This is a genomic window from Frankia sp. Hr75.2 (assembly GCF_949319125.1).
Lineage (GTDB): Bacteria > Actinomycetota > Actinomycetes > Frankiales > Frankiaceae > Parafrankia > Parafrankia soli.
On record NZ_CASGGV010000110.1, the window covers coordinates 57,672 to 109,660 of the forward strand.

At 73.9% G+C, this 51,989-nt stretch carries 28 protein-coding genes (1 of these 28 only partly in view); 11 read left to right on the forward strand and 17 right to left on the reverse strand.

What is annotated here, in order from left to right:
* Window positions 1-248: the end of an acyl-CoA dehydrogenase family protein gene (locus tag AC559T_RS09635; RefSeq protein WP_498868510.1), read on the forward strand. The gene continues 967 nt to the left of window position 1, outside the view; 248 of the gene's 1,215 nt are visible here — the last part of the coding sequence; its start codon lies beyond the left edge, outside the window; it ends in the stop codon at window positions 246-248.
* Window positions 249-436: 188 nt separating this feature from the next.
* On the opposite strand, the gene AC559T_RS09640 is transcribed toward AC559T_RS09635, so the two are convergent.
* Complete coding sequence (locus tag AC559T_RS09640; protein ID WP_498868511.1) at window positions 437-1,828, reverse strand: hypothetical protein; 1,392 nt, start codon at window positions 1,826-1,828, stop codon at window positions 437-439.
* A gap of 319 nt (window positions 1,829-2,147) precedes the next feature.
* Here AC559T_RS09640 and AC559T_RS09645 point away from each other — a divergent pair, with 319 nt between their 5' ends.
* From AC559T_RS09645 to AC559T_RS09655, 3 genes are all read left to right on the forward strand, one after another.
* On the forward strand, window positions 2,148-2,525 hold the full coding sequence (locus tag AC559T_RS09645; protein ID WP_071066597.1) for a hypothetical protein: 378 nt from the start codon (window positions 2,148-2,150) through the stop codon (window positions 2,523-2,525).
* Window positions 2,526-2,768: 243 nt separating this feature from the next.
* Window positions 2,769-3,731, forward strand: coding sequence for a chymotrypsin family serine protease (locus tag AC559T_RS09650; RefSeq protein WP_498868512.1), 963 nt, complete (start codon window positions 2,769-2,771; stop codon window positions 3,729-3,731).
* A 646-nt stretch (window positions 3,732-4,377) separates the two neighbouring features.
* Window positions 4,378-6,546 (forward strand): protein kinase domain-containing protein, encoded by a 2,169-nt coding sequence (locus AC559T_RS09655; RefSeq protein WP_498868513.1) that lies wholly within the window; start codon window positions 4,378-4,380, stop codon window positions 6,544-6,546.
* Between the two features lie 667 nt (window positions 6,547-7,213).
* On the opposite strand, the gene AC559T_RS09660 is transcribed toward AC559T_RS09655, so the two are convergent.
* From AC559T_RS09660 to AC559T_RS09685, 6 genes are all read right to left on the reverse strand, one after another.
* Window positions 7,214-8,188, reverse strand: a complete 975-nt coding sequence (locus tag AC559T_RS09660) for a hypothetical protein (RefSeq protein ID WP_498868514.1) — start codon at window positions 8,186-8,188, stop codon at window positions 7,214-7,216.
* Window positions 8,189-8,399: 211 nt separating this feature from the next.
* Window positions 8,400-10,919 carry an FHA domain-containing protein gene (locus tag AC559T_RS09665; RefSeq protein ID WP_498868515.1) on the reverse strand — a complete coding sequence of 840 codons (2,520 nt, stop codon included), beginning with the start codon at window positions 10,917-10,919 and terminating at the stop codon, window positions 8,400-8,402.
* A gap of 643 nt (window positions 10,920-11,562) precedes the next feature.
* A complete protein-coding gene (locus AC559T_RS09670; protein WP_498868516.1) occupies window positions 11,563-12,939 on the reverse strand; it encodes an LmeA family phospholipid-binding protein in 1,377 nt (458 codons plus the stop codon).
* Window positions 12,940-13,469: 530 nt separating this feature from the next.
* Complete coding sequence (locus AC559T_RS09675; protein WP_071066602.1) at window positions 13,470-14,204, reverse strand: SDR family NAD(P)-dependent oxidoreductase; 735 nt, start codon at window positions 14,202-14,204, stop codon at window positions 13,470-13,472.
* A 108-nt stretch (window positions 14,205-14,312) separates the two neighbouring features.
* A complete protein-coding gene (locus tag AC559T_RS09680; RefSeq protein WP_498868517.1) occupies window positions 14,313-14,678 on the reverse strand; it encodes a hypothetical protein in 366 nt (121 codons plus the stop codon).
* A gap of 108 nt (window positions 14,679-14,786) precedes the next feature.
* The gene (locus AC559T_RS09685; RefSeq protein ID WP_498868518.1) at window positions 14,787-16,598 is read right to left on the reverse strand and encodes an FAD-binding oxidoreductase; all 1,812 of its coding nucleotides are present in this window, start codon (window positions 16,596-16,598) and stop codon (window positions 14,787-14,789) included.
* Between the two features lie 175 nt (window positions 16,599-16,773).
* Between AC559T_RS09685 and AC559T_RS09690 the strand changes: the two genes are divergently transcribed.
* On the forward strand, window positions 16,774-17,613 hold the full coding sequence (locus AC559T_RS09690; RefSeq protein WP_498868519.1) for a TetR/AcrR family transcriptional regulator: 840 nt from the start codon (window positions 16,774-16,776) through the stop codon (window positions 17,611-17,613).
* Window positions 17,610-19,226 (forward strand): glycerol-3-phosphate dehydrogenase/oxidase, encoded by a 1,617-nt coding sequence (locus AC559T_RS09695; RefSeq protein ID WP_498868520.1) that lies wholly within the window; start codon window positions 17,610-17,612, stop codon window positions 19,224-19,226. The genes AC559T_RS09690 and AC559T_RS09695 overlap by 4 nt, the downstream gene beginning before the upstream one ends.
* Window positions 19,227-19,301: 75 nt before the next feature.
* On the opposite strand, the gene AC559T_RS09700 is transcribed toward AC559T_RS09695, so the two are convergent.
* Window positions 19,302-20,552, reverse strand: coding sequence for an acyl-CoA dehydrogenase family protein (locus AC559T_RS09700; RefSeq protein ID WP_498868521.1), 1,251 nt, complete (start codon window positions 20,550-20,552; stop codon window positions 19,302-19,304).
* Window positions 20,553-20,572: 20 nt separating this feature from the next.
* On the reverse strand, window positions 20,573-21,745 hold the full coding sequence (locus AC559T_RS09705) for an acyl-CoA dehydrogenase family protein (RefSeq protein WP_112105986.1): 1,173 nt from the start codon (window positions 21,743-21,745) through the stop codon (window positions 20,573-20,575).
* A 397-nt stretch (window positions 21,746-22,142) separates the two neighbouring features.
* Here AC559T_RS09705 and AC559T_RS09710 point away from each other — a divergent pair, with 397 nt between their 5' ends.
* On the forward strand, window positions 22,143-23,924 hold the full coding sequence (locus AC559T_RS09710) for a glycerol-3-phosphate dehydrogenase/oxidase (RefSeq protein ID WP_498868522.1): 1,782 nt from the start codon (window positions 22,143-22,145) through the stop codon (window positions 23,922-23,924).
* Between the two features lie 52 nt (window positions 23,925-23,976).
* Window positions 23,977-24,120 carry a GPGG-motif small membrane protein gene (locus AC559T_RS09715; RefSeq protein WP_018501614.1) on the forward strand — a complete coding sequence of 48 codons (144 nt, stop codon included), beginning with the start codon at window positions 23,977-23,979 and terminating at the stop codon, window positions 24,118-24,120.
* Window positions 24,121-24,228: 108 nt separating this feature from the next.
* On the opposite strand, the gene AC559T_RS09720 is transcribed toward AC559T_RS09715, so the two are convergent.
* Window positions 24,229-25,740, reverse strand: a complete 1,512-nt coding sequence (locus AC559T_RS09720; RefSeq protein ID WP_498868523.1) for a dihydrolipoyl dehydrogenase family protein — start codon at window positions 25,738-25,740, stop codon at window positions 24,229-24,231.
* A 197-nt stretch (window positions 25,741-25,937) separates the two neighbouring features.
* On the opposite strand from AC559T_RS09720, the gene gnd reads away from it, so the two are divergent.
* On the forward strand, window positions 25,938-26,960 hold the full coding sequence (gene gnd / locus AC559T_RS09725; RefSeq protein ID WP_071066797.1) for a phosphogluconate dehydrogenase (NAD(+)-dependent, decarboxylating): 1,023 nt from the start codon (window positions 25,938-25,940) through the stop codon (window positions 26,958-26,960).
* A gap of 848 nt (window positions 26,961-27,808) precedes the next feature.
* Here gnd and AC559T_RS09730 read toward each other — a convergent pair.
* Window positions 27,809-28,744, reverse strand: a complete 936-nt coding sequence (locus AC559T_RS09730; protein WP_112105417.1) for a hypothetical protein — start codon at window positions 28,742-28,744, stop codon at window positions 27,809-27,811.
* 349 nt (window positions 28,745-29,093) lie between these two features.
* Between AC559T_RS09730 and AC559T_RS09735 the strand changes: the two genes are divergently transcribed.
* Together AC559T_RS09735 and thiC are read left to right on the forward strand one after the other, a co-directional pair.
* Entirely contained in the window at window positions 29,094-30,176 is a 1,083-nt protein-coding gene (locus tag AC559T_RS09735; RefSeq protein WP_498868524.1) for a hypothetical protein, read from the forward strand.
* 40 nt (window positions 30,177-30,216) lie between these two features.
* A complete protein-coding gene (gene thiC / locus AC559T_RS09740; protein WP_498868528.1) occupies window positions 30,217-32,034 on the forward strand; it encodes a phosphomethylpyrimidine synthase ThiC in 1,818 nt (605 codons plus the stop codon).
* 56 nt (window positions 32,035-32,090) lie between these two features.
* Here the strand turns inward: thiC and AC559T_RS09745 are convergent, their stop codons facing one another.
* From AC559T_RS09745 to AC559T_RS09770, 6 genes are all read right to left on the reverse strand, one after another.
* Window positions 32,091-33,932 (reverse strand): class I SAM-dependent methyltransferase, encoded by a 1,842-nt coding sequence (locus AC559T_RS09745; protein WP_498868529.1) that lies wholly within the window; start codon window positions 33,930-33,932, stop codon window positions 32,091-32,093.
* A 90-nt stretch (window positions 33,933-34,022) separates the two neighbouring features.
* A complete protein-coding gene (locus AC559T_RS09750) occupies window positions 34,023-35,213 on the reverse strand; it encodes a glycosyltransferase (RefSeq protein ID WP_071066801.1) in 1,191 nt (396 codons plus the stop codon).
* Window positions 35,214-35,290: 77 nt separating this feature from the next.
* Entirely contained in the window at window positions 35,291-36,226 is a 936-nt protein-coding gene (locus AC559T_RS09755) for an alpha/beta fold hydrolase (protein WP_498868525.1), read from the reverse strand.
* Between the two features lie 101 nt (window positions 36,227-36,327).
* Window positions 36,328-36,666, reverse strand: coding sequence for an acyl carrier protein (locus AC559T_RS09760; protein WP_071066803.1), 339 nt, complete (start codon window positions 36,664-36,666; stop codon window positions 36,328-36,330).
* On the reverse strand, window positions 36,663-41,888 hold the full coding sequence (locus AC559T_RS09765) for a beta-ketoacyl synthase N-terminal-like domain-containing protein (protein ID WP_498868526.1): 5,226 nt from the start codon (window positions 41,886-41,888) through the stop codon (window positions 36,663-36,665). Before AC559T_RS09765 ends, AC559T_RS09760 begins: the two co-directional genes overlap by 4 nt.
* Window positions 41,881-50,310 (reverse strand): SDR family NAD(P)-dependent oxidoreductase, encoded by an 8,430-nt coding sequence (locus tag AC559T_RS09770; RefSeq protein ID WP_498868527.1) that lies wholly within the window; start codon window positions 50,308-50,310, stop codon window positions 41,881-41,883. The genes AC559T_RS09765 and AC559T_RS09770 overlap by 8 nt, the downstream gene beginning before the upstream one ends.
* Window positions 50,311-51,989 lie beyond the last annotated feature (1,679 nt).

Sequence of the window (51,989 nt, forward strand, 5' to 3'; positions counted from 1 at the left end):
CGTGGATGGGCCGCAACGAGCGGCGCTTCGAGGCCGGGGAGGGCTCGATGTCGAAGCTCAAGGCCGGCGAGGTCGCGGTGTGGGCGACCGAGAAGGCGGTGCAGATCCTCGGCGGCGCCGGCTACAGCCGCGAGCACCCGGTGGAGCGCATGTACCGCGACGCCAAGATCTACACCATCTTCGAGGGGACCTCGGAGATCCAGCGGCTCGTGGTCGCGCGGGCCATCTCCGGAATGCGCCTCTCCTGATCCGCGGATGGCGGCGGTCGGAGCCGCACGGCGCACGGATTTACCGGATTGAGTCGCGGAATCCCGGCAACATACGGGGTCTGCCGACGTGAAGCAGTCTTCAATCTGGCGTAGGCCGGACCGCCGACGCGGTAACGGGGGCGATGTCGGGGGCATCGACTGCGTCTGGTGGTCCGGCCGGGGGCGCGTCAGCCGCCGGTGAGGTTCGCCGCGCTGACATAGGCCACGCTCGCGTGGCTGTCGACCGGGCGGCCCGACCCGTCGACGCACCGGACGGTGGCGGTCACGTCGTTCGGCTTGAAGCCCGACGTCCAGTTGTCCACCGAGCACCTCGAGGTCGGCTCGCCGTAGGCGGTCACGCTGAGGTGATCGGGCGTCCCGGCGACGCCGGGAAGGACCACCTCGTAGACGCCGACTCCTGTGCGCCGCACCGTGTTGACCGACCCGGCGCTGTTCGCCGAGTAGCGCGCCCAGGCGTCGACCGGGTCCCCGAGCGGCGCCGGCTCGAGGGGTCCGCCGTCGCGGACAATGCCGGTGAACAACTGCGCGAAGTCGCTCGCGCCGGTCGGCACCAGCGCGTTCCGGTCGGTGTACAGCAGGACGAACGGGGTGTCCGCCAACGTCGTGCCGTCGGCGCAGCCGACCAGGACGGACTGCCGGTCGGCCTTGACCTCCCGGCCGAGGACGTTGCACCCGGCGGCGGAGGTACCAGCCGCGTTGACCTGGAGGTTGTTCCCGGGGCGGACGAACTCCGACCCGACCAGGTCGACGGCATAGCGGCCGGTGCCGAGACGGTGGACCTGGACCATGCCGGGCCCGGACACGCTGTAGGCGTCGCGGGGCCGGGAGTCAGCGCGGCCGCCCTGGTCGAGGTGCACGTACGCATATGGAGGATCCCCGACCGATGGACGGTGGCCCTCGGGTGCGTAGGTGAACAGAAGACTGAACCGGGAGTCGACGAAGTCACCGGACGGACGGCGGCAGGCCAGGTTGACGCGCTCGTCCAGCCGCCCGGGCGGCCCGGACGCCGATCGCGCGCCGGTCACCGCGCCGGGCTCGCCCGGTGGTGGCGCCACCGCGTCCCAGTCGACGATGTGGCAGTGGGCCGGCGCGGCCGCGTCGGTGACGGCACCGGACGGCGCGTCGGCGTCGGCATCCGCGGCGCCGGTCGTGGCTGGGTTCGGGCCGGTGCCGGTTCGGCCGGCCGCGGCGGGCCCGCCGATCGCGGTCGCCAGGGCGACTCCGCGCCGCCGCGACACGCCCAGGCCGGGGAAAACCACGCTGTACCGGCCCACGGCCGTACGGGAGATCACCGGTCGGGCCTCGGCCAGGGCGTCGACGACCTGCCAGCTCCCGGCCGCGGCGGAGTCGGGGGGCTCCAGCGGAGCCGCGGGCGACACGACGTCGGAGCGCAGGAAACCCCAGCGGGGGCCGATGGGATCGCCGCTCCCGGCACCGCCGTTCCCGCCGTCACCGGGCCCGCCGGCCGCGTACGCGGCGGGGTCATCACGGACGGCGGCGAACGTGACGAGCGTCACCGCGGTGATCAGCGCCAGGACGGCGAGCACCGCGCTGGTCACCGTGGCCCGACTAAAACGCGGCACGCGTCCAGCCCTTTCGTCGTCGGCGCTCGCGACCGCGGCCGTGCCCACCCCATCCGGGCGCGAGGTACGTCGTAGCCGAGAATGGCACAACTGTGGGTGCATCCGCACAGAGGCCCCGGGCATGCATGTAACAGGCCCAGATCATCAGGTACCCGACAGATCAGCGCGGCTGCGGCGGGTGAAACGGTCCGTGGCCGGCGGGTCCCTCCGCGCCCGCCGCCGCGCCGAAGCGGGCCGCCGGGCGGCGACAATCACCGTGCCGACATCACCCCGGCGACCTGCAGGAGGACATTCCATGGGACGGTTCAGGCCGATTTTCCGCCGCGGTGGCCTCGGCTTTCTGCTCGCGGTTCTGGCGGCGACCGGGGCCGCGTGCCAGCCCGGTCCGGTGCGCGGCCCGGGCGGTGGGGCCGATTCCCCTCCCGCGGCCGACACAGATGCCACACCACGCCCGGACCCGGAAGACCTACGCCGTGTCTCGGCGGAAATAGAACGCCGGGTCACGTCCTATGCCCAGACCCATGACACCTCGTACTCCTTCGGGGTCTACATCGATTCCGGGATAGGACGGGTCATCCTGGAGACCGACGCCCCCGCGAACGTGACGGACCAACTCGTCGGCGCCGACGCCGATCTCGTCCAGATCCGGCGGGAAAAGGTCGAGGACTACTAGCCGCGGACATCACCGCACAACGCACTGTTTGTGCGGCTTGCCTTGTCAAGAAGGAGACAGGCGTCGAAACATCGACGCTCCGAACCACCTCGGTACTGTGCCGACGATCTCCAGTGATTCGGAGAGATGCACCAGGTGGGCAGACAACCTGAACGCATCCGACAATCGTTCTGCAGATTTTCGGAGAGTACATAGGTGAGAAATTCCAGATCGAGGCTCCGCTGGGGCGGAGCCGGCCTGGCGATGGCCGGATTCACCGTGATCGCGAGCACGATTCCGGTGTACGCCGCGAACTCGTCAGGCGACAGCAAGGCGACCATCGCGGTCGACAACGCAGTGGCCGCTCCGGCCGCGGATGCCACCTTCGCGACGGACCAGGTCGCGGCCGATCTGGCCGCGACCTCAAGCACGATCGGGTCGAAGGTCGTCTCCTTCGTCCAGGCCAAGGGCACCTCCTACACCTTCGGCGTCTACGCCGATCCCGACCTGGGCAAGGTCATCGTCGAGACCGACGCGCCCACGCGGGACGTGGCCGCGCTGCTCGGCAAGGACGCGAGCCAGGTCGTGGTCCGCAAGGGGAAGGTCACCGACCTGTTCAGCCGGCGCGACGACATCCCCGCATTCTGGGGTGGCGCCGGGATCAGGTCCGGTGGGGCCATCTGTTCCTCGGGCTACACCGTCGCCAACTCGGCGAACACCCGCTACCAGGTGACCGCCGGGCACTGCGCGCCCAACGGCGCGACCGAGGTCACGGAGCTGGGCAACCGCACCTTCGGCGTCGTCAGCGGCAACGGTCTGCCCAGCAAGGACATGGAGCTGCTCGGCGGCCAGTCGTACGGATCGTTCATCTACGGCGGCGGCGTCAACAGCAGCACCGGTTACCACGTCGCCGGCGCCGGCAATCCCGTCGTCGGTTTCACCAACTACTGCCACAGCGGCCGCACGACGGGTGAGAACTGCGGGCACACCGCGCAGAGCGTCACGGCCACCGTCTGCACCAGCAGCGGCTGCAAGTCGCCCGTGGCCGCCTTCACCGGCGGTGTCCTCCCACAGGGCGGCGACTCCGGCTCGCCGTTCTTCGTCGGCTCCACCAGCGGCACCGACAAGCACATCCGCGGGCACGTCATCGCGGGTAACGGAACCACCTCGTACGCCGAGCTGTGGAACAACGTCGCGGCACGCTACGGCGTACATATCGTGACATAGTTCTCGCACGCCTGTTCACGAACCGGTCGGCCCCGAGCGCACTCCTCTCGCCCGGGTCCGGCCGGTCTCTCGTTTCAAGGCCCACCACCTACCGGAACGCCGTTTTCCCGTCCACCGGCCGCGCGCCGGACGACAGGCGTCACGCGGCCCGGCAGCGCACACACAGGCATCCGAGGCACGCTTTACGGGAGGTGGTGGGCCGGGCATTCCGGCCAGGAGACCGTCGACAGTCGGGGGCCCGCCGGGTCCGGGGCTGTCGACGTGGCTCCGCCGGCCGTCGAGGCGGCCCGGACCTGGCTGTTCCCGCCCACCGCCCGGTACCTGTTCCCGCCCACCGCCGGTGGCCGTCCCGGTGGGCTGCCGCGCGGGTACGCCACCCGGAACAATCGCACAGCATTGTCGGAGCACCGACACCGACCCCGCGCCGGCGGGCATGTCCGCCCAAAGACAGCCGGGCGGGGTGCGCTTTCACCACCGCCCCCGCATACAGTGATGCCGACTGCACAGGATTCTCTTCCGATTCGCGGGAATGGCGCTCGGACCCAATTCTGTGGTAGTGATCTACCGATAGTGAACAGACTCCGGTACACGGCGGCGATCCTCACATGAGGCACTCGACCCGCCACGGCAGGTGAGGGTGGGCTCGATGTCATCGGATGCCGGTGTGACGGCGAGGACCGTTCCGCTCGGCGCGGACGATCCCCGTGAACTCGGTTCGTACCAGTTGCTGAGCAAGCTCGGCCAGGGCGGCATGGGCACGGTCTACCTCGGCCGGTCGCAGCAGGGCCGCTATGTCGCGATCAAGGTGATCCGCGCCGACGTGGCCGACGACTCCGAGTTCCGCGCCCGGTTCCGGCTCGAGGCCGAGACGGCTCGCCGGGTCGCCCGGGTCTGCACCGCGGAGGTCCTCGACGCCGACCCGGACGCGCCCCAGCCCTACCTGGTCACCGAGTTCATCGAGGGCGAGACCCTCTCGCGTTTCGTCGCCCGCAACGGCCCGCTCGCCGACGCCAACCTCGAGCAGCTCGCCGTCGGGGTGGCGGCGGCGCTGACCGCGATCCACCGGGCCGGCATCGTGCACCGCGACCTCAAGCCGTCGAACGTCGTGCTCTCACCGTTCGGGCCCCGCGTCATCGACTTCGGCATCGCCCGCGCGCTGGACGCCGCCACGAACCTCACCGGTGACCTCCAGCAGCTCGGCACCCCCGCCTTCATGTCCCCCGAGCAGATCGAGGGCGGGACCGTCACCCCGGCCGTCGACATCTGGGCGTGGGGCGGTGTGGTGACCTACGCCGCCACCGGGCGCTACCCGTTCGGGGACGGCAACGCGCAGGTGCTGCTCTACCGGGCGTTGCACGAGGAGCCGCGGCTCGACGGCGTCGACCCGGCGCTGCACCCCATCGTCTGGCACGCGATGCGCAAGAACCCGACCACCCGGCCGACCGCGCAGCAGCTCATGCTTCGCCTGCTCGGTGACTCCGGCGAGGACGCCGACGCCACGATCGACCCGCGCGAGGTCACCAACGTCCTGCAGGGCTGGAACCTGCCCGTGCCCGGCAGCGGCCCGGCGGAGGACGGCCCGACGATGGCCACCACGGCCGGGACCCAGGGCCCCGCCGGCTACAGCAGCACCGAGGCCCCCACCAGGCTGCCGACCGGCGTCGGCAGCCGACCGGGCGCCCAGGGCGGCTTCCACCCCCAGGCAGGCGGCCCGACGCCCCCTGCGCAGGGCGGCGACACTCCGGGTACGGGCGGCACGGGCGGCGCGCCAGCTAAGAAGCGCCGCACGCCCGTAATCGTCGGCGCCGCGGCGGCGGTCGCGGCGGTGGTCGTCGCCGCGACCCTGATCGCGACCAGCGGCGGCGACGACAGCGACGACAGCTCCACCGCGTCCAGCGGGTCAGCCCCCGCCAGCGGCGGGGCCGCGTCCGGGATTCCGCAGGCGGCAACCCCGCTCGACCTCGACACGATGGTCTTCGCCAGCGACCAGAACGGCAACTACGACCTGTTCACAGGCCGCGTTCCCCCCGCGCAGGGGGAGCTCGCGGACATCAAGCCGATCACCACCGCGGCCGAGAACGACATGCTGCCCTCGATCAGCAAGGATCGCCGGACGGTCGTCTTCTTCCGCAAGGGCTCGCCCAACGCCCTCTACGCGGTGGCGGCGGACGGATCGGGGTCCCCGGTGAAGCTGTTCACCAGCGGCCCCGCGGCGAAGCTGACGATCGCCGACGACGCCCGGCCATCGCTGTCTCCGGACGGCAAGTTCCTCGTCGTGCGGTCGACGACCGATGAGTCCGGATTCCCGAACCCGGGTCTGTATGTGGTCTCGCTCGACGGCTCCGGGTTGTTCCGCCTCGGCGCCAAGCCCCAGGCGACCGACCCGGCCTGGTCACCGAGCGGTGAGCTCATCGCCTACTGGTCGTCCGAGACGGAGAGCGACCGCGGCTTCATCGTGACGATCCCGGCGAGGCCCGACTCCCAGCCGACGCCGATCACCAACGGCCAGGGCAACCGGGACGCCGACCCGACCTTCTCCCCGGACGGCAAGCGGATCGCCTTCAGCCGCGAGGTCGACGGTGACCTCGAGATCTACCAGATGAACACCGACGGCTCCCAAGTGGAGCGTGTCACCGCCGAGCCGGGGCGGGACCAGGATCCGGCCTACTCACCCGACGGAAAGCTCCTGAGTTTCACCGGCGAGCGGGGCACGCCGCTCCGCCGGGTCTACCTCACGGACCCGGCGGACACGACCGCGGCGGACCGTCTCCTCACCAGCACCGCAGGCTTCCACATCCGCTGGGCGAGCGGCTGACCAAGCCTCACCCCTCCCCACGGGGAGGACCGCCTCCATCCCGAACAGCGTGATCGCCTGACGCGAGACACAGCGTCAGGCGATCACGCTGTTCGGGATGGTTCTGGTTTCAGCCCCTCGACAGCGGTACTTGCGGTCCCGATGGCGGACCGACACCGTTTACCCCGGTGTGCCGGGAAGTCTGGTCGGCGAAGCGAGCTGTGTTGCGCCCCGCCGTGTTAGTCGACCTTCCCTGGAGACCTCTGGTCATCCTTGAGCGCGTTGCCGTGTCCGAGCCCGAAGACCGGTCGTAGCCCACTCCGGTCCCCTGCCCGGTTCCTTCCATGAGCTGCCGACGTCTCTGCCGTTGGCAGTGCTGCGGTGAATCGTTTTTCGATTCTCCGAGAAGGACGCCGCGCTCACCGACCTGATATCCGCCGACCTGACGCCACCAACGAAATGAGACATGGAGACGGTCGTGTTGGCCGTCGCGGCCGATCTGAGAGTGAGACGCGACATGGCAGGGTTCTGCTGGGCGGAGTGTTCGGGTTCGACCAGGGCGGCATGGCCACGGTTCTTCCTGGTTCAGTGCTCATGACGACCGTGGTGCTGACCTGCTGGACGCTTTCCGGCGGGGAGCCCTGAGCGAACAGTGCCACCTGCCCGGGCTGGCCTGGTCAGGAACACCTCACCGGCCGGAGCTGGCGAGGCGGCGCCGGATTCGCGAAGCCAGATGGTTCGGATCGTGCAGGTCGCTCCAGGTGAGCCACAGGGTGCTCATGCCGAGGTCGGCCAGTTGCGCCTGTAACCGGCTCCGGTGGGCGGTCTGCCGCTCCCGGGCCGGCGGGGCCGCGAGCTCGTAGGTCTGCACCGCCAGCCCGGCCGACGGCCAGGCGAGATGCACCCGCTCACCGGCCCGGCCGGTGGCCGGACCGGGCGGCGCCCACCGGACCGCCTCCGGTTCGAGGCCCGCCTCGGCCAGGGCCAGGCGCACCCGCGACTCCAGCGGGGTGCCCGCGCGCCCGTCCACCAGGTCCCATAACCGGGTGATGCCGGGTGGCCCCTCACCTGCGTCGTTGCGACGCAGCACCGCCTCCTTCAGGTCCACGTAGTCGGACGAGGGACGCACCGCGCCGAGAGCCGCCCCGGAGGTACCGCGACCGTTCGGCCAGCCGAGGTGCAGGAGAGCGTCCAGCATCGGTACGGAGATCGCGCGGTCGAGGCGGAGGATGATGTCCTGCAGCGTGCGGTGGGCGGTTGTCGCCTCGATGCCGGCGAGGTCCGTCGTCTCGCCTGGCGTCAGCTCCATGCAGTGACGCCGGCAGCCACGCCGGCCGCGGAACGCGGCCCCGCCCGGGAAAGCGACGTCGACGGGCTCGGTCGTGCCCTGGGGTGGCAGACCGGGGAGCCCGTGCAGCCGGGCCGCGGTCAGTAGGCAGACCGTCCCGCCGGCGGCCGCGAGCGCGGCCCGAGCATGGGCACGCACCCGGTCGCGCACCGGAGGGATGACGAGGGTGCCACGGATCGGGGTGTGCCAGCCGTGGGCCCGCCGGCGGGCGGCGATCGCCCCGTCGGACAGGCCGAGCCCGCGGGCCTGGCTACGGGTGATCATGTCGTCCTGCCTCCGGGCCAGGGCGACGACTCGGTCGTTAACGTCCGGCATGCGCCCGAGTCTGCGCCGCCACGCGGCACGCCGGCCGGCCCCGGCCGCCGGTGTGGACGACCAGATCCCGTACGAGCTTGTCCACCGGCCGGCCGGCCGGCCGGAACACCGAAGGGGCGGTGCCCACCCTGGTCGAGGGTGGGCACCGCCCCTTCGAGCGTGCCGTGTGTGCGCGACCGCGACCGCGCTGGCGGTGGGGTGGCGGTGGCGCCTAGCGGACGGGAGCGGCCGGGCGGCGCTTCGCCGTCTTCGGGTCCATCCGCCGCACCAGCAGCGAGGTGACGATCACGCAGATGGTGCCCACCGCGAGGGCACCACCGAGGTCGATCAGGAACTGGGTGCTCGTGAAGTCGTACAGCGGGTCGGCCGGGAAGTCCGGGTTGATCGGAGTGCCGAAGCCGGAGATCTTGTTCAGGTCGATCACCGAGGCGAGGGCGGCGAAGCCCCACCGGGCCGGTGCGATCCAGCTGGCCTGCTCGAGGCCGCCCGTCCCCTCCGCGGGAACCAGACCGCCGGAGAAGACCAGCTGGGCCATGGTGATGAGCACCAGCAGCGGCATGGTCTTGTCCGCGTTGTCGACCAGCGCGGAGATGACCAGGCCGAGCATGGCCGAGGCGAGCGACAGCGCGATCACGGCGACCGCGGCCTCGAGGAAGGGGAAGCCGAACAGCCCTTCACCCATCTTGCGGCCGGCCAGCGCGATCGTCGTGAACACCAGGGCCTGCAGGGTCGTGACCAGGGTCAGAACCAGGACCTTCGAGCCGATATAAGCCGTCCGGGATAGGCCGATCGCCCGTTCTCGGCGATAGATCGGTCTCTCCTTGACGATTTCTCGTACCGAGTTCGACATGCCCATGAAACAGGCACACAGTGTTACGACCAGTAGGACCGTCGGGGCGTCTCTGTTGGGCCCGTCCGCTTGCACCACCAGATCCCCGGGGATTGCTCGTGGGATCGCCCCGAGAAGGAACGGGAAAGCGATGATCAGGCGTAGGTAGGACTTGTCGGAGGCGACGACGGCCATCGTCCGTCGACTCAGCGTGACGAGCTGAGAGATGACCGACTGCTGCCGGATGGACGGCAGGTCCTCGGGCGCCGGCCGCGCCGACGGCGCGGTGATCGACGCCGGGACGTAGTACCGCGACTGCCGGAACCGGGCCGCCGACTCGGCACCCGGGGTCGCCTCGAGGGTGAGGAAGACGTCCGGGTAGTCCTTCGCGCCGAAGAAGGGCAGGGCGTCGCCGGGCGGGCCGAAGTAGGCCACGTAGCCACCGGGCGCGAGGACCAGCACGTAGTCACAGAGGTCGAGCTGGGCGACGCTGTGCGTGACGACGACGACCGTACGGCCGTCGTCCGCCAGCTTGCGCAGCGACTCCATGACGTTCTTGTCCATGCCCGGGTCGAGACCGGACGTCGGCTCGTCCAAGTAGAGCAGGGTCGGCCTGGTCAGCAGCTCCAGGGCGACCGAGGTCCGCTTACGCTGACCACCGGACAGCCGCGACACCTGGGTGTTCGCGTGGGCGGTCAGGCCCAGCTCGGCGAGGACCTCGTCGACCCGCTGCCGACGCTCGGCCTTCGTCGTGTCCGGCGGGAACCGCAGCTCGGCGCCGAACTCGAGCGCCCTGCGGACGGTCAGCGACGTGTGCAGCAGGTCCTCCTGCGGCACGTAGCCGATCCGGCGGCGCAGTTCGTCGTACTCGGAGTACATGTCCCGCCCGGCGTAGCGGACGTTGCCCTTGTCCGCCGGGCGGAACCCGGTCAGCGCGTTGAGCAGGGTCGACTTGCCGGCACCGGACGGGCCGACCACGCCGAGCAGCGCACGCCCGGGAAGCTTGAAGGTCATGTCGTGCATGAGCTGCTTCTCGCCGGCCCAGACGTTCAGGGCATCGGCCTCGAAGCTGACGTCGCCGGAGTCGAGGTACTCGACGAGAAGCTCGCCCTCGAGCTGGAAGACGTGGTGGCCGATGGCGATCACGTCGCCCTGGCTCACGTTCGCCCGGCTGATGCGGCGCCCGTTGACGAAGACGCCGTTGGCCGAGTCGAGGTCGGCGATCTGCAGCCCGTTGCGGTTGATGTAGAGCTCGGCGTGCCGGCGGGAGGCCAACAGGTCGGTGATGACGATGTCGTTGTCGCGGGCCCGGCCCAGCGACATCGTGCCCTGCCGGAGCCGGTAGGTCGTCCGGCGCTCGTGCTCCTGATCCAGGCTCGTCGAGCCGGACGGCGTCCGTGCCGGGTCGTAGCCGCTGCCGCCACGGCCGCCGCCGCCGGCGGCCGGCCCGGTCGGCGACGACGAGCCGCGCCCGCCGCCCTGGCCCCGGGTCGGGGCGGTGGGCCGCGGGGGCTGGTAGCCGCTGGAGCCGGGCAGCATCGTCTGCATGTCGTAGCCGGCCGGGTCGTACTCGGGCTCGTCGTCGAACCCGCCGCGCGCGGCGGGGAACTCGGGCATGACCACGACCTCGGGCCCGCTGGGAGTGCCGAGCCGGAACCGGACCTCGCCCTGTACGCTCACCGACTCGGGCATCCGCTGGCCGTCGACCCAGGTGCCGTTGGAGCTGATGTCGCGGACGGACCAGCCCGATCCGGTCTGCTCGACCAGCAGGTGCCGTCGGGAGACGCGACTGTCGGCGATGACGTAGTCCGCGGTCCGAGCACGTCCGATGATGAACTGCTCACCTGCCGGCACAGTGGCGGCACCGGCCTCGGTGACGACTCTCAGATACGTCGTCTGCACGACTCTCCCCCTTCACGACGGGACGCAGGCCGGGATGCCCCGCCGAAATCCTCTTCTGCACATCGTCCGGATCGGTCTCCGGACGGGACGGGCAACGGTGCCACCACCGGTGGATCCTCACTACCTTGACCGATCTTGCGGGATGCCGCAGATCGTAGCGTCGGGTGTCGACCTTGATCCAGCCCGGGTGACGCGAGCGCCGTCGAACGGGCCGCTTCAGCCGTTTCTGGAGCCGACACCTCTAACCCTCCTCGCGTCGTTCGTTCACTTCCCGGTGCCTTTCATATCTCGCCAGCAGCGGAGCTGTGACCGAGTGTGGCAAGTCCGGCACGAGCACCGGCGACGAGGACGGGATCGGTGCACCACCGACAATGCCCGTCCGGAAGACCCGGGAGCAGCTTCTGTCGCCGATCTGACCCGCTACCGTACGCGCCCGCAGCCCGCGCGGACACCCCTCCGCCGCGATCTCCATGGTGCCCGTGGACGCCACCGCGGGGGGCACTGTGGCCGCCCCCCGCCGCGGGAGCTCCGCGGCCCACCACCGCCCGGCGCCGCCGGGCGGCCCGGCGGCCACGACCCCGCGCCGGGGCCTCTGGCCAGCCCTCGACGCGGCGATACGCCCGAATTATCGGGATCTTGCGGGTCACTGCCCGCCAGCCGACTGAGGGGCGGCCGGCAGGATGACGTCCTTGGCCGTCGCGGTGAGTGAGAGGCCCGAGGCGTCCGTCGACGCCGCGACGATGTTGAGGTCGAACGGCAGTCCGGCGATCGGGACGGGGATCGAGTCGAGCCGAAGACCCGCGGGGAGCGGGATGTTGGCGTTGATCGCGCCCTTCAGCGACAGCTCCGACGGCACGAGGGTGAGCGCGTTGTCCTGAACCTCGAAGGTGGTCACGCCACCGATCTCCTGCGATCCGAGAAACCCGGTGTCGATCCGGCTGGAGATCTCGACCCGGTCACCGCCGTCCACCGGGTTGACCTGAACCGGCGGATCCTGCTTCGCGAGGTAGGTGTTCAGGTCGTCATAGCTGATCCGAACCGTCGCCCGGACGTCGTCCACCGGCACCTCGCCAACGTTGTCGGAGAGTGCGTCGCCGAGCGGTACGTGAAGGCCTTTGAGATTCGCGTGGACCTGCGAGATACGCGGGCCGGGGGTTGGTATTCCCTCGATCGTGACGCCGATGTCCTTGAACTTTCCGAACAGCACCTGGGTGAGGAACGGGAAGCCGCCGATGGTGACGTTCTTCACCGTCGGCGGAGTCGCGCCGGGCTCCAGGCTCTCCGCGACGCTGACCTCGATCTGCTTGACCATCTGGTCCTTGGCGATCGCGACCGCCACCCGGTCGCCCACCACGAAGAGCACAAGGAGGACCACAACAACGATCGCGAGGATGCGCCCGCGGCGCCGCCGCCGAGCGGGCGCCGGGCCCGGCTCCGGGCCCGAGCCACCCGGCGGACCACCGGGGCCGCCCGGCAGACCCCCGCTGTCGGACGCGGCCGGGTAGGCCTCCCCGTAGTTACCGTTCCCGGGCACCGGGCGGACATGGCCGCCGCTGTCGGTGTAGGTACCCGCGGCCTGACCAGGCTGGCCGTACTGGGGGCCGGTCGCACCAGGCCGCGGGGACTGACCGGAGGCCGGCCCCGTCCACAGGTCACCCGGCCCGACGGGCGCCGTCGGAGCGGGCGCCGCCGCGCCAGGGGCCCCGGCACCGCGCCGGACCGCGTCGATGGCCCCGCCGAGCGTGGGCTCCGTCATCGGGGGCACGTGATCGTGCTCCGGCTGCTCGTCGGCAGGGCGCACCGGACGGCCGGGGCGGAACGCGTCCGCGGGTGGTGGCGGACCGGCCGGGCGGAACGCGTCCGCGGGTGGCGGCGGGGCCGCCGGGGCTCCTGGCCGGGAGCGGCGCCGCACGTCCTGGGTCGGCCTGGTGCCGCCCTCGCCCCCGCCGGATCCCCCGGGGGGCATGACATTGGTGGCGTCCGCGGGCTCCTGCCCGTCCCCGCCGCGCCCGTGGTTCACCGGAACATCTCCCGCTCCGCGCCACGTCGGGGCCTCCGGCGTGGCGCCGCCGTGTCACAGTCGGTCATGTCGAGTCGTCCACCGCCCCGATCAACGATCGGCGTGGCCCGGCCGGCGGCACGGCCCCGCACGCATCGCCCCACAGCCCCGGGGCCCCGTGCCTGGCCGGCACGGGCCCGATCGGGCGGCGGAAACGAGGTGACGGTCGGCGGCACGGTGACGGCCGAAGCACTCGACCACGAGCCTTCGACCGGCCGGGCCGCCGTCCGAACCGTCGGCCCATCAAAAGATGGTCGCACGTGGGGCGGCTGGACAGCGGTGTCGGGTCCGATCACCTGTGTTGTGTACGTGTCGGATTACCGACCCGGACATTCGTCGGTGACGCGCTGTTCCATGACTCGCGGCGAAGTGCCCCGTTCGATCCGTTTTCCGTGCGTTGTCCACCCGAGCCGGACGGTGCCGCCAGAACCGGCGATGTCCGGCCGGGCGGGGCCGGGCGGGGCCCGCGGGCCGCCGGCGGCATCGTCAGGTCAGACCTCCAGCGGGAGCTGGGCGGCGCCGCGGCGCCGGCGCGGTGGGGCGGCGAGGCGGAACGCCGTCCCGCCCGGAGCCGCGAACGCGTGCCAGAAGTGATCGGCGACGGCTTCCGGCAGCAACGGCCCGGACAGCCCGACCCGGCCGTCGAGCACCACCGTGCGCAGGCGAACGCCCTGGGCGGCGAGCCCGGGAGCCATCGCCCCGCCCATCGCCGCCAGGCCGGCCTTGCCCACCGCGAGCGCGAAACGCCCCGCCGCCGGCTCGCTGCGGGTGCCCGCGACCGTCAGCAGGACGGTGGCGCCCGGCCGGTCCACCAGCAGGGGCACCGCTGCCTGGACAGCGGTCAGCGCCCCGGTCACGTTCACCGCGAGAGTCTGGTTCATGGAGTCCGCCCGCACCGAGAACGCGGTGCCACGGATGCTCAGCTTGGCGTTGTAGACCAGCACGGTCAGCCCACCGATCGCGGCGGCGAGCCGCTGCGTCGCCGTCCCGAAGGCCGCCTGGTCGGTGACATCGGCGACCGCGCCCGTGACGTCGTGGCCGTCCGCGGCGAGCTCGGCGGTAATCCGGGCCACCGTGTCGGAGGAGCGCGAGAGCACGCCGAGCGCGAACCCCTCCTCGGCGAACCGGCGCAGCAGCGGGCCGCCGAAGGCGGCACCCGGCCCCACCACGATCAGCCCGCGGGTCGGCGGCGCCGGCTCCCGGCCGGTGGCCGTGCCGTTGTTCATGTGCCCATCCTGACGCGCGATGTCCTCCCCCGTGTCGCGATGCGACCGGTTCGGCCAGGTCGCGCCCGAATCATCACCCCCGACGGCCCGGGCCGGCCAGAACTGCCCTCAACGCGAGCTGGACGACGTCCGACTGCCGGCGCGGTCGGTGCGGTTGGCAGTGCCGGTGCGGCTGCCGGTCCCGGCGCGGTTGGCGGTGCTGGTGCGGCGGCGGCGCGACAGCAGTGGACGGCGGGGCCGCTTCGGGCGGCCGCCACGGCGCTCGACCGGCCGGGCGCCGGTGGCTGCCCGGCCGACGCCGGATGCCGCACGGTTGGCAACCACGTCCCCGCCGGCCGGGCGGGCGGCGGGGATCGCGTTCGCGGCTCGGATGGGCGCCGCCCGGCGGTAAACGACCGCGAGCACGGCCGCGACGGCCAGGATGGGAAGCGAGATCAGCACCAGGGCGACGATGACGGCGGCGAGTGTCTGCATCCTGGATCGATACCCAATGTGTCCGCGACGTCACACGGAGCCCCGTTACCCGGCGAGATCCGGTATCGACGACCCCGGTGGGCCGTGGGCGGTATCCGGACGGCGGCGCTACTCGGACGGCGGCGGCACGAGGACACCCGGGTTGAGGATGCCCGCCGGGTCCAGCACGGCCTTCACCGCGCGCAGGACGGCGACGCCCACCTCGCCGACCTCCGCGGGCATCCAGGGACGGTGGTCCGTGCCGACCGCGTGGTGGTGGGTGATCGTGCCACCGTTCGCCATGATCGTGTCTCCGGCGGCGCGCTTCGCCCGGTCCCAGCGGGAGATCGGGTCCGGGCCCTCGGCGCAGACGACCGTGAAGTAGAGCGACGCCCCCGCCGGGTAGACGTGCGAGACGTGGCAGAGAACGACGGCCGGCGACCCGTCGGACTCGATCGCGCCGGTCACCGCCGCGCGGACCGCCGCGTACAGCGTCGGGATCGTCGACCAGTACCCGGCCGTCTCCAGGGTCTCGGCGAAGATGCCCTCGTCCAGGAGCGCGTCGCGCAGGTATGGGGCGTGGAAGCGGCCGGCGGCCCAGTCCCGTCCCACGTCCTCGCCGAGCGGGCGGGCGCCGGCGTCCCTCAGGACCGCGCGGACCTCCGCGGCGCGTCCGGTCACCTCGTCCTCGCTCCCCTCGTACCCGGTGACCAGGTAGCACCCGCCCGAGGCGGTGACATCGGCGGCGGCATCGGCGCCCGCGGGGCCGTCGGCCGCGTTGGCGGCATCGGCACCGGCGGTGACATCGGTGCCCGCGCTGACGGCGTTGGCCAGGCCGGCGGCCGTCTCCAGTTCGTCGGAGAGGCGCAGGACGGTGGGCAGCAGGTCCCGCTGGGCCAGCTCGCGCAGCAGGTCCAGGCCGGTGGCCAGGTCCGTGACCCGCCAGCCCTCGTACCGCCGCCGCGCCGGGGCCGGGCGCACCCACGCGGTGACCTCGGTGATCACCCCGAACGCGCCCTCGGAGCCCAGCGCGAGCTGGCGCAGGTCGGGACCGGCCGCCGACGCCGGCCCCCGCCCCGGCTGCCACGTCCCCACCGGGGTCGCCAGCCGCAGCCCGGTGACGAGCTGGTCGAACCGCCCGTAGCCGGCCGATGCCTGGCCGCTCGACCGGGTCGCCGCGAACCCGCCGATCGTGGCGTACTCCCACGACTGCGGGACGTGCCCGAGGGTCAGGCCGTGCTCGGCGAGCAGCGCCTCCGCGGCGGGCCCGCGCAGGCCGGCGCCCAGCACCGCCGTCCCGGAGAGCTGGTCGACGCGCAGGAGGCCGTCGAGCCGGTGCAGGTCGAGCGCGACGGCGCCGTGCCACCGGGGTGCGCCGTCGGGTGCCTGACCCGACGGGAGCCGGGGGGTGAGGCCGCCGACGACCGAGGTGCCGCCACCGAACGGGACGACGATCACGCGGTGGCGGGAACAGATCCGCAGCACCGCGAGGACCTGGTCGTGATCGAGCGGCGCGACGACGGCGTCGGGCGCGTCGGAGGCGTCCCCGGACCGCAGCCGCAGCAGGTCGACGGTGGAGCGGCCCCGGCAGTGGCGGATCCGCGCCTCGCGGTCATCCCGGACATGGCCGGCGCCGACCACGGCCCGCAGCTCGTCCAGCACCTCACCCGGCAGGCGGACCGGCGGGAGCGTGATGTCGGCGAGCGCGACCGGCGCGCTGGGGCGGGACGGAATGCCCAGCTGGCCGAGCAGGTCGCGGACGGCGCCCGGCAGCGGGTGGTGCGCGGCCGCGGCGCCCCACCCCCACCAGACCGGATCGGCGGGCGCGGTCGGGGTGGTGTCCCCCGGGCCCGGTGCCGGACGGACGCTCTGGTCCCCAGGACTCCCCGCGCCCGGCCTGGGGGAAGCGCCGGGGGGCGGGGTCGTCGCCTCAGTGGTCATCGCCGTCACCTCATCCGTTCGCATCCGTTCCGCCGGGGTCGAGGCGGTATCGTCGATACGCTGTGACAACTCGAGTAACAGTGTCACACGATCCCGTCCCGGGCACAGTCAGGGCTGAGCTGGCGGAGCGCCCCGACGGGTGGGAGCGGCGAGAGCCGCGGGAGGGAGACAGCCGGTGACCGGGCCGACATCACCCCACACCCTGCCGGCGCCCGGCCGCGGCTCCGCGTGGGCCGGCGCCTTACCCCTTGACCGCTCCGGGCCCGCTCCGGGAACCGCTCCCGGTGCGGGCCGGCGCGGCGAGAGCGCCGACGCGGCCGTCCTGGATGCCGCCGCCGCGTCGCTGCTCAGCGTCGGCGTGCGTCGGACGACCGCCACCGACGTGGCCCGGCGCGCCGGCGTCAGCCGGATGACGCTGTACCGGCGCTGGCCCGACCTGCGCTCCCTCGTCGGCGACGTGATGACGCGCGAGTGGGGCCGGATCGTCACGGCCGCGGCGCGGGCGGCCGAGCCGTCCCTGGCCGCCGGCACGCGGGCCGGCCTGGTGCGCTACCTGGTCACCGCGGCGCAGACCTTCCGCGCGAACCCGCTGTTCCGCAAGATCCTTGAGACGGACCCGGAGCTGCTGGTCCCCTACGTCCTGGAGCGTCTCGGCGCGACCCAGCGGCTCGTCCTGGAGCTGCTGTGCGAGCAGCTGCGCGAGGCGCAGGCGGGCGGCGCCGTCCGGGCGGGTGACCCGGCGACCCAGGCACGGATGGTGCTGCTCGTCGTGCAGTCGTACGTTCTCTCCGCGGACACGCTGGGCGACGAGATCACCGAGGAGGCACTGGCGCGTGAGCTCTACCTGACACTGGACGGCTACCTGGCCCCGCGCGCCGGCGAGACAGCCGAGGCCGCCTTCGACGCCACTGACGCAACTGACGCTGTCAGGGCCGTTGACGTCGTTGAGGCCGTCGAGGCTGCTGACGCAGTTGACGAGATCCGGCCGATCGAGCACCCGGGAGCGCCGTCATGAGCACACCGTTCGACCGCTCGTCGCTCACCGCCGACCGCCGTGCCCGCGAGCTCGGCGAGCTCGCGGGCGGCGAGGCCGTCGATCTCCTCGTCGTCGGCGGCGGCGTCACCGGCGCCGGGGTGGCGCTCGACGCGGCCTCGCGCGGGCTGTCCGTCGCGCTGGTCGAGGCACACGACCTGGCCTTCGGCACCAGCCGGTGGAGCTCGAAGCTCGTCCACGGCGGGTTGCGCTACCTCGCCTCCGGTGACCTCGGGCTGGCCCGGGAGAGCGCGCTCGAACGCGAGATCCTGATGCGCCGTACCGCCCCGCATCTGGTGCACCCGCTGCCGATCGTGCTGCCGCTCACCGAGGACGTCCCCGCCGGCTCGGCGATGCTGGCCCGGGCCGGGATGGGCCTGGCGGACCTGCTGCGGCGGGGCGCCCGGACCCCCGGCACGGTGCTGCCGCCGCCGCGGCGGCTCTCGGCGGTCGAGACGCTCGGGATGGTCCCCGGGCTGCGCGAGGCCGGGCTGCGCGGCGGCCTGCTCCACTGGGACGGCCAGCTCGTCGACGACGCCCGCCTGGTCGTGACGATCGCCCGGACGGCGGCGGCGTTCGGCGCCCGGGTGCTGACCCGGGTCCGCGTGCTGTCGGTGGAGAGCCCGGGGTACGCGCGGCGCGGCGCGGCACGGCACGGCGGCCTGCCGCCGGAGCCGGTCGGCGTCGAGGTGGTCGACACCCTGACGGGCACCCGGTGCACACTGCGGGCCCGCACCGTGGTGAACGCGACCGGGGTCTGGACGCCCGCGCTCGCCCCGGAGGTCAGGCTCCGCCCCAGCCGCGGCACCCACCTGGTGCTGCCCGCGGCGGCGTTCGGCGGCACGCCGACGGCGCTGTCGGTGCCGATTCCCGGCGAGCGGAACCGGTACGCCCTCGTGCTGCCGCAGGGCGACGGGCGAGTGTACGTGGGACTGACCGACATCCCGACGGACGAGGTCGCGGACGTGCCGACGCCGGATCACCAGGAGATCACGCAGCTGCTGAACGTCGTGTCGAGCGTGCTGGCCACCCCGGTCGACCGCGCGGACCTGCTGGGGGCGTTCGCCGGGCTGCGCCCGCTGCTGGACGGCCCGAACGGGCGCACGGCGGACCTGTCCCGGCGGCACGCCGTGCACGTCGGGTCCGACGGCGTGATCACCGTGGTGGGCGGCAAGCTGACGACCTACCGCCGAATGGCGGCGGACGCGGTGGACGCCGCCGTCGCCCAGGCCGACCTGGACGCGGGGCCCTGTCGGACCGACCGGCTCCCCCTCGTCGGGGCGGCCTCGCGCCGCGTGCTCGCCGCGGTGCCGGCGCCGCGCCGGCTGGTGGCGCGCTACGGAACCCAGGCCCCGGCGGTGCTGGCCCTGGCCGAACGCGACCCGGAGCTGCTCGCGCCGATCGCCGAGGGAGTCGCGGTCACCCGCGCCGAGCTGGTGTTCGCCGTGCGCCACGAGGGAGCACTCGACGCCGACGACCTGCTCGACCGGCGGACCCGCGTCGGGCTCGTCCCGGCCGACCGCGCGGCGGCGCTCGGCGCGGCACGCGAGGTGCTGGCGGCCTGCGCCGTCCCCACCGGCTCGCCGGTCGACTGAGCCACCGGCCGACCAGGCCCGACCGACACTCCGAGCCGAGCCGGCGATCGAGCGAGCCTGCGAAGCGCCGAGCTGTCAGATCAGGGAGTCGACGGTCAGCGCGGCGACCCGCTCGAGGTGGGCGGGAGGGTCGCCGAAGGCCCCGTACATCCGGCGGGCGCGCTTGTAGAACAGGTGGGCCTCGTGCTCCCAGGTGTACCCGATGCCGCCGTGGTACTGGATCATCGCCGCGGTGGCGTCCCGGGCCGCCTGGCTCGCCTTCGCCTTGGCGACGGCGACGGCGAGCTCCAGGTCGTCGAGGCCCGCGTCGAGCGCGTGCGCGGCGTACATCACGGCGTGCTCGGCCATCGTGACCGCGACGTGCAGGTCGGCGAGCTGGTGCTTGAGCGCCTGGAACGAGCCGACCGGGCGGCCGAACTGGATCCGCTCCCGGTCGTAGTGAACCGTCCTGGTCAGCGCCTCGCGAGCGACCCCGGCCTGGTCCGCCGCCGTGAGCAGCGCGCCGCGGCGGATGAGGTCGGCGAGCGCCGCCGCCGACGAGCCGGGCAGCCGCCTGGCCCGCGCCCCGGCCAGTTCCAGGGCGGCGAGCCGGGTGGTCCCGTCGGGACCGGCCAGCGGGCGGACGGCGACGCCGGCCGCGCCGGGGTCGAGCAGGTACAGGCCCACCTCGCCCGCTCCGGGAGCAGCGCCGGCGGGGCCGGGCTCGATCGCCGCGACGACGACGAGGTTGGCGACCCCGAGATACTCGACGGGCGACGCCGTCCCGGACAGCTCACCGACGAGACCACCGGAGCCGCCGAACACACCGGAGCCCGAAGGCTCGTCGGAGCCCCCGGCCCCTTCGGAACCGAACCCGTTGGCCCCCGCGGCAATGCCGGTGACGGTGCCCGGCGCCGGGCGCGCGGTGACCGCCACGCCGGAGGCGTCCCAGGCCCCGCCGGCTCCCCGCAGGGCCACCGTCGCCACGAGGTCGCCGTCGGCGAGGCGGGGCAGCAGCTCGGCCCGCTGCGCGTCCGACCCGGCGAGCCGGACGGCCTCCCCAGCCAGCACCGTCGGCAGCCATGGCCCCGGGACGGCCCCCGCGCCGAGCTCACGGGCGACCACCTGGGCGTCCAGCAGCCCGAGGCCGAGCCCGTCGAACTCCTCCGGGACGCACACGGCCAGCCAGCCCTGCTCCCCCACCGACTTCCACAGCTCCAGCGGGTGCCCGTCACCGGCGGTGTCCTCGAACACCGCCCGCACCGCCGTGAGGTCGAAACGGCCGGAGAGGAAGGCCCGGACGGTCTCGCCCAGGGCACGCTGCTCGTCAGTCAGCGCAAAGAACACTTCGATGGTCCCTTCCGGACTCAGCGCGGCAGGCCGAGCACCCGCTCGGCGACGATGTTGCGCTGCACCTGCGACGAACCGCCCCAGATGGTGACCGACCTTGTCCAGAACCCCTCCGACTGCAGGGCGGAGATGTCGAGGCCCGCGACGGGGGTGCTGACCGCCGCGTCGGCGCCCAGCAGGTCGTCGAAGGTCTCGAACAGGTCCTGGTAGGTCTCGGACCACTGCAGCTTGGTCATCGACGACTCGGCGCCCAGGTCGGCGCCCCGCTCCACCTGGGTGAGCACGTGCATGGCGTGGTAGCGCAGGCACTCGAGCTCGACCATCCGGCGGCCCAGCTCCTGGCGCAGCACCGGGTCGGTGTCCCGCCCCAGCGCGCGGGCCGCCCGGACGATCTCGTCGTAGGACTTCCGGAAGGCGGTGTACTGCGAGATGCCCGACGCGCCGCGTTCGAAGGAGAGCAGCAGCATCGCGGTGGACCAGCCGTTACCCAGGCCGCCGAGGCACTCGCGGGCGGGGACCCGGGCGTCGGTGAAGAACACCTCGCCGAACTCGGTCGCCCCACTCATCTGCCGCAGCGGCCGCACCTCGACGCCGTCCTGGTGCATGTCGAGCAGCAGCATCGACAGGCCGCGGTGGCGCTGGCTGCCCGGCTCGGTGCGGACCATGGTGAAGATCCGGTCACCGTGGCCGGCGTTGGTCGTCCAGACCTTCTGGCCGTTGACGACGATGTCGTCGCCGTCGGCCACGCCGGACGTCCGCAGTGCGGCCAGGTCGGAGCCCGCGTCCGGCTCGGAGAAGCCCTGGCACCAGATCACGTCGCAGCGCAGCAGCGGACGGATGATCTCGCGCTTCTGCTCGTCCGTGCCGATCGCCATGATCGTCGGGGCGAGGAAGGCGAGCCCGAGCGGGTTGACGGTTCCCGGCGCTCGGGCGAGCGCCAGCTCCTCGTCGTAGATCGCCTTCATGCCGGGGGTGCCGCCGCGCCCGCCGTACTCGGTGGGCCAGTCGATGCCGGCGAAGCCCGCGTCGAACTTGCGGCGCTCCCACTCCCGGCGTAGCTCGAAGCCCTCGTCGTCGGGGACGCCCGCCCAGAAGCCCGGCTCCCGCCACGCCGCGGGGACGCTCCCGGCGAGCCAGCTCCGCAGGTCCGCGCGGAACGCCTCCTCCGCGGCGCTGAAGGTCAGGTCCATCTGATCACCACTCCGGGCCAGTTCGTGGATCGGGCGGCCCCCTGGTCGGGCACCCCCGCCCGACGGTGTGCGACGGCAGCAGATCGATTTGCCCGACCAGCATGCCCCATCCGGGCCTCGACGCGCGGCGCCGGGCGCGAACAGGGACACGGGATCCCCGGCCGCGACGACCGCCACTGTCCGGACCGGACCTGTCGGCGGGCCGGCTGGGCATCATGGAGCCCACCTGCGCCCCCGTGCGCCCGATCGACACCCGCCGTTCACCTCAGCGTGAGCGGTGCGCACCAACTGCCGGCACGATGGGATGGAGCCGTCCGCACCGCGGGACGGCAACGCTCGGGACCGCCCGGGACAGGACGCCCAGGACAGGACACGGTCGAAGGGGGATCCACACACCATGACCGGTACCGCCCGCCTCGACCCGGCCAGCCGGGCAGCCGCGCTGCGGCGCATGCGCGCCGAGCCGGTGGACGTCGTCGTGATCGGCGGCGGCGTGACCGGCGCCGGGGTGGCGCTCGACGCGGCCACGCGGGGCCTGTCGGTCGCCCTGCTCGAGGCCCGCGACCTCGCCGCCGGGACGTCCAGCCGGTCGAGCAAGCTGATCCACGGCGGCCTGCGCTATCTGGAGCAGCTCAACGGCGCCCTCGTCCGCGAGGCGCTGCGCGAGCGGTCGCTGCTGCTGGAGACGATCGCCCCGCACCTCGTCCGGGCGATCCCGTTCCTGCTCCCGCTGACCCATCACGGCTGGGAACGCGCCTACATCGGCAGCGGCGTGCTGCTCTACGACACTCTCGGGCAGGGCATCGGGCGCATCGCCCCCCGCACGGGCGGAGACGGCGGTGCCCCCCGCAGCGGGAGTGTCCCGCTGCACCGGCACCTGACCCGCAAGGCGGCGCTGCGCGAGTTCCCGTCGCTGCGCCCCGACGCGCTCGTCGGCGCCATCCAGTACTGGGACGGGCAGGTCGACGACGCCCGGCACACCATGTTCGTCGCCCGCACGGCCGCCCGCTACGGGGCCCTGGTCGCCACGAGCGCCCAGGTCACCGGGCTGGTGCGGGAGGGCGACCGGGTCGCCGGGGTGCGGGTGCGCGACCTGGAGAACGGGGTCGACCTGGAGGTCCGCGCCGCGCAGACGATCAACGCGGCCGGGGTGTGGACGGACGACATCCAGGCGATGGTCGGCGGGCGCGGGCGGCTCTCGGTGCGCGCGTCGAAGGGTGTCCACATCGTGGTCCCGCGCGACCGCATCCACGGCTCGACCGGGTTGATCCTGCGCACCGAGAAAAGTGTCCTGTTCGTGATCCCCTGGGGCAGCCACTGGATCGTCGGGACGACCGACACCGAGTGGAACCTCGACCTCGCGCACCCGGCCGCCAGCAGCGCGGACATCTCCTATCTGCTCGACACCGTCAACCGGGTGCTGCGCACACCGCTGACCACCGAGGACATCACCGGCGTCTACGCCGGCCTGCGGCCGCTGCTGGCCGGCGAGTCGGAGGACACCTCGCAGCTGTCCCGGGAGCACGCCGTGGTCAGCCCGGTCGCCGGGCTCACGATGGTCGCCGGCGGCAAGTACACGACGTACCGGGTGATGGCGGCGGACGCCGTCGACGCGGCGACGGCCGGGACGAGCCGCGCGGTGCCGCCGTCGTGCACTGATCGTGTCCCGCTGCTCGGCGCGGACGGCTACCCGGCGCTGTGGAACGCCCGGGAGGGCCTGGCTCGCGCCTCCGGGCTGCACGTCGCCTGGGTGGAGCACCTGCTGCACCGATACGGCACCCTCACCGAGGAGGTCCTGGCCCTCGTCGCGGACCGGGCCGAGCTGGGCCGTCCGCTGCGCGGCGCGCCGAAGTACCTGGCGGTCGAGGCCGTGTACGCCGCGTCGCACGAGGGCGCGCTGCACCTCGAGGACGTCCTGACCCGGCGGACCCGCATCTCGATCGAGACGGCCGACCGCGGGCTGGAGACCGCCCCCCAGGTCGCCGAGCTGATCGCCCCCGTCCTCGGGTGGAGCCCCGCCACCGTCGAGCGCGAGATCGATCACTACCGGGCCCGGGTCGCCGCCGAACTCGAGTCACAGCGGCAGGCCGACGACCACACCGCCGACGCGGCCAGGCTGGGCGCTCCCGACGTCCGCCCGGTCGTGCCGGAGGGCCGCGGCGCCGCCGCCCCGGCCTGATCCGAAAGTTCCGGGGAGGTTTTGTTGACCTCGGGCAAGGAACGAGACGACCATGGAATTCATTCTCTGGCTGATCGCCGTCATCCTGGTGATCGCGGGCATCGTCTCCCTGGTCCGGGGCGCCATCCTGTACGGGATCGCGCTCATCGTCATCGGCCTGCTCGTCGGCCCCGGCGGAGTCTCGATCTTCACCTGACGGCGGTGAGCCGGCCCGCCGCGGGACCCCCGCCCGCGGTGGGCACACCGCCCCCCGACGTTCCAGGACGGACGTTCCGCCCCGCGTCGGCGTCGACACCCGGGCTGGTCAAAGACCGTAGGCCTCCAGCAGCCGCAGCCAGACCTCACTGACCGTGGGGAAGGACGGCACCGCGTGCCACAGATCCTCCAGCGGGACGGCCCCGACGATCGCGATGGCCGCGGCGTGCACCATCTCCTGCGTGTCGTGGCCGACGAACGTCGCCCCGACCAGCACCCGGCGGGCGGTGTCCACCACGATCTGGGACGTCCCGACGGCGTCGGTGCCGCGCACCGACGAACCGGCCACCGACGCCGTCGGGACGGTGACGGCGCGGACATCCAGGCCGGCCGCGCGGGCCGCCGCCTCCGTCCGGCCGACGGCGCTCACCTGCGGATCGGTGAACGTCACCCGCGGGACGGCCCCCGGGTCGGCGCGGTCGGCGGCGGGCCGGCCCGCCGGGTCGAGGCGGCCGGTGATGGCGTCCGCCGCCACCCGGGCCTGGTACTTGCCCATGTGGGTGAGCAGCGCACGGCCGTTGACGTCCCCGACGGCGTAGAGCCAGTCCCCGGCCACGCCGGTGGCCCGCATCCGGTCGTCGACCTCGACGAAGCCCCGCGCGGGCAGGCCGACCGCGGGCAGGCCGAGCTCGCCGGTGGCGGGGGTCCGCCCGACGGCGACCAGGATCTCGTCCGCGACGACGTGCTCGGGCCCGCCGTCGCCGTCCAGAGTGACCACCACGGGCCCACGCGGCGTGCCCGGCCCACCCGGCCCCCCCGGCGTGCCCGGTGCCTCCCTGCGGACGGCCACGGCCCGTCGGCCGGTGTGAACCGTGATGCCCTCGGCCTCGAACGCCGCGCGCACCTCGTCGCCGGCGAACGGCTCCTCGCGCGCGAGCAGGCGCGGACCGCTTTCGACGACGGTGACCTCCGCGCTGCCGAGGCGGCGGAACGCCTGCGCGAGCTCGGCGCCGACCGCGCCGCCGCCGAGCACGGCGAGGCGGGCGGGCACCGCGCGGGCACCGGTCGCGGACCGGTTGTCCCACGGATCGGCCTCGGCGAGACCGGGGACGGGCGGAATGGTGGCCCGCGTCCCCGTCGCCAGGACGACCGCGCGGGTCGCGGTGAGGACCTGCTCGCCGCCGTCCGGCGCGAGCACCGCGACCCGGCGCTCGCCGACCAGCCGGCCGGCCCCGCGCCGCACCGACACACCGCGCTCGCGCAGCCACGGGAGCTGGCCCTCGTCGGAGTACCCACCGACCATCTCGTCGCGCCGGGCGAACGCCGCCGCGGCGTCGACCCCGGCGCGGACCCCACCGACGGCCCCGCCGACGGCCCCCGCCGCCCCGGGGACGGCCCTGGCGGCCGCCACGACCTCACCAGGGCGTAGCAGGGTCTTGCTGGGGATGCAGCCCCAGTAGGAGCACTCCCCGCCGACACGCTCGTGCTCGATCACCGTCACCGACAGCCCCGCCTCGGCGCACCGGCCGGCCACCACCTCGCCCGCCGGCCCCGCTCCGATCACGATCACGTCGACCTCGCTGGCGCCCGTGCCTCCGTCGGCGTCGTCGGACCTACTCATGGGCACACCTCTCCGCGTTGGGACCAGCGTCGCGAGGCACCATCTCACCTGCCGCGTCGCGCCCGAATGCCACCGCACCGGGTCGGCAGCCCACCGGCCGTGACCGAGGACGCGACGAGGTGTCCCGGTACCGACGGCAGGATGGAGCTCGAGGACCTCACCTTCGACCGGTCCGTGCAGGACCATCGGGAGTTCAGATGCAGCTCGGAATGATCGGACTCGGCCGGATGGGCGCGAACCTCGTCCGCCGGCTGATGCGCGACGGGCACGAATGTGTGGTCTACGACGTGAACCCCGAGACGGTGAAGTCACTGGCCGCCGAGGGCGCCGTCGGCGTCAACTCGCTGGCCGACTTCGCGGCCGCGCTGAGCACCCCGCGGGCAGCCTGGGTCATGGTGCCCGCCGGCCTGACCGGCCAGACCGTCTTCGAGCTCGCCGAGCACTTCGAGGCCGGCGACATCATCATCGACGGCGGCAACTCCTACTACCGCGACGACGTCGACCGGGCCGCGAAGCTCGCCGAGCGCGGCCTGCACTATCTGGACGTCGGCACCTCAGGCGGCGTGTTCGGGCTGGAGCGCGGCTACTGCCTGATGATCGGCGGCGAGCCGGAGGTGGCCGCCCGCCTCGAGCCGCTGTTCGAGACGATCGCCCCCGGCGTCGACACCGCGCCGCGCACCCCGGGGCGGACGGGCGAGATCGCCCAGGCCGAGAAGGGCTACCTGTACTGCGGCCCGAACGGGGCAGGCCACTTCGTCAAGATGATCCACAACGGGATCGAGTACGGCATGATGGCGGCCTTCGCCGAGGGCATGGGCATCCTGGAGAAGGCCGGTATCGGGCGCTCCGAGGCTGCCCTGCACGACGCCGAGACGGCGCCGCTGGCCCATCCGGAGTACTACCAGTACGACTTCGACATCGCCTCCGTCGCCGAGGTGTGGCGGCGCGGCAGCGTGGTCAGCTCCTGGCTGCTGGACCTGACCGCCACCGCGCTCGCCGAGGACCCGCGGCTCGCCGAGTTCGGCGGGCGTGTCTCCGACTCCGGCGAGGGCCGGTGGACGGTGCTGGCCGCCGTCGAGGAGGGCGTCCCGGCCCACGTGCTGACCGCGTCGCTCTACGAGCGGTTCAGCTCCCGCGGCGAGTCACTGTTCGCCGACAAGCTGCTGTCGGCGATGCGCAAGCAGTTCGGCGGCCACGCCGAGAAGAAGGCGGACGGCTAGAAAAGGCGGCAGGCTGGAAGCGGGGGGCTGGCCAGCCTTCGGCGGGGCCACGGCCGCAGCCGTACGCGCCGGTGCCAGGCGCGCCGGTACCAGCCCCCCGGCCCCCGGCCAACTGATTCCCTCCCCCGTCCCCCCGCGTGATCCTCAAGCGCAGTCCCGGAGAAACCGTGGCGGCTGAGTGCGGTGCATGGACGCACTGACGCGCTCAGCCGCCGCGGTTGTGCTGGTGGGATCGTTGCCTCGAGCCCGGGCTTGCGCGCGCCCGACCCGGCCCGACCCGGCGCGACCCGGCACGGACCCGCCTGCGCGCCTGCTGGCCGATGTCCCGCCGCGGTCGCGGTCGCGGTCCGGGAACCGGCGGACCAACGTGTTCTCACTGCCCAGTTGTGGAGCCGCCGCCTCGGCCCTCACCGCGGGGCGCGGCATCGCCGGCGCTCCGGCCGGCGGCGAGCCTCGACCTGGCGGTGGAGAGCCCCGGTGCGTCTCTGGTGCTCGGCTACTCGCCGTTTGGTTTCTTTCTCGCTGTTTCAGAGGGCATTCTCTGCGAAATTCGCCCTGAAAGGGCGAGAAGGACGCCAAACGGCAAGTAGGCCACCTCGGCGTGCGGGGGGGTGTCCGATAGATGGCGGTCTGGTCGTGCCGTGGTGGTGCGTGCGGGCTGTGGCTTCGCTGCTCGTGAGGGCGGGACTGCGTCGGCACCCGGCCTCCTCGCGTTCGACCCGTGATCTCCACCCGCCGGCGCACAGGACCTCCAAGAGCCGGGCCCCGAAAGCCAAACCAGGCCGCTGCCGGGGCGGGCGGCCTGGCGCCGTGGCCAACAGGCCGTGGCCGACGGGCCGTGGCCGGGGTCACTGCTGACCGGCGGACGCCTCCAGGCTTGCCCGGTCACCCATAATGATCATGGGATGGCTGCTCGGGGCCAGCCAGTGCAGGACGGTCTCCATCGAGGCCTGCGGGAGGCTGACGCAGCCGCGGGTGGGCGTGTTGTGGTCCACGTGCAGCCAGATGTCGCCGCCGGCCGCGGCGCCCAGCGGCCGGGTCGGGTCGGACGGCGGATGCCCCGGCAACCGGTTGTAGTCGATCGCGACCACGTAGTTGAAGGCCTCCCCCATCGGGTCGCCCTCGTAGCCGCCGGCCCGATAGAAGGACGGGCGGTACTCGTAGGGAAGCGCGGTGCCCGGGTCGGCGTAGCGGCCCCCGGCGGCGGTGAGGCTGAACACGCCCACGGGGCTACGCAGATCACCCTCGACGTGGTCGTGGGTCCAGCCGTTGGCTCCGTTGCGGCCGGGGATCTCCGCGCCGACGGCCGTCCAGGGGGCGTCGGCGTCCGCGCGCTGCCAGAGCACGACGCGGTTCACGGTTGAGGACTGGTCTGCGCCGGTCACGACGACGACCTGCCGGGTCGACGACGGGATCCGCGACATCATGAGGTCGCCGATGCCGGGGATCGCGCCGCGGGACTGCTCCGCGCCCGGGGCCGCGGCCGCGCGGCCGTCGGCCGCCGCGGGATCGGGGTTGCCGGTGGAGTCGGTGATGCGGTGCGGCGTGGCCACGTCGGGCCGCGCCGAAGTGGTGGGAACGGCCCCGTCGCCTGCCTGCGCCGTCGTCGACATGTCCGGATCCTCCGCCGAGCCGGTCACGTGCAGTGCTCCGGCGGCGCCGACCACCAGTGTCGCGCCGACCGCGGCCATCCCGATCGCGACGGTCTGCGCGGTGGCGCGGTCGCCGCGTGCGCCCCTGAGTCGGCGGCCCTCGGACCGCCCGGACCTACGGTGTGTCGCCATTCCTCCGACTTCCAGGCCGAAGCCGCGCCTCTCCAGCCACCTCCGCGCCTCCCGCGTCGCTTACCACCATCACATGCGCAAGGGCAGTGCTGTGCGGCAACACACCCGCAACATCGCGGACGTGCCGGTCGCACACGATACGGGCTCGCCGCGTGGAGGCCGCGAACCACTCCGCCCGCCGCGTGGCCCTCGACCGACGCAGGCCCGGCCACCGAGCACGCCGGTGCCCACCGGCGAGCAGCGTCGGCGCCGGCCCGCGAACCACACAGGCGCCGGTCGACATGCACGTTATCCACAACCCCGCCATCCCTCATGGACACAATGGATAAACAACAAGCATGGTCTGTCCATGGCCCCTAGCCCAGGCCGATTCTCCTGGCGGGAGATCGCCGACCTGCAGTCCGGTGTCATCAGCGAGCACGACGCGATGGCCGCCGGCCTCACCCGCGCCGACATCCGCGCGCGGGTCGCCGACGGCACCTGGCGGCAGCCCGCGCGTGGCGTCCTCGTCACCGCCACCGCCACGCCGCCGCTGGCGCAGCAGGCCTGGGCGGCGCTGCTCGCCGGCGGGCCGAACGCGGTGCTCGGCGGGTCCACGGCCGCCGCCCTCGACGGCCTCGTCGGCCACGGTGACGAGGTCGTGACGGTGCTGGTCCCGCCCGGGCGCCGCGGCACGCCCGTGGCGGGCGTCGTCTTCCGCCGCACCGCACGCCTGGCTCCGGCGGACGTCCACCGTGCCCGGCTGCCACCGCGGACGGCGCCGGCCCGCTCGGTGGTCGACATGGCCGAGTGGTGCAGCGGGCGCGACGGCGCCCGTGCCGTGATCAGCGACGCTCTCCTGCAGGGCTTCGTCACCATCGAGGCGATGCGCCGGGCGCTGGCGCGCCGCGGCCCGATCAGCCGCCGCACCCTGATCGCCGACACCCTCGACGAGCTGAACCGCCGGACTCCCCGGATGCTGAGCCTCCGGTACAAGCAGCTCGAGGCGGCGTTCGGGCTGCCTCCCTGTCGAGCGCTGGCCACCCCCTCCCCCGACGTTCCGACCGGCCGACTGGACGTCTGGTACGGGCCGTGGCGGCTGCTCGTGCGGGTCGGGCAGCCCGGTCCACGGCGGCCACGGCCCGCCGGCCGGCGGATCCTCACCGTCAGGGTGGAGCAACTCTGGCAGGCGCCGGCGGAGACGGCCGCGCTGGTCGCCGCGGCTCTGCGGGAGCAGGTTCCGACAGAGGCCGCCGACCGGCCGGCCGTGCCGCCCGGGCCGGACGAACCGGCGACGGAATGGCACGAAACGGTACGTGACGAACATGGCGAAGCTGACCAAGGGGGTGGCGGAGGCCAGTCACCTGCCGTAGCGTCGTCCCAGATGCGGGAGCTTCCACCCTGGGAGGCTGAGAGGGCGGCCGGGCAACTGCCGGTGCCGCCGACCGCCTGAACCTGTCCGGGTAATTCCGGCGTAGGGAGTGATCAAGGTGGTGCGTCAGATCCGCCCGACGGATTCCGACAACACGGCGGCCGCGGCCTCCGGCACGGACGACGGCGCGGAGGGCATCCTGGCCCGGCCGTTCCCCGGGAGCAGGAAGACCTACCTGGTCGGGTCCCGGCCCGACCTGCGGGTGCCGATGCGCGAGGTCGCGCTGAGCACGGGCGACAGCCTGGTCCTCTACGACACCTCCGGGCCGTACACCGACCCGGGCGCCGGCGTCGACGTGCGGCGCGGCCTGCCCGCGCTGCGGGCCGGCTGGATCGCCGCCCGCGGCGACACCGAGGAGATCGAGGGGCGTGCCGTCCAGCCCGCCGACGACGGACGGCACGGGCCTGACGGGCAGGCCGGTGACACCTTTCTCGGCTCGGGGCAGGCTCCGCGGCGGGCTACCGCCGGCCGCGCGGTGACCCAGCTCGCCTACGCCCGGCGGGGCGAGATCACCGCCGAGATGGAGTTCGTCGCGCTGCGCGAGGGCCTCTCTCCCGAGCTGGTGCGCGACGAGATCGCCACGGGCCGGGCGGTGCTGCCGGCGAACGTGAACCACCCCGAGAGCGAGCCGATGGCCATCGGCCGCAACCTGCTGGTGAAGATCAACGCGAACATCGGCAACTCCGCCGTCGCCTCCTCCATCGAGGAGGAGGTCGAGAAGATGGTGTGGTCGACCCGCTGGGGCGCCGACACCGTCATGGACCTCTCGACCGGGCGGAACATCCACACCACCCGCGAGTGGATCATCCGGAACTCCCCCGTCCCGATCGGGACGGTGCCGATCTACCAGGCGCTGGAGAAGGTCGGCGGCAAGGCCGAGGATCTGACCTGGGAGGTCTACCGGGACACGGTGATCGAGCAGGCCGAGCAGGGTGTGGACTACATGACCGTCCACGCCGGGGTGCTGCTGCGCTACGTGCCGATGACCGCGCGGCGCAAGACCGGCATCGTCTCGCGCGGCGGCTCGATCCTGGCGGCATGGTGCCTCGCCCATCATGAGGAGAACTTCCTCTACACGAACTTCGCCGAGCTCTGCGAGATCCTGCGGGCCTATGACGTCACCTTCTCCCTCGGCGACGGCCTGCGCCCCGGCTCCATCGCCGACGCGAACGACGCCGCGCAGCTCGCCGAGCTCGCGACACTGGGCGAGCTGACCTCGGTGGCCTGGGAGCACGACGTCCAGGTGATGATCGAGGGGCCGGGCCACGTGCCCATGCACAAGATCAAGGAGAACGTGGACCTGCAGCGCGAGCTGTGCCACGACGCGCCGTTCTACACCCTCGGCCCGCTCACCACCGACATCGCGCCCGGCTACGACCACATCACCTCGGCCATCGGCGCCGCGATGATCGGCTGGTACGGGACGGCGATGCTCTGCTACGTCACGCCCAAGGAGCACCTGGGCCTGCCGGACCGCGAGGACGTCAAGGCCGGGGTCATCGCCTACAAGATCGCGGCGCACGCCGCCGACCTGGCGAAGGGGCACCCGGGCGCCCAGGCCTGGGACGACGCCCTCTCCGACGCGCGGTTCGACTTCCGCTGGGACGACCAGTTCAACCTCTCGCTCGACCCGGAGACCGCCCGGGAGTACCACGACGAGACACTGCCCGCGGCGCCCGCCAAGTCCGCGCACTTCTGCTCGATGTGCGGTCCGCACTTCTGCTCGATGCGGATCACGCAGGACGTCCGCAAGTACGCGGCCGACCACGGCCTCGACACCGACGAGGCCGTCCAGGCCGGATTGGCGGAGAAGTCCCGGGAGTTCGCCGAGCAGGGTGCCCGGATCTACCTGCCGCTCGCCGACCGGCAGACCCCCTGACCCGGCGGCCGCGGGCCTCCCCGACCGCCATGGCCGGGAGAGTCCCGCGGCCGGCTTCAGCTCTCCTTGCGGGCCAGCACGCGGTAGGTGTTGGAACGTTCCCCCTTGGCCTGCCAGGACCTGCTGGCCCGGTCCAGTAGGGCGGCCAGCAGGAACGGGCCGATCGAGGCCAGCAGCAACGGCACGCGCAGCAGCCGCGGGCCCGGCCCGCTCCGGGCCGGGTCCAGCCACGGCCGGCGCCGCGGCGCCACCCGCTGGATGAGCAGGCCCAGCGCCCGGGTGAGGTCACCGGGGCGCAGCGCCGGCCCGAACTGGACGGCGATGGGGCGCAGCCCGCGGTCCTCCAGCGCGGCGAGCAGGTTGTCTGCCGGAATGAAGTGCAGCCGGCGCGGCACGTCCCAGCCGGCCCAGTACGCCCGCAGCCGCCGCGCCGCCGGGCAGTCCGCGTTCGGCAGCTCGATCATCAGGTATCCGCCGGGGGCGAGCGCCTTGACTGCGCCGTCCAGCTCCTCCGACGGGTAGCGGGTCCGCTCGAGATAGCCGAACATGCTGATCACGTCGTAGCGTCCCGCGAGGTCGTCCGCGATCTGGCTCAGCTCGCCCCGGTGGGCGGTGTCCACCCAGCGCCGCCGATGGGCGTCGTCGACCGCGTCGGAGAGGTCGAGGCCGCCGAACACCGTGGCCGGCCAGTGGGCCCGGGCGACGTTGCAGAAGTGCCCGTGGCCGGTTCCGACGTCCAGCCAGGCCCGCGGGGTGGTGTACGGACGCAGCAGCTCGGCCCGGGCCTGGTCGGCCGCGGCCTCACGGGCCCGGGCGTGTTCCGCGGTCTCGGCGGCGAAGCCGTCCCGCCAGTCGCGCTCGTAGTAGTCCTGCCCGTCCGGGGTGATCATCGGGTTGAGGAAGACGTGGCCGCAGGCCTCGCAGCCGTCGAGGCGGAAGCGCCCCGGCTTGCCCATCTCCAGGTCCCGCGAGCGCACCCGGACGCTGAGCTCGGCCGACCCGCACCAGGGGCACTCGGCGCTGGTGGCCTCGCGCAGCCGCGGGACGTGGCGGGCGCGGGCGGCGTACCAGGCGGCTGTCTCCTGCCGGCGGCGGCGCGCCTCCGCCTTCGCCGGGTCCGCGGGCAGCCCGGCGGCCTTCGCCCGGCGCCCGGCCCGCGCGGAGTGCACAACGAAGATCACAAGGCCGAGGATGCGGACGATCGGGCTGCGGATCAGGTCGCGGGGGGCGAGCGGGACCCGTCCCGCGCAGACGAAGAACGGCTGGAACCAGAACAGCGCCGTCGCGACGAGCGCGACCGGCTGGCTGATCTGGGCGCCGATGAAGGTTCCGATGTGCGGCGCGTACGGCATGTACAGGCTCGCCGGGGTGCACGCGTAGGCCCGCTGCTGGACGCGCACCCGCATCGCGGCGTCGTCACGCGCGGCCTGCAACCCGGGAACGACGGCCAGGTCGGTGGCGGTCGGGGCGTGCCGCTTCAGGCGGGTCGTGATGTCGACCAGCTCGACCGGGCTGAACCCCTCCCGTTGGGTGATTCCGACCCGTTCCAGCAGGTCGGCGTGCACCAGCAGGGCCTGGAACGCGCCCCGGCCGGGCGCCGAGCGGTCGGCCCGGTAGGTCCGGGTGTCGACCATCCGGGCCACGTCGAGCGCGCGTTCCACGGTGAGGTCGGCGGGGACGAGGTCGAGCACCAGCAGCCGCTCGCGGCGGGCGTGGTTGCTCGCCGCGCGCCGGGCCGCGTCGGAGAGCCGCACCCCCTCGGCCACGAGGAAGACGTGGGCGGGGTCGACCGGCCGGCCCGACGCGGCGACGGTGTCCAGCCGGCGCAGCCGGCCGCGCAGGCGGATTCCGTTCAGGATGAGCCCGACGCTCACCAGGATGGGTACCAGCAGCAGCACGACTCTCACGCCCCCGCCGGTCGAACAGCCCCAGCCCCAGGCCCGGCCCCGCCAGCGCGCCCGCGGACGGGCGGGCCGCCGGGGCCGGGCCTACGGCAGCAGCTTCTCAATGTGGTCGGCGGCGGCCACGACACCGCCCGCCGCGCTGAACTCGCCCTGCAGCCGCCGCGCCGCGACCCGGTGGGACGGCTCGTCGAGCACGGTGCCGATCGCGGTGGCCAGCGTCGCCGGGGTCGAGCGCCCGAAGCGCACCCGCACACCGGCACCGGCCCGCACCACCTGCTCGCCGATGATCGGCTGGTCGTCACGAACCGGCGCGACCACCAGCGGCACTCCCCGTGACAAAGCCTCGCACACCGTGTTGTTGCCCGCGTGGCACACTATCGCGTCCAGTCCGGCCATCAGGTCCACCTGCGGCACGAACGGGCGGACCAGCAGGTCGTCGGGAACCTGGCCGGCGAGGTCGTCCAGCGGGCCGGGGGGCGCGACGATCACGGCCTGCACCCGGTCGGACATCCCCGCCAGCGCCTCCGCGGCCGCGCGCAGGAAACGCCCGCCGGCCTCCCGGGTCACCGTCCCGAGCGAGACGAGCACGGTGCGGCGGTCCCGGTCGAGCCACTCCCAGGGGAACTCCGGGGCCGACCGGCGCAGCCCGGCGGCGCAGCCGACGAACACGTGATGGGACGGATGACTGGCAGTACGCAGCAACGAGGGCACCGAGCAGACCACGGTGAGGTCCTCAGAGAAGCGCAGGTCACCGCGCGCCGCCTCCTCCGCCGGGACGCCGTTCGCGACCTGGAAGTCCCGCAGCCGCTCCGACACCCAGTTCCCGACCCCGGCGAGCACGGCGTAGGGGTCGTCGAGCTCCGCCGACGTGGTGGCGAGCGTGGCCCACCGGATGCCGCGCCGGCGGGCGACCATGGCGGCCCCGACCGCCTGCTGGTCGGCGACGATCACATCCGGGCGCCACCGTTCGACGACGGCACCGACGTCCCGCGCCATCGAGGCGCCCAGCGGCAGCAGGAACTCGTCCCACAGGAACTTCAGCGACGCGGGCCCGCGCAGCGGCCGGGACCGTGCCTCCAGCTCGGCCCGCTGGTCGGCCGAGATCTCCCCCGGCAGCGCGATGAGCGGGACGGACGGTGGGACGAGCGGCCCGACGACGCTCGCGTGGCCGACCAGGGCCACCTCCTGCCCGCGGGCCGCCAGCTCGCCGGCGATGCCCACCGCCGGGTTCACGTGCCCGGTCAGCGGCGGCACGGCGAAGAGAACACGGCCCATCAAAGCCCCCGAAATTCCATTCGTCTCCCTTCCGGCGGTGAGTCAGCCCCACCCTTCGCGAGCCGCACCGGTGACGGTCAGGCCTCGGCCGACGAGCCGGCCCGCGCCGCGGACAGCGACGTCGTGGGCTCGTCCCCACTGTTGAGGTTCGGCGGCGGGATCATCTGCCGCACCCAGTCGGGAGTGTCGAACCCGGCGCCGCGCACCTGGTGCGAAGGCATCGGCTCGGACCGCCGGAACAGCCACCAGCGCAGCAGGTCGCGCAGGTAGTCGGCCGCCTCGCGCAGCACCATGTGGGTGTGCTGCTCCAGGACGACCAGGGTGCAGTCCGGGACGAGCTCGGCGAGCCCCTCGGCCTGGTCGATGATGTCCGAGTTCGCCCCGTAGACGGCGAGCACCGGCATCGGCAGGCTGGCCAGCGCCTCCGGCGAGAACGGCGGGGTCGCCAGCATGTCCTCGGCGATCGTGGTCTCCTTCAGCAGCGCCTGCGAGGCGCGCGTGATCCGGGAGACCGCGCGGCCGGCGGAGTTCGCCAGCCACTCCTCCACCTCCTCGTCGGTGACGGCCGCGAGCACCTGGGTCAGTGAGCGCGCCATCTCCTCGCCGAGGCCCTCGATGAGGAACGGCGGCTCGATGAGGGTCAGGCTCGCCACCCGCTCCGGGCGGGCCAGGCCGAGTGCGAGGGTCAGCGTCGCGCCGTAGCTGTTGCCCACGACGTGCACCGGCCGGTGCACGTCGAGCGCGTCGAGCAGGCCCTCGAGGTCGGCCATCGAGTCGGCCATCGTGTAGCCGGTCGGGGTCCGCTCACTGCGGCCATGGCCGCGCAGGTCGTAGCAGATGACGTCGCATCCCGCCCCGGCCAGGCAGTTGCCCAGCGCGAAGTAGAAGCTGGCGATGTTGTCCATCACCATTCCGTGCACCATCACCACGACCGGCGACTCGGGACCGGCCCCACCCTTGGGCCCCAGCCTCTGCACATGCAGACGGACGCCGTTCGCGACGATCTCAGCCACGCACTCTCTCCCTAGCTTCGTTCACGAAGGTTGTGCGCGCGGCGCGCCCCGCGCCGCGCGCATACGAGGTCCCCGTAGCCCCCCGCCGACCGTGACCGCCGCTAACGGGCGGCGGCCGGCGTGTCGGTCTCGAGGCTGTCGACGATGAACTGGACGACCTCCCCGACCTTCATGTTGATCACCTGGTCGACGTCCATCTCCGAGAGGAAGCCGACGAAGTCGACGTGGTCCCCGTAGGTCTCCCGGAGCCGGTCGGCGAAGGTCACGAACTCGATGCTCTCGAGCTCGAGGTCCGCGTTGAAGGAGGTGTCCATGTCGATCGACATGTCGACGATGTACTCCTCGCCGATCACGTCGCGCAGGATCTCCGTCACGTCCGCGAGCACCTGGTCGGCGCGGGTCGCCGGGTCCGCGGTCATGGTCGACTGGTCGGTGGTCATCGCTGGGTCTGCTCCTTCTGCTGATCGGGCTGCGTACCGGTCCGTGCGCCCGGCCGGTCACCGGCCGGGCTGGTGGGTTGACCGCCGGGCCGCCGCGTGGGCGGGCTCCCGGCCGCGCCGCCCGGAGGCCTCGCGGATCGCTCGATCCGTGGCGAGGTCCAGGCCACGATGTAGCCGCCGGCGGGTGCGCCGCCGGGTGCGGCGACGCGATCGCCGGTTCCGGCGGTGTGACCGCCGGGTGCGGCGGTGCCGGATGCGGCAGTGTGATCATTCGGTTCGGTGTCGGGACGGGGCCGGCCGGTGGTGTCCATGGTGCGCAGTGCCACCCACCACGTCTCGCTAGCCCCCGCTCCCACTTCCGCCGGGGTGGCGTGCCCGGCCGCGGCCGGTGCCGCCCCCGGCCCGCCGTCCGGGGCGGAGACGGTGACTGGAACCAGCGTCGGGGCCGGCAGGCCGGTCGCCTCGGTCGGCGCGCCGACCAGATGGGCGACCACCCCGCCCGGCCCGCGCGGCACCGCCGCCAGGACGGCGGATCCGCCCGGTCGCGGCCGGCCGACGACGAACCGCCGCTGATCGCCGGCCGGCCCGGTCCCGTACGCCTTCGCGGCGGCCTGCTTCGCCGCGGCGAACCGCGCGAGCCAGACCGCGCGGACATCCGGATCCGCGCCGGCCAGTTCGTCGAGCAGGCTCAGCTCGGATTCGGCGAGCACGGCCGCCTCCGCGTCGGGCCCGCGCCGTTCGATGCGCTCCAGAGCGATCCCCACGCCGCCGACGTCCCGCGGGTCGTCCACCGCGAGGGCGACGGCGATCTCCGGGCGATGGGCGATGCTCACCTCGGGGCGGGTGAGCTCGGGCAGGCCCGGTCGGGTGGGCACCGTGCCGACGACCAGCCGCCCGGACACCAGATCCGTCACGCCGACCTCGATCGGCCACACCGCGCCGGCCCCGCGCTCCCACCAGCGGCGCCGCACGGCGTCCTTGGCCGCGATCCGCCCCAGCAACCAGGACCGGGCAGCCAGCGGATTGTGGCGGGCCAGCCGCGTCCGCTCGTCCGCGTCGAGGTAGTGGCGCAACGACAGCTCCCGGGACGCCGGGTCACGCCAGTGCTCGGTGACCACCACCCAGCCGTCCGGCGTCAGGTGGCTCTGCGTGTTCGCCTCCGGCGCCAGTGCCATCGACCACAGGACGTCGTCCTCGGTGAACCGTCGGTCGGTCCAGCCCTGGATGTGTCCCCACAGCCGTCCGCCGGCGTCCCGGATCTCCATGTCCGCGGTGGCGGTGCGGTCGGTCACATCCCGGATCCGGCCCAGGTAGGACATCCGCGCGCCGACCGGCGGCGGTGGGCCGAAGAACCGCATCGAGGTGACCGAGGCCGGGAAGAGCAGCCAGTCCGACGGCAGGTACTGCATGCCCCAGTAGCCGAAGAACTGGCCGGCGTTGTCGAGCAGCGCGCCGCTGGCGGGCGTCACCCGCAGCCAGCCGCGCAGCCCTGTCGGGGCCATCCCGTCGACGGACTCGACGCCCTGGTAGCCGGGCCCGTGGAAGAGCAGCCGGTCGTCGTAGATCGCGCGGCCGGTGTGCGGGGACGGCGACTCGCCGGGGATCACGACCTCCCCCGCCGCGCCCGGCGCCGGGACGAACCCGGTGGCCGTGTCGGTCACCGGCGGCGGCGCCGGGTAGGCGTCGGCGAAGACGACCGTCGCCCGCGTGTAGCCGACGACGTCCACCCGGACCTCGTCCGGGCCCAGCGGCGCGCAGGTGATCGTGACCTGCACCGGCGGCTCGATCGCCAGCCAGCGGGTGGCCCGCACGTCCCGGACGGCCACCACCGCGCGGCCGGGCATCAGCGCGCTCGCCTCAGCCATGATCATTTCAAGCACGCCGGTCAGTGGCACGACCGGGAACAGGTCGGACGGGTCGGACCACCCCGGGGGCTGCCGGTAGAAGCAGTGGTCGGCGACCTCGGGCATCGTCGCCAGCGAGAGCTCCCGCCGCACGGTCCGCCCACCACCCGGCCCACTCGCCGCCGGCCCACTCGCCGCCGGCGCGGCCGGCGCAACAGGCACGGAGGTCGCCGCCGGCGCCGTCGAGGGGGGACCGGACGCCCGCGTCGCGGCCCAGCGGTCGGTGACGGTGGACATCACCGCTCTCGCGTCCGTGACCGCCGCGCCCAGCTCGGCGAGGACGGCATGCCGCGCGGGCCCGCCGAGCCCGTCGGCCACCTGGGCCGGCGTCTCGCCGACGGGACGTCCCGCGGCCTCGCCGCTGATCCGGGACGGGAGCGACGCCGCGAGGTCCGGCGCGTCCGCCCCGAGCCGGACGAGCGGCGTGCCCAGGCGCAGCCGCACCGCGCGCCCGGGCCGAGCCGACGCGGCCGTCTGAGGCACCCGGGGCGCCCGCGGCTCCCTGGCCGGAACGGTGGCGGGCTCTGGTCTGGTGTGGCAGGGCAGGACGTCCAGGCGCGGCGCGGCGCCCTCGGCCCACAGCGCGACCGCGACCCGCCGGAGCTGGTCGAGGCCGGACCGCTTGACGGTGTTCGTGACCAGCGACGCGTGCTCGTCCCCCGGCCCGTTGAGGGTGTCGTCGACGAATCCGGCGACGCTGCCCATCCCGACCTGCACGAACACCCGGACGCCCGCGGAGTGCAGGCGCCGCGTCAGCTCCCGGAAACGCACCGGCTCGAGCAGGTGCCGGACGGCCAGCTCCCGGATGTCGTCGTGTCCGGATGGATACGGAGCCACCGTGGTGGCGGACCACACAGGCACCCGCGCCGCGTGCAAGGGGGTGTTGTAAAGGCCGTCCTGCAGGCGCTTGAGGTGCGGCCGCAGGAACGGGGAGTGGAAGCCCGAGCGGAACGGCAGCGTCTGCCCCAGCACCCCGCGGGCGCGCAGGCGGGCGAGCGCGGTCTCGACGCTTTCCACCCGCCCGCAGATGATCGACTGGTGCGGGCAGTTGTCGTGCGAGACCACGATCTCGGGCAGTCCGGCGATCACCTCGGCGGCGACCTCCGCGCCGCAGCCCAGCGCACCGAACACGACACCGGGCACCTCGAGCGAGGCCGGGTCGAAGACCTCGATGAACTCGTCGGCGTAGTCGTCGCTCATCAGCCCGGCCGAGAGCATCGCGTTCCACTCGCCCACGCTGTGCCCGGCGACCAGGTCGGGGACCACCCCGAGGCGACGCAGCGCCGTGTCGAGGACCCGTCCCACCTGGACGCTGGCGACGCCGTGGCTGCCGAGCTCGGCGGTGTCGCCCACCTCCGGACGCGGCAGGCCGAAGTGGTCGCACACGTCGTCGATCCGCGGGGCGAACTTGTCCTCCAGACCGCAGAACAGGAACGCCAGCCGCGGTCCGCCCGCGGCGTCGGACGCCGGGCGGTCGCCGAGCAGGGGCTCGGGGACGAACCAGAGATCGTTCCGCCCGCGCCAGGCGGTGCCGCGGGCCGCCACCGTGCGGGCCAGCGCGAGCCGGCGCGGGGTGGGCGCCACCAGCGCCAGCCGGAACGGCCCACCCGCCGGCGGGGACGCGGCGTCGTCGCGCCCCAGCAGGTCGGCGTCCGGGACGTCGAGCTGGGCGACGATCTCGGCCGCCGACGAGCCCGCGAACAGCAGGACCCGCTCGGCCTCCGGGTCGGGCCCGAGCACGGCACCCGTCCCGGCGGCGGCGACGGCGGTGGCGGCGGAACCGACGGAACCGCCGAAGCTCACCGGGTTGACGGCGCCGGCGTGGTCGTCGAGGCACTCCTCCAGGACGACGTGCGCGTTCACGCCGCCGAACCCGAAGGCGTTCACCCCCGCCCGCCGCGGCGCGGAACCGGACGGCTCCCACTCGGCCGCCGTCCGGACCGGGGCGAAACGGCTCCCGTCGAACAGCGGGTGCGGCTCGTCGCAGTGCAGCGTCGGCGGCAGGGTGCGGTGGTGCAGCGCCAGCGCGGCCTTGATCAGCCCGGCCATGCCGGCGGCGGGCATCGCGTGCCCGATCATCGACTTCACCGACCCGAGGCCGACGGGGCTCGCCCCGACCTCGCCGCCGAAGACCTTCGCCAGCGTCGAGAGCTCGGTCCCGTCGCCGGCCGGAGTCGCGGTTCCGTGCGCCTCGATCAGCCCGACCGCGCCGGGCGCCGCCGGGTCGAGGCCGGCGTCCGCCCAGGCCCGCTCGATCGCCAGGATCTGCCCGGAGGACGCGGGTGCCATCAGGCTCGCGGTGCGCCCGTCGCTGGACGTCCCGGCGCCGCGCAGCACGGCGTAGACCCGGTCGCCGTCGCGGCGGGCGTCGGCCAGCCGCTTCAGGACGATCATCCCGACGCCCTCGCCCATGAGCAGGCCGTCGGCACGGCGGTCGAACGGCCGGATCCGCTGGGTGGGCGAGAGCGCCCGCAGCAGCGTGAACAGGCTCCAGAACGAGACCTCGTGCACGATGTGCACGCCGCCGACGATCATCGCGCCGGCCCGGCCGCCGGCCAGCTCCCGCACCGCGATGTCCACCGCGACCAGGGACGACGCGCAGGCCGCGTCGATCGTGTACGCCGGGCCGTGCAGGTCGAGACGGTTCGCGATCCGCGAGGCCGCCAGGTTCGGCACCAGGCCGATGGACGCCTCCGGCCGCTGCGGCCCCAGCCGGGCCAGGAACGCGTCGACGACCTGGTCGACGGCCGCGTCCGGGACGTCCGGCAGCACCTCGCGCAGCGTGGTCGCCAGTTGGTGCGAGGTGCGGACCCGCTGCTCGAGCCGGGCGACACCCGGCCCGACGTAGCCGCCGCGGCCCACCACGACGCCGACGCGGCCGCGGTCACCGAGCGTCTCGGCCCCGCCGGCGTCGTCCATGGCCTCGGCGGCGAGCCGCAGCGCGAGCAGCTGGTCGGGCTCCGCCCAGTCGACCGAGACCGGGACGATGCCGAACCGGGCCGGGTCGAACGTCGCCAGGTCGTCGACGAACCCGCCGCGCCGGCAGTAGAAGCCCGCGCCGTCCGGCCGCCGGCCGCCGTCGCGCCGGTCGCCGCCGGGCTGCCGGTCGCCGTCCGTGGCCGGCCCGGCGTAGTACTCGTCGAGGTCCCAGCGGCCCGGTGGGACGTCGCTGATCGCGTCCACGCCACCGACGATGTTGTGCCAGTAGGTGTCCAGGTCGCCCGCGCCGGGGAACAGCGCGGACATCCCGACGATCGCGATCTCCTGCCCGCCCGCGCCGCGGGGGCCGCCGCCGCTGTGGCGGGATGTGTCACCCATCGAACGACCCGACTCCCGCGCACATGTAGACGACCTGGGTCGGCGCGTCCGCGACCGGCTCACCGAGCTCTCGCAGCAACGCGGCGACCCCTTCGCCGGGGTCGATCAGGCCGATGCCCCGGCGGGCGTACTCCCGGGACAGCTCGGCGGACACCATCCCACGGCCGGCGGCCGTGTCGGTGCCCCAGGGACCCCAGTCGACGCTGACCACCCGGCCGGCGAAGCGCGCCGAGGCGGTGTGCGCGAGGGCGTCCAGGGCGTCGTTGGCGGCGGCGTAGTCGACCTGCCCGCGATTGCCGAACACCCCGGCCACGCTGCCGAAGAGCACAACGAAGCCCACATCGGGCCGCAGCGCGTCCAGTAGGGCGCGCGCCCCGTCGACCTTCGTGCGGAACACCCGGTCGAAGGACTCCGGCGACTTGTCCCGCAGCAGCCGGTCCTCCAGGACGCCGGCGCCGTGCACGACACCGTCCAACCGGCCGTGGCGGGCGTAGACGTCGGCGACGACACCGGCGACGGCGGTGACGTCCCGCACGTCGATCGGGTGGTAGCGCACCGACGCGGCGACCTCCCGCAGCGCGGCGAGCGTGGCACGGATCTCCCGCTCGGCCAGGATCCGCCCGATGCGCGCCTCGATCTCGGCCGGGCGGCGCACCCCCGTCGCGATCAGGGCCCGGCGCAGCGCCGGGGCGTCGAGCGCACCCGCCGTGGCCTCGTCCTCGGGCGCGTCCGGGACGGGCGTGCGCCCGACCAGCTCGACCGCGCAGCCGGTGGCACCCGCAAGCGCCAGCGCGGTACGGGCCGTGATCCCACGCGCACCACCGGTCAGCAGGACGACGCCGGACCTGTCCAGCCCCGGCGGAGCGGCGGCGGCCCGAGGCGATCCGGCGGCCGCGGACCCCGGCCCGGCGGTGACCGCGACCAGGTCGGACATCCGCAGCTCGGGCGCGATCCGGACGCCGTCGCGGTAGCCGACGACGACCGGCGCGGCCGGGTCGAGCATCTCCGCGAGCAGGCTCTCCGCGATCCGCCGCGGCTGCGCCTTGGGATGGACGTCCACCAGCCTGATCAGGAGGTCGGGCAGCTCACGGGCCAGGGTCCGGACCAGCCCGGCCATGCCGGCGCCCGGGCCCGGGTCGCCGATCTCGCCGTTGCGGCCGAGATCACCACCGAGGCCGGTGACCGCGACGAGCCGCCGGATTCCGGCCAGCGCGGCGGCGCGCAGCGCCGGGAACGCCGCCGGCAGACCGCCCACCGGCCCCGCCGAGCCCTCGGCCGAGGCGGCCCAGAACAGCCCGTCGGCGGCGATGCCGGAGGCGACCAGCTCGCCCAGGGCGGCGTCGTTCGCCGAGATGATGCGGACCTGCGCCCCGGCCTGCTCCAGCAGGGTCGACAGCGCGAGGCCGATCCCGAGCCCGCCGTCGACGACGGCGAACCGGGCGCCGTCCAGCACCGCCGCCCGACCAGCGGCGACGACGTCATCCCAGGACGGCAGCGGAGCCAGTTCGGTGGACTCCACCACGAACCGACGCAGCGGCACCCGCTCGGCGAACACCGGGTCCGTCGAGCCCCGCGGGGCCGAACGCACCCCCCAGCTCTCCGGTGCCGACGCGGGCCGTGGCGGGGCACCGGCCGGCGCTCCGAGCGGCGCGGACATCACCGGAACACCCGCCGGCACCGGAACGGCCGTGGCCGGCGCCGCGGCGGCCGACGGCACGCCAGCCCTGTTCCGCGTACCCGGCGCGGGCGGCCTCGCCGCGGCCGTTGCCGCAGCGGTTGCCGGGACGGCGGACGCCGGGACCGCCGCCGACCCGGCCCACGGCCCGCCGGACTGCCCCCGGCCGCCGGCGCCGTCGGCGGACCGACGCTCGGCGCGGCTCTGCTCGGGCACCTCGACCTGTCCGGGCCCGGCCCATCCCGCGCCGGCGCCGGCGCCGGGCCCCGCACCGTGGCCGGTTCCGTCCCCGGCGGTGATCGCCGGGGTGGCGGCCTGGTCGGTGGACTGGTGCTCCACGATCCAGGAAACGATCCCCCGGACCGTCTTCACCGCCGCCAACTCCTCCACCACCGACTCATCCACATCGCCCGCACCCACACCAGCCAGACCCACCCGGCCCGCAAGCTCCCCCAGAATCTCCGTCCGCTTGATCGAATCGATCGACAGATCAGCCTCAAGATCCAGATCCGGCTCCAACATCTCCGCCGGATAACCCGTCAGATCCGCGATCACCCCCACCACCGCATCCGCCACAGCCTCCGCCGACAACCCGGCGGACGGCCCACCCGCGGGCGCGGACCCCTCGGCCGCGGCCAGGGGGGCGCCGGCCGGAAGCACGGCAGGCACCGTGCCGGCGGACGGACCGGCGGCCTGGTCGGTGGACTGGTGCTCCACGATCCAGGAAACGATCCCCCGGACCGTCTTCACCGCCGCCAACTCCTCCACCACCGACTCATCCACATCGCCCGCACCCACACCAGCCAGACCCACCCGGCCCGCAAGCTCCCCCAGAATCTCCGTCCGCTTGATCGAATCGATCGACAGATCAGCCTCAAGATCCAGATCCGGCTCCAACATCTCCGCCGGATAACCCGTCAGATCCGCGATCACCCCCACCACCGCATCCGCCACAGCCTCCGCCGACAACCCGGCAGCAGCCGATACGCCCGCCTCCACCGCGGCCGGCACGGCGGCGACCAGCGCACCGGCCTCCACCGCGGCCGGCATGGCGACAACCGGCGCCGGCATGGCCGGGGCCGACGCGGCCGGGGCCGGCAGGGTGGTTGCCGGCGTCCACCGCCCGGCACCGTGCTCGACCGGCGCGGCCGCGGCGCCACCCAGATACGTCAGCAGGACGTCACGCTGCGCCGCAACAAGATCACGACCCGTCCGCAGGAACTCGAGGACGGCCGCGTCGGCGGGGCTGGCGACCGGGGCCGGGGCAGCCGGACGGCCGTCGACCACCTGCTCGCCGGAAGTCCCGGCGGCGGCGAGCGCGGGCCCGGACCCGTTCGGCCCCGGGTACCAGCCGTCGCGGTGCCCGTTCGCGTGCCCGTTCATCATCTGAGGGCCGTCCACTGGAGTGCCTCCTGCCGATCCGCCGGCCACCACTGGGCCGCCCACAACTGGGTCGGCCACCGCTGGGCCGGGCGCGAGCACGCGCCAGGCCCCGGGGCCGTCCTGCCTGCCTGTGTCACCGGACCCACCCGTCCCAGCCGTGGCCGGCTCGGTCCCCACCGCCGGCGCGACCGGCGGAACCCGCCGGGCGGGCCGCAGACCACCGGGCAGGTAACCGCCCTGGCCGGTCCGCACATACGCGCCGTCGATCAGCCAGCCCGGGCGCCGCGGCATCCCGTCGGCCGGGACCGTGCGGGTGTCGCGGCCCGCGAACAGGGCCGACGGGTCCATCTCCACTCCGGCCGCCGCGAGCTCGGCCACCGCGAGCAGCAGCCGGCGCAGGCCGTGCTCCCCCGGTGCGTCGGTCGCCACGACCCGGTGCGGACGTCCGGCGAGAATCTTCGCCGTGAGCTGGGAGAGCACCCGGCCCGGCCCGGTCTCGACGAAGACCCGCACGCCGGCCGCGTACATCGCCTCGATCTGCTCGACGAAGCGAACGGGGGCCGCGACCTGGCCGGCCAGCGTCGCGCGCGTGCCGTCCGGGGTCCGCGGGTAGGGCGCGGCGGTCGTGTTGGACCACACCGGCAGCGTGAGATCGCCGACGGCCGTGGCGGCGAGCTCACCGGCCAGCGCCTGGGCCGCGCCGGCGATCACCGGGCTGTGAAAGGCGCAGGCCACCGGGATGCGCCGGGCCGAGAGTCCGGCGTCCTTGAGCCGGCCGACCGCGGCGTCGACGTCGGCGGTCGGCCCGGAGATCACGGTCTGGCGGGGCGCGTTCTGGTTGGCGAGCGCCACTCCCGCCGCGGTGCCGTCGGCGGCGGGCACACCGAGCACGTCCCGGATCTGGTCGGCCGTCGCCGACACCGCGGCCATGGTGCCCGGGTCGCCGCCGGCCGCCGCGAGGATCGCGTCGGCGCGGGCCCGGCTGAGGCGGACGAGGTCGGCCCGGTCGTACGCCCCAGCCGCGCACAGCGCGACCAGCTCGCCGTAGGAGTGACCGGCGACGTGGTCGGGACGGATCTTCAGCCCGGCCAGGATGTCGTGGACGGCCAGCCCGGCCATTCCCAGCGCGGGCTGCGCCGCCCGGGTGTCGGTCAGCGCCGCGGCCTGGGCCGCCCGCTCGGTGTCGCTGAAGGCGGCCGGGGGGAACATCGTGGCGGCGACATCCGGGGCGAGCTCCAGCAGGGAGCGCAGGCGCGGGAAGGCCACGAAGAGATCCGCGAGCATCCCGGGCCGCTGGCTGCCCTGGCCGGGGAAGAGGAACGCCACCGAACCGGAGCCAGAGCCCGCGACGGACGTCCCAGCACCGGCGGAGGTGGCACCGGAGGCGCCGGCCGTTCCGCCCGCGGCGCCGGCCTCGTCCTCGGCGTGGACGAACACGCCGAGGCGGGAGTCGGACCGCGGCTCCCGCGCCCGGTCGAGGGCGGCGGCGAGCTCGTCCAGCTCGTCGACGACGAAGGCGATCCGCACCGGGCCGCCTCGCTCCTCGGCCGCGGTGCGGGCGAGATCGCGCAGGTGGTAGGGCCGGCCTGCCTCCTCGTTGGCGCGGGCCAGCTCGGCGAGGCGGTCCAGCCGGCGCAGCGCGGCGGCCCGGTCCCGGCCGCGGATCACGAACAGCTCCGCCGGCCACCGGTCCAGGCCGTGCGCGGGCTCCGGTGCCTTGTCGTAGGCCGACACGACGACGTGGAAGTTCGTCCCGCCGAACCCGAAGGCGGACAGGCCGGCGTGGCGGCGCCCGGCGGGCGCGATCCACGGACGGGCCTGGTCGTCGAAGTAGAACGGGCTGCTCTCCCGCTCCCAGTACGGGTTGGGGCGGTCCACGTGCAGCGTCGGCGGCCGCACACCGGTCTCCACCGCGCGTGCCACCTTGACCAGCCCGGCCAGGCCCGCGGCGCACTTCGTGTGGCCGATCTGCGACTTCACCGAACCGACCGCGCACTGGCCGACGGCGGCGCCGTGCTCGGTGAACACCTCGGTGAGCGTGGCGAGCTCGGTGCGGTCCCCCACGACTGTTCCGGTGGCGTGCGCCTCCAGCATGCCGACCTCGGACGGCGAGATTCCCGCCGTCGCGTAGGCCCGCTCGAGGGAGATGACCTGCCCGGCCTTGCGCGGCGCGGTCAGGCCGAGCGCCCGGCCGTCGGAGGAGCCTGCGACCGACCGGATGACGGCGCGGATCCGGTCACCGTCGCGCTGCGCGTCCGCGAGGCGCTTGAGAACGACGACGGCGACACCCTCACCGAGGCTGGTGCCGTCCGCGCTGGAGTCGAAGCTGCGGCAACGGCCCCCGGGAGACAGCGCGTGCACCGAGGCGAACAGCAGGAAGTCATGGACGCTGGAATGTGTGTCCACACCCCCGCACAGCACCATGTCGGACGAGCCCGCCGACAGTTCCTTACACGCCGCGTCCAGGGCGGCCAGTGAGGAGGCGCACGCCGCGTCGACGGTGAAGTTCAGGCCACCCAGGTCGAGCCGATTCGCCACCCGTCCCGCTATGACGTTCGCGAGCAGGCCGGGAAAGGAATCCTCGTCGAGCTCGGGCAGGAGCTCCTCGAGCTCGGCGGGAAGCTCACCGACCCAGGCCCGGTGCGCGGAGCGGAATCCATACGTCGTGGAAAGGTCGGACCCTGATTCAGCGCCGAAGACGACGGAGGTGCGTCGGCGGTCGAACGGCCGGTTCTCGTACCCGGCGTCGCGAATCGCCCGGGCGGCGACCTCCAGCGCGAGGAGCTGACCCGGATCAATGCTGCGCAGAGAACGCGGCGGTATTCCGTAGGCGAGCGCGTCGAACGGGATTCTCGGCAGGAATCCGCCCCATTTGGACGGCGTCCGCCGGCCGGCGTCCTTCACGACCGATTCCGGGTCGTAGTAGAGATCCGCGTCCCACCGCTCGGGTGACACCTCTGTTATCGCGTCGACGCCGCCGACCACGTTGGCCCAGTAGTCCTTCTCGTCGGAAGCCCGCGGAAACACCGCTGACATACCGACGATCGCGATGTCGAGCGACCGCGCCGCCTCGCGCACGGCGGCCACGGACCGCGCGGCGCGCTCGGCCTGGTCGCCGTCGGCCGCGTCGGTGCTCCCGGCGGTGCGCTGGGCCGGCAGCGCGGCGACCTGCCCGGTCGGCCCGCCGGCCCGCTCGGCTGCCCGCTCGGCCGCCCGCTCGGCGACGAGCGCCGTGGCCTGCTCGGTCACCTCGGCGTGCAGCCGGCCGATCGTCGTGCGGTCCGATCGCAGGGCCGCCACCTGGCCGATCATGAACATGCCGTCCGTGGCCTGCTCGCGGGGCCCGACCGCGACCAGCTGGCCCCCCTCGCGGCGGACGCCCCGGCTGGCGATCCGCAGCCGGCCCAGGTTGAGCGACTCCAGCTCGGCCCACATCTGCTTGCGCGCCACGCCCGCGGCCGTCAGCTCCTCGCGCCGGCGCAGGAAGGTGTGCACGAACTCGGACTCCACACACCGGGTGGCGTGCCCGGGCGAGGTCTCCAGCAGCACGGTGCGGGTGGCGCCGATCGCCGCCTCCTGGAAACCGGGCATGATCGCGCCGTCGGCGACCGCCTCCTCGGTGAACAGGTAGGCCGTCCCCATGAGCACACCGACCCGCGCGCCGCGGTCGGCCAGCGGCGCCGCCGCCGCCGCGACCATGGCCGCCGAGGTCGCGTCATGGATGCCGCCCGCGAACAGCACGTGGACGTCCTGGAGTGACCCCGGCTCGTCGCCGGCGGCCCGGGCGAAGGCGAGCAGGCGCGTGATCTGCGCCTCCCACAGCGAGAAGCTGGCCCGCGGCCCGACGTGGCCGCCGCACTCGCGGCCCTCGAAGACGAACTTGCGCGCCCCGTCGGTGAGGAAGCGGTCAAGCAGCCCCGGCGAGGGCACGTGCAGGAAGGTGTCGATGCCGGCGGCCTCCAGCGGCGCCGACTGGGCCGGCCGGCCGCCGGCGATCAGCGCGCAGGGCGGGCGCACCTCGTGCACCGCCTCAAGCTGGGCCGCGCGCACCTCGGGCGGCGCGAACCCGAGGATCCCCACGCCCCAGGGCGAGTCGCCGAGCAGCTCGGCGGTCTCCGTCAGCAGCGTCCGGGTCGCGGCGCCGTCCAGCAGCGCGAGCGCGAGGAAGGGCAGCCCGCCCCCGTCGGCCACCGAGCGGGCGAACCGCGCCCGGTCACTGACCCTGGTCATCGGCCCCTGCGCGACCGGGTAGCGCAGCCCGCGGGCGGCCGCGAACGGCGATCCCGGCGCGAGCGGCCGGTGGCGCGCCGCCGAGTCGAGGGCGGTCCGCACGGACTCCCGCACGGCCCGCACCACGGCGCTCGCCGACACATACCGGTCGGCCAGGTCGGCCGCCAGCGCACCGTCCTGCCCGACCGGGAGAAGCTGTTCCCGCAGGTCGCGCCCACCCAGCCGCAGTGCCACCGGGCCCCGCTCGCCGCCGACGGTGGATGCCGTGGCCGCCGGCGCTGTTGCCGCCGGCGCGGCGGACGTCAGCGCGCCGTCGGAGGCGAGCTCGCCGCCGGTGTCCCGGAAATCCGTGGCCGGCTCGTCGCCGTCCTTGGGAGCACCCGTGCCGGCAGGCCAGCCGACCAGCCGGGCGACCGGCAGATCCGGGCGCACGTAGACGCGGTGGCCCTCGATCAGCGCGGTCTCGCTGCCGTCCATGGCGCGAACGGCGGCCGCGATCTCGGTGGGCAGCTCCATCTCGCGAACGAGCGCGAGCTGCGAGTCCAGGACCACACCGGCCGCCCCGCCGGCGATCGCCGCGGCGGCCGTGGCCGGACCAATGCCACCAGCGGCCCACACGGGGGCAACGGTCCCGTCCCGCCGTGTCGCCTTCGCGGCGATCAGGTGCTGTAGCAGAGTGAACGTCGTGAGGTCACCGACCCGTCCGCCGGCCTCACTGCCGCGAGCGACGAGGCCGGCCGCTCCCGATTCGAGCGCGCCCATCGCGTCCGCCACGGACAGCACCTCGACGAGGACACGCCGACCGCGGCCGGCCGCCTCGGCCACCGTCCACGGGGCGTTCACCCCGAGCAGCACCGTGTCGACGCCGGCAGGCAGGTCACCGCTGCCGATCGGGCAGCCCTCGGGGACCCGGACCCCGAACGGCGCGGTCGACCAGGCGGCCGCGGCGGCCGTCGACTCCCGGCCGCGGGCCGGGTCGAGGCCGAGATCGAGGATTCCCAGGCCGCCGGCGTGGCCGACCGCCGCCACCAGGTGCGGCGCGGGCTCACCGAACGGGCTGACGACGACGACCAGATCCCGGTCTCCGGGCTCGACCGCCGCGGGCCTCGGTTGGGCGCTGAACGAGCTGCTCATCGGATGCTCCTCCTGGCCAGGCACCACCGTGATGGGCGACGACCGGGAACGGATGCCGTCGGCGCCGGCCGGCGGGCCGGGGTCGGATTCGGGCGGGCTCGGCCGGCGGGCGCCGGTGAACCACGGGAGAGATCGCCGACAGACCGCCGCTGATCCGCGCGCCTCGCGGTAGTCCGGTGTCGGCGTCGTGGGGCGATCGGCATATCAGGCAGGTGCAACTCCATATGAGGGACAGAACCGGCGACCGGCCCGGACTCCCCGCCGCCGGCGACGATTCGGTCGTAGTGACTGCGGCCCGGTCCGATCGGCTCACCCGAGGCAGCGAACGTGCGCGAAATACTAGCCCGTCCGGACGGGGTCTCCACAACCAGGGCGCGCCACGAAACGATCAGGTGCCCCCGCTCATCACCCACGCACGCCGGCGAACACATGGAACGCGGCGCGGCACGCTCCACGGCGATCTCGGGGCCGACCGCACCCGACGTGTTGTCCCGCTCCACGGGCAGCACGCGTTTCGCCGTACACCCGATGTTCGCCGCGACGATGCCGCACACACGCCTGGAACGGTTGCGATTCTGCACCTCGCCCGGATTCTTTCCGGCGCGCGCACAGAGTGACATGTCATGCCGTCCGGGTGCGGAGCGTCGGCGACCGAAACCACCGGGAATCAGTGCCGGCTTTCCCCGGACCGGCACCGCGGCCCCGACGGCGGACCGCACCCGCATCCCATGACATGACATTCATCCAGCCGTTCCTCCGGTGACGATCTGGAACAGCCACCGACGCCAGCCTGGGCCGGACGGGCGTGCTGTCGGCAGACTCGTCTCTTCTGACCCCCACATACGCAGTGACATGGCCCGTTCAACCTAGTCACCATAACCGAGTGGCCGCAAGCATAAGCGCCGCCCATTTCTCTCGCCCATCTTGGATCCGCCCCCTCGATCGCACTCGATCGCGACAAATACCCAGTTCACAAGGGCTTTTCCAACGCGATCAGGGCACCGCACGGATGTCGCCCGGGCTCCGGGCAAGCCACACGAGACCACGGGGAGCATTCCGCGACGATGCCGAGCAGGCGGCAAGACCACCCGAAGTGACTAGAGCCAGGTCACGGCCTGGGAGTCCTTGCGTCAGAGTGCTCGGACGACTCTCCCGAGTCATTCGTGGATGCCCGGCCAGGGCTCAGGGGCCGCATCGGGTCAGGAGCGCATCGGGTCACCGACGCGTCACCTCAGGGTCTGTCGGGTCAGGGTGTGCCGGGTCAGGGCGCGGCCGGACGGCGGCGGCGACACGACGGCGACTCGGCGACGGCGACCACAGCGACGACCGGCGACGACGACAGCGGCGGCCCGGCGGTCGGCGGGCGAGGCGCAGGCGCCGACCAGCAGCGATCGGCGGCGCGCCGAGAAGGACGGTTCCGACCGGAGTACTCCGAACACCGGTCCACTCGCGGCCAGGGGTCAGGGGGTCACGACCTGCCGCGACGGCCTGTCACGCGCACCGCTGAGGCGGGGCGCTCGTACGGCGGGGGCGGGGCCGCGATCGCGGGGCTCGGCGCCTGGCCGGACTTCGCGAGGAAGGACGACCGAACTGTCACAACGGACGGCCAATCCATCCGGTTCCATGCGGGCCGCTCCATACCGGCGACCTGCTCCATACCGGCGACCGGCGGGGGGGGG

What these genes read in the sequence shown, in the direction of transcription:
- AC559T_RS09660 (WP_498868514.1), bottom strand. Translation starts at nt 8,188, where the DNA reads ATGCCGGACGTTAACGACCGAGTCGTCGCCCTGGCCCGGAGGCAGGAC.
- AC559T_RS09750 (WP_071066801.1), bottom strand. Translation starts at nt 35,213, where the DNA reads ATGGGCCGTGTTCTCTTCGCCGTGCCGCCGCTGACCGGGCACGTGAAC.
- AC559T_RS09685 (WP_498868518.1), bottom strand. Translation starts at nt 16,598, where the DNA reads ATGACCACTGAGGCGACGACCCCGCCCCCCGGCGCTTCCCCCAGGCCG.
- AC559T_RS09720 (WP_498868523.1), bottom strand. Translation starts at nt 25,740, where the DNA reads ATGAGTAGGTCCGACGACGCCGACGGAGGCACGGGCGCCAGCGAGGTC.
- AC559T_RS09765 (WP_498868526.1), bottom strand. Translation starts at nt 41,888, where the DNA reads ATGGGTGACACATCCCGCCACAGCGGCGGCGGCCCCCGCGGCGCGGGC.
- AC559T_RS09645 (WP_071066597.1), top strand. Translation starts at nt 2,148, where the DNA reads ATGGGACGGTTCAGGCCGATTTTCCGCCGCGGTGGCCTCGGCTTTCTG.
- AC559T_RS09710 (WP_498868522.1), top strand. Translation starts at nt 22,143, where the DNA reads ATGACCGGTACCGCCCGCCTCGACCCGGCCAGCCGGGCAGCCGCGCTG.
- AC559T_RS09655 (WP_498868513.1), top strand. Translation starts at nt 4,378, where the DNA reads ATGTCATCGGATGCCGGTGTGACGGCGAGGACCGTTCCGCTCGGCGCG.
- AC559T_RS09770 (WP_498868527.1), bottom strand. Translation starts at nt 50,310, where the DNA reads ATGAGCAGCTCGTTCAGCGCCCAACCGAGGCCCGCGGCGGTCGAGCCC.
- gnd (WP_071066797.1), top strand. Translation starts at nt 25,938, where the DNA reads ATGCAGCTCGGAATGATCGGACTCGGCCGGATGGGCGCGAACCTCGTC.
- AC559T_RS09760 (WP_071066803.1), bottom strand. Translation starts at nt 36,666, where the DNA reads ATGACCACCGACCAGTCGACCATGACCGCGGACCCGGCGACCCGCGCC.
- AC559T_RS09735 (WP_498868524.1), top strand. Translation starts at nt 29,094, where the DNA reads ATGGCCCCTAGCCCAGGCCGATTCTCCTGGCGGGAGATCGCCGACCTG.
- AC559T_RS09675 (WP_071066602.1), bottom strand. Translation starts at nt 14,204, where the DNA reads ATGAACAACGGCACGGCCACCGGCCGGGAGCCGGCGCCGCCGACCCGC.
- AC559T_RS09695 (WP_498868520.1), top strand. Translation starts at nt 17,610, where the DNA reads ATGAGCACACCGTTCGACCGCTCGTCGCTCACCGCCGACCGCCGTGCC.
- AC559T_RS09715 (WP_018501614.1), top strand. Translation starts at nt 23,977, where the DNA reads ATGGAATTCATTCTCTGGCTGATCGCCGTCATCCTGGTGATCGCGGGC.
- AC559T_RS09650 (WP_498868512.1), top strand. Translation starts at nt 2,769, where the DNA reads ATGGCCGGATTCACCGTGATCGCGAGCACGATTCCGGTGTACGCCGCG.
- AC559T_RS09680 (WP_498868517.1), bottom strand. Translation starts at nt 14,678, where the DNA reads ATGCAGACACTCGCCGCCGTCATCGTCGCCCTGGTGCTGATCTCGCTT.
- AC559T_RS09705 (WP_112105986.1), bottom strand. Translation starts at nt 21,745, where the DNA reads ATGGACCTGACCTTCAGCGCCGCGGAGGAGGCGTTCCGCGCGGACCTG.
- AC559T_RS09730 (WP_112105417.1), bottom strand. Translation starts at nt 28,744, where the DNA reads ATGGCGACACACCGTAGGTCCGGGCGGTCCGAGGGCCGCCGACTCAGG.